Here is a 57,671-nt window from a genome sequence, read left to right as displayed (position 1 = left end):
GTTGTCGCTGCCGACCCGGGTGCGGGAGCCGGTGAGCGGGTTGACCGCTTCGTAGCGTCCGCGGCGCCAGATCAGCGCGACGGGGGCGCCGGAGGCGGCCCGGTGACCGACCAGCGGGCCGGCGTCGGTGCGCCACCAGCGGCCCTGGAGACGGACGGGCCGGGTTCGGACACGGGAGGCGACGGCGATGCGTTCGACGGGGCCGACGCGGTCGTCCGCCGGGCCGCCCCTCGGGGGTTCGGTGAGCGCGATCCCGGCGGCGGCGGCGACATGCCGGCACACCGCCAGCAGCGTGTCGTCGCCGTCCGCGCCGCCGGTGCCGCGTGCGGCGCGGTCCGGCCTGCCGATGGAGGCGAGCAGCGCCTCGTCGGCCCGGGCGCGCACGTCGGCGCCGGCCTTGATGCCGGCGGCCGTCCGGTCCTCGTGGGCCCGCTCCAGCGCTTCGATCCAGCCGTCCACCGCGGACAGCAGCCGGTACTGCTGGTTCACCATGCTCTGCCACATGGCGCCCTCGACGAGCAGGTCGCCCGCCGCCTCCGCGCTGTAGGAGGCCCCGTACTGCACGCTGCCAGGCTCGACCTGCATCCACAGGACGTCGTCGTCGGCCATGGCCTCCTCCCCGGCCGGGCGGCCCTCGAGCGGTGCCTCGAAGAGCACCCCGAGACCGCGGCCCACCCCGAGACCGAAGGCGTACTCGAGCTGCGTGGCCGCAGTCCGGCCGTAGGGGTCCTGATAGGCGGGCGGGTACGCCTGGTCCGGTACGTACAGCTCCCGCAGCGGGATCCGGCGCAGCACGCAGTCCTGCGAGGGGCGGCCCGTCAGGGTGTGCCGGGGGCCCTCGACCGGGCCGAGAAGCAGCGTGCCCGGTTCGAGCCGGCCGAGGAAGTGCCAGTGGCCCTCTTCCGCCGCGTCGACGGCGAACAGGTCCAGGGCGCCGCCCACGACGAGCCACATCACCTGCGGCCCTTCCAGGTGCAGGCTGCGCAGGCCGGTGGTGTCGACGGGCGCGCCGAGGCCGCCGAGCGCGTGGAGCACCGCGTCGGACTGCTCGTGGGCCTGGTGGAAGGCGGTGGCCGCCGGGGGTACGGATGACACGTCAGTGCTCCTTGACGAGTTCGGCGTACGGTCCCTGGGCGGCGACCAGTTCCTCGTGGCGGCCCCGTTCGACGACCGAGCCGTGGTCCAGCACGACGATCTCGTCGCTGTCGCGCACGGTGCTCAGCCGGTGGGCGATGACCACGCACGCGCAACCCCGGCGGCGGAGGTTGTCGATGATGACGCGCTCGGTCTCCGCGTCCAGGGCGCTGGTGACCTCGTCGAGCACCAGGATGCTGGGCCGGCGCACCAGGGCGCGGGCGATCTCGAGCCGCTGGCGCTGTCCACCGGAGAAGTTGCGGCCGTCCTGTTCGACGCGGCTGTGGATGCCTTCGGGACGGCGCATGATCACGTCGTGCACGGCCGCGTCCCGTAGAGCGCTCTCCACGGCCTCGTCGGGGATGGAGGGGTCCCACAGGGTCACGTTGTCGCGGACGGTGCCCTCGAAGAGGAAGATGTCCTGGTCGACGAAGGAGACGGAGGCGGCGAGCGCCCCGCGGGGGATGTCCGCAAGCAGCCGGCCGTCGATCCGGATGGTGCCCTCCCACGGCGTGTAGAGGCCCGATATCAGCCGGGAGACGGTGGACTTGCCGCTGCCGGAGCCACCGACGAGTGCGACCTGCCGGCCCGGGCCGACGGTCAGCGAGAAGCCGCTCAGCAGCGGCGCGTCGAGCGGGCTGTACCCGAAGGTGATGTTCTCGAGCGTCACATGTCCCTTGAGCCGGCGGCTGCTCGGGTCCGGTTCCTCGCGCGAGTAGAGGGGGTCGACGGGGAAACTCTCCACGTCCTTGAGCCTGGCGACGTCCGCGGCGAAGTCCTGGATCCGGCCGGCCACTCCGTTCAGCCGGGTGATCGGCGCCGTGAAGCGGGCCACCAGCGCCTGGAAGGCGACAAGGAGACCGATCGATATATGGCCTTCCACGGCCCGCAGACCGCCGATCCACAGGATGAGGGCGCTGTTCAGCGTGGCGAGGGTCGGGGCGACGACGGCCAGGACCGCGCTGGGCACGCCGAGGCGCTGCTGCACGTCCAGGGTGGTGGCGTGCTGGCCAGCCCACCGGCGGAAGAAGCCGTTCTCCCCGCCGGTCGCCTTCATGGTCTCGATCAGCTGCAGACCGGTGTAGGAGGTGTTGGTGAGCCGGGCGCTGTCGGCGCGCAGTTTCTGGGTGTGGGTGGCGCGCAGTCTGATGACGATGCGCATCGCCACGACGTTGAGCAGGGCGATCAGCACGCCGACGACGGTGAGCTGGGGGTCGTAGCTCCACAGGAGCGCGGCGTAGAGGATCACCACCACGCCGTCGACGGCGGCCGCCGCGAGGTCACGCGCGAGGGTCTCCGCGACCGCGTCGTTGGACTGCAGCCGCTGCACCAGGTCGGCCGGGCTGCGTTGGGCGAAGAACGTGACGGGCAGCCGCAGGAGATGGCGCAGGAAGCGGGCGCTGCTCAGGGTGGAGGAGATGATCCGCCCGCGCAGCAGGTTCGCCTGTTGGAGCCCGGTGAGCACGGCCGTCAGCGCCACCGTCGCCGCCATGGCGGCGAACAGCGTCCCGAGCAGCGAGGTCTGCCCGCCGATCAGGAACATGTCGATGTAGGTGCGGCTCAGCGCCGGCACGGCCGCGCCCACCGCGACGAGGAGGAGGCTCGCGAGGAAGGCGGCGAAGAGGGTGCCCGCGGTGCCGCGCAGCCTGGCGGGGACCGCCGCCATGACGCCCGGCTTGCGGCCGCCCTTGCGGAAGTTGCGGTCCGGTTCGAAGACCAGGGCCACCCCGGTGAAGCTGGTGTCGAAGTCCTCCGCGGGAATGAAGCGGCGTCCCTTGTCGGGGTCGTTGATGTGAACCCCGCGGCGGCCGAACCTGCGCCCCGTGCCCTCGTAGACGACGTAGTGGTTGAACTCCCAGAACAGGATGGCGGGCGGCTGCACCTCGGCGAGCGCGGTCGCCTCCATCTGCATGCCCTTGGCGGCGAGACCGTAACTACGGGCCGCCTTCAGCACGTTGCTGGCGCGTGAGCCGTCACGGGAGACGCCGCAGGCGATGCGCAGCTCCTCCAGCGGCACATGGCGGCCGTAGTGGGAGAGCACCATCGCGAGCGCGGCCGCCCCGCACTCCACGGCCTCCATCTGGAGCACGGTGGGGGTGCGCACGGAGCGGGGCCTGCTGCCGCGCCGCTGCTGCTTGCGGCGGGTCGTCGGCGCGGCGCGGCGCGTCCCGCGGCGTCCGCCCTGCACGGCCGCCTCCGGCCGGTGCCTGCCGCGGCCGGAGGCCGGCGGCAACTGCTGCTGGGGCCGCTGGGCGTTGTTCTCGGTCCGGGTCACGGCAGCAGCCAATCGATCGGGCGCTGCTCGGCAAGGTGGACGGCGCCGCCGGTCAGGGTCATGGATTCGAGCGCGTACGGCGGCCCGTCGGACGACGACCACCGGTATCCGGACTCGGTGTCGGGGGCGGTGTCCAGTTCGACCAGTACGGAGACGGGCTGGCCGGCGCGGGAGAACTGCTCGCCCAGCTGGCTGCTGCCGAGGAACGCGGTGATCCGCTGACTGCTCTGGGCGGTCCTGCCGACCGTCTTGACCCGGCCGCGCAGCACGCCGTACTGCTGCGTGGCCACGGACTGGACGCTCAGATCGACCTTGGCGCCGACGGGCACGGTGGAGGCGTTCTCGGCGGGCAGGTACAGCACGGCCATCAGGGGGTCGTCCGGTTTCTCGATCCGTTCGACGGCCGCGACGTCCGCGCCGGGGGTGACGACGGAGCCGATCGCGGTGACGAGGGTGGTCAGCCGGCCGGCGGCGAGGGCGCGCACGACGGTGACGCCCTGCGGGGTGCTGACCTTCAGCAGGGGCGCGTCGGCGCGGAGCCTGTCACCCTCCTGGGCGAGGACCTCCGTGACCTGGCCGGCGACCGGGCTCTGCAGCACGTAACTGCCCTGGGCGTGGGTGAGGATACCCGGCGCGTCCAGCGTGGAGGACACCTTGCCCATCACCGCCCACACGCTCGCCGCGATCATGACGACGACGGTGACGGTGAGAACGAGCAGCCCCTGCGGCCGGGCGAAACGGACCGGAAGGTCGATCTCTTCCGGTGACTGCAGCTTGGAAAGGGCCTGTTGGCGGAACTGCACGATGCTCTTCCCTCAACTGCCTTCGGTTACGGGGGAACTGGGCGCTGTCCGGCCGCACTCCGTGCGGGGACGGGGCCCGCGCGCGGGGCGGTGGTGCCGAAACCACGCGCGGCCGTGCACCCCGGAACCTGGCCGGCTCCGGGGCACACGGCTCGGCTATGCCGGCAGAGGGGGTGCCGGCGAGCCGCGGGTCTTACAGGCCGGCGACGAGACCGGTGACCGGGCCGGTGATGGCCGCGGAGTTGATGCCGGTGGCACCCTCGACGACGCCCGTCACGGTGGCGACGGTGCCGGAGACCGGGGCGATGCTGTCAAGGGCGGCGGTGGCGTTGCTCACCGTGGCGCTGTGGAGACCGCCGGCGATGTTGTCCAGCTCGGAGTCGGCGATCTCCTGGGTGGGGACGAAGCTCATGAGAAGTTCCCTTCGGATGGATATTTCGATAGTGCAGCGCCCGGCACGAAAAGAGCGGTACCGGCCACCTGGCGGGCGTGGGGGGATTCCCGATCCGGGAACCCTTCTTCGAATCCCGCGGTGCGAAGGATCAAAGCACGTAAGGCGGTTGAGCAGCCAATCACGCGAAGCGGATTGCCAACGAGAACGGCACCTAATTACCGCCGCGTGGACGTCCCTACATGAATTGACGCCATCTCCTTCACGGGATCGTCAAATTCGCGCGCCGGGTGCTCGTCCGGTCATCCCGCAGAGAACTGGACATTCCCACACAGACACCGATAGTCGCAGGTCAGGGTGGAGGAAGAACAGGGACCCGGAGTTGGGAGACCGTGTGCCGCCTGAGCATTCGGTGTGCAGATTCATTGAAGGAGGAGGTTTTTTGACGGCACCTCACAAAGCCTTCACACCGGGGCGGGGCGGTGCCGCGGAACACCGGCGCAACTCTCCGAAATCGAGTTACCGCGCAATTGCGGAGAGTTGCGCCTGGTGCCGTTCAGACGCTGTCCGGCGCCGATTTGGCCGCAGGGGCGGTGATATGTGCGTGCAGCGCCGCGGCATAGGCCTCGTCCGGGTCGAGCCGGCGCAGTTCCTCCGCGATGAGCTCCGCGGTGGTGCGTACCTTCAGCGCGAGGATCCGGGAGGGCTGCCCGGGGATGGTGAGCCGGGCGACGGGCCCCTCCGGCCGGTCGATGTGGATCTCGCCGTCGGCGGTGCGGAGCCGGACCGCGGTGACGACCGGCCCATCGGTGACGACCTGCTCGACCGGCACCTTCAGCCGGTCGGCGAACCAGCGGGCGAGCAGCTCGGCGCTGGGGTTGTCGGCCTCGCTCTCGACCACCGCGGAGACGATCTCGGCACGGGCCTGGTCCAGCGCGGCGGCCAGCATGGAACGCCACGGGGTGAGCCTGGTCCAGGCGAGGTCGGTGTCGCCCGGCTCGTATCCGGACGCGCGGGCGTCGAGCTCCTCGATCGGCCGCTCCACCGCGTACGCGTCGGTGATGCGCCGCTGCGCGAGGGCGCCCAGCGGGTCCTTGGCGGGGACGGGCGGGGCGTCCACCGGCCACCAGACGACGACGGGGGCGTCGGGCAGCAGCAGGGGCAGCACCACCGAGTCCGCGCGGTGGGTGAGTTCGCCGTGCAGCCGCAGCAGCACTGTCTCGCCGGCTCCGGCGTCGCTGCCGAGTCGCACCTCGGCGTCGAGGCGGGTGTCGTTGCGGTCGCGGGGCGAGCGGGCGTGGCGCTTGATGACGACGAGGGTGCGGGAGGGGTGTTCGCGGGAGGCGTCGCCCGCCGCCTTGATGGCGTCGTAGGCGTTCTCCTCGTCGGTGACGATGACCAGGGTGAGCACCATGCCGACGGCGGGGGTGCCGATGGCGCGGCGGCCCCGGACGAGCGCCTTGTTGATCTTGCCGGCCGTGGTGTCGGTGAGGTCGATCTTCATGGCCTTCGCCAGCTCCGTCCGTCTCGTGCGAGCATGTCGTCCGCTTCGGCGGGCCCCCAGGTGCCGGCCGGGTACTGCGCCGGCTTTCCGCTGCGGTCCCAGAACTCCTCGACGGGGTCGAGGATCCGCCAGGACTCCTCCACCTCCTCCGTCCGCGGGAAGAGGTTGGCGTCTCCCAGCAGCACGTCGAGGATGAGGCGCTCGTACGCCTCGGGGCTGGACTCGGTGAACGACTCTCCGTAGGCGAAGTCCATCGTCACGTCGCGCAGCTCCATCGATGTACCCGGCACCTTGGAGCCGAACCGCACGGTCACACCCTCGTCCGGCTGGACGCGGATGACCAGCGCGTTCTGGCCGAGCTCCTCGGTCGCGGTGGAGTCGAACGGTGAGTGCGGGGCGCGCTGGAAGACGACCGCGATCTCGGTGACGCGTCGGCCGATCCTCTTGCCGGTGCGCAGGTAGAAGGGGACACCGGCCCACCTGCGGTTGTCGATCTCCAGCTTGATCGCGGCGTACGTGTCGGTCCTGGAGTCGGGGGCGATGCCCTCTTCCTGGAGGTAGCCGACCACCTTCTCGCCGCCCTGCCAGCCCGCCGTGTACTGCGCACGCACGGTGGACCGGGCCAGGTCCGCCGGAAGCTTGACGGCCTTGAAGACCTTGAGCTTCTCGGTGACGAGGGACTCGGCGTCGAATGCGGCGGGCTCCTCCATCGCGGTCAGCGCCAGCAGCTGGAGGAGGTGGTTCTGGATCACGTCACGGGCGGCGCCGATGCCGTCGTAGTAGCCGGCCCGGCCGCCGATGCCGATGTCCTCGGCCATCGTGATCTGCACATGGTCGACGTACGACCGGTTCCAGATGGGCTCGAAGAGCGTGTTGGCGAACCGCAGCGCCAGGATGTTCTGGACGGTCTCCTTGCCCAGGTAGTGGTCGATGCGGAAGACCTCGTCGGGCGCGAACACCTCGTGCACGATCTCGTTGAGGTCGCAGGCGCTCGCCAGGTCGTGGCCGAACGGCTTCTCGATGACCGCGCGCCGCCAGGAGCCCTCTGGCGCGTCGGACAGGCCGTGGTCCTTCAGTTGCTGGACGACCTCGGGGAAGAACTTCGGCGGTACGGAGAGGTAGAAGGCGAAGTTGCCGCCGGTGCCCTGGGCCCTGTCGAGATCCTCGACGGTCGACCTGAGCTGCTCGAACGCGGTGTCGTCGCCGAAGTCACCCTGGACGAACCGCATTCCCTCCGAGAGCTGCCGCCACACCTCCTCACGGAACGGCGTGCGCGCGTGGTCCCTGACGGCCTGGTGGACCACCTCGGCGAAGTCCTGGTCCTGCCACTCCCGGCGGGCGAAGCCGACGAGCGAGAAGCCCGGCGGCAGCAGCCCGCGGTTGGCCAGGTCGTAGACGGCCGGCATCAGCTTTCTGCGCGACAGGTCCCCGGTGACACCGAAGATGACCAGTCCGGAAGGGCCGGCGATACGGGGCAGCCGCCTGTCCAGCGGGTCCCTCAGCGGATTGACCCAGCCGCCGTCCGGCGGCATCTGCCGGGTCCGCTGCCGCGAGCTCTCCTGCGACCTGTTCTGTGACATGGGGTCAGGCCTCCCTGCGCCTACGGCGTTCGGATGCATCACTTCCGAGGATCGCATCTCCCGCTGATCTTGCCGGGCTCACACACCCGTCGCTGCGACTTCCGTGCAAGGGGATTGACCCACCGATTTGCCAGGCTCTAGGTTCCACAGAAAATTGCGGAACCACTTTCGAAAGTTTCGAAGACCGGAGCCCTCCTGGGCTTTCCGGAAGGCTCCGCCCCACCGAAGGGGAACATCCGTGCTCAAGGTGACCCGTGCCCTGGCGATCAGCGCCGTAACGGCAGGACTTCTCGCCACCTTCACGCTGCCCGCCGCCTCCGCGGCCGCCCCGGTCGGCAACGGGGGCGCCGGCGAGGAGACCGTGACGCCCTCGAAGGGCGCCGCCGGCGAGGCGACCCTCGGCGCGCTCGGCAGGAAGGCCGGACTGCGGATCGGCACGGCCGTCGACACCTCCGCCCTCGCCACCGACAGCACCTACCGCGAGACGGTGGCCCGCGAGTTCTCCTCAATCACCGCGGAGAACGTGATGAAGTGGCAGCTCACCGAGCCCGAGCGCGGCAAGCACGACTGGGTCGCCGCGGACGGGCTCGTCGACTTCGCCCGCTCCCACAAGCAACTGGTGCGCGGCCACACGCTCGTCTGGCACAGCCAGCTCCCCGCCTGGGTGACCGAGGGCTCCTTCACGCCCGAGGAACTCAGGGAGATCCTGCGCCGCCACGTCACCGAGGAGGTACGCCACTTCAAGGGCCGGATCTGGCAGTGGGACGTGGTCAACGAGGCGTTCAACGACGACGGGACGCTGCGCGACAGCATCTGGCTGCGCAACCTGGGCCCCGGGTACATCGCCGACGCCTTCCGCTGGGCCCACCAGGCCGACCCGGGCGCGAAGCTCTACATCAACGACTACAACATCGAAGGCGTCAACGCGAAGAGCACCGCCCTGTACGAGCTGGTCAAGCAGCTCCGCCGGGAGGGCGTGCCGGTCCACGGCGTCGGTCTCCAGGGCCACTTCGCCGTTCAGTACGGCTTCCCCGGCGACGTCGCGGCCAACCTGAAGCGGTTCGACGACCTCGGCATGGAGAGCGCGATCACCGAGGCCGATGTCCGGATGCCGATGCCCGCCGACACCATCAAGCTCCAGGCGCAGGCGCGCGGTTACAGCGTGCTGCTGGGCGCCTGCCTCGTCACCAGGCGCTGCACCGACTTCACCGTCTGGGGCTTCACCGACAAGTACTCGTGGGTGCCCAGCACCTTCGAAGGCGAGGGCGCGGCCAACGTCCTCGACGAGAACTACGCGGTGAAGCCGGCGTTCGACGCCCTCCGCCAGGACCTGACCCTCGCCGGCCGCCGTCGCTGAGTCCTCGGTGCGAGAAGACTTTCGTCAAGGAAAGGGCAGCATGGAACGGCACTCTTTGGGCGGCGCGAGCCGCAGAACGGTACTGGGACTCGGCCTCGGACTGACCGCCCTGGCCACTCCCCTCGGATCGGCCCTGCTGGCCCCCGGCGCGGCACGGGCCGCGCCGGCCGGCGGCACGAGCCGGGCGACGGACCCCGGCTCGTACATCTCCTTCGCACCGGAGCCGGGCGGCTTCCCGCTCGTGCGGGCGGGCAGAGCGGTCCCCCTCGTGGTGAGCTCCGCCGACCACGAGGGCGTCGTCCGCGTGGCGGGCGATCTGCGGGACGACATCGAACGGGTCACCGGCGTACGCCCGGTGCTGCTCCAGGACGGCGTCCCGCGGCAGCGGGAGGTCGCGATCGTCGGCACCATCGGCCGCAGTCCCCTGATCGACGGGCTGATCGCGGCCGGCAAGCTCGATGTGCGCGGTGTCCAAGGCAAGTGGGAGACGTCGCTGCAGACGGTCGTCGAGCACCCGATGCCCGGCGTCGACCGTGCCTTCGTGATCGCGGGCAGCGACCAGCGGGGCACGATCTTCGGCGCGTACGACGTCTCCCGGGGCATCGGCGTCTCCCCCTGGTACTGGTGGGACGACGTCGCGCCGCGCCACCGCGACGCGCTGTACGTGCGGCGCGGCCGGCACACCCAGGGCACCCCGGCGGTGAAGTACCGGGGCATCTTCATCAACGACGAGAACCCGGCGCTGGGCACCTGGGCGCCCGCCTTCTTCGGACCGGGCAAGGCCCCCGGTTTCGAGGGCGGTTTCAACGCGGCCTTCTACGCCAAGGTCTTCGAGGTGATGCTCCGGCTCAAGGCCAATTACCTGTGGCCGGCGGTCTGGGGCCGGGCGTTCGCCGAGGACGACCCGCTGAACCACGCCACGGCCAAGGCGTACGGCATCGTCATGGGCACCTCCCACGAGGCGCCGATGATGCGCGGCATCGAGGAGTGGAACCGGCACGCCGTCCCCGCGGTGCGCGATCAGGACGGCAACATCACCACGCCCGGCCACGACCCCTACGGCGGCACCGGCGAGTGGTCCTTCCGGCGCAACAAGGAGGCCGTCAAGGCGTACTGGGCCGACGGGGTCCGCCGGATGAAGGACGAGGACTTCGAGGGCGTCATCACCCTCGGCATGCGGGGCAACGGTGACACGAGCCTGCCGGACGGCGACGCCATCGACCTCATGAGCGAGATCATCGCCACCCAGCGGACCATCATCGCCGAGATCACCGGCAAGGACCCGGCGACCTGGCCGCAGGTGTGGACGCTGTACAAGGAGGTGCAGCGCTACTGGGACCGGGGGCTGCGGGTCCCCGACGACGTGACCGTCGTGCTCACCGACGACAACTGGGGCAACGTCCGCAAGGTGCCCTCGCTCTCCACCGACGCCCGCGACGGCGGATACGGCCTCTACTACCACTTCGACTACGTGGGCGTGGGCCGCAACTACAAGTGGGTCGACACCACCACACTGCCCAACATGTGGGACCAGCTCAGCCAGTCCTTCGCGTACGGCAACGACCGGCTGTGGGTCACCAACGTCGGCGATCTGAAGGGCAACGAACTGCCCACCCAGTTCTTCATGGACTACGCGTGGAACCCGCGCCGCTGGGAGCTGGACCGACTCCCCGAGTGGGAACTGGGCTATGCCCGGCAGAACTTCGGCGAACGCGAGGCCGCCGCGATCGCCGCCGTACTGGACCGCTACGCCCGGCTCCAGTCCCGGCGCAAGCCCGAACTGCTCAACCGCAGAATCACCCTGGACCCGGCGAAGGACCTCGCCACGGACGACAGCGCCGTCGTCCACGACGACGAGGCCACCCCCTTCAGCCTCACCGACTACCGGGAACTGGAACGGGTCACGGAGGACTGGCGGCAGCTGGCCCAGGAGGCACGGGAGATCGGCCGCCGGATACCGGCCTCCGGCCAGGACGCCTGGTACCAGCTCGTCGGGTACGAGGTCGAGGCCACCGCCAACGTGTACGCGCTGCGCGAGGCCGAGTTCACCAACCTCCACTACGCGGCCCAGGGGCGGGCCCTCACCAACGAGCTCGCGGCCCGGGCACAGGCCCGGCTCGCCGACGACTTCGCCCTGTCCGACCGGTTCAACAACGAGGTCGCGGGCGGCAAGTGGCGCGGCTTCCAGACCCAGCCGCACATCGGCTACGGCGATGTCGCACGCTACGGGCCCAACGCGCCGTGGCAGCAGCCGGAGCTGAACCACGTCGCGCTGCCCGACGAGATCTTCCCCGCCGTCAAGCACATCGAGCTGCCCGAGCGGCCGGAGATGGGCGTGGCGGTCGACGGCAGCGCGGCGTGGTGGCCGAACGAGGAGCAGGCGCCCGCCACGCTGCCCGTCTTCAGCCCGTACCAGAGCCAGCCGGCCCAGTACATCGAGGTCTTCAACCGGGGCGGCGGGTCCTTCGACTACGAGGTCCGCACCGGCGCCCCGTGGCTGAGCGCCGACCGGCCGCGCGGCCGGGTCGGGACACAGCAGCGGGTGACCCTGCGCGTCGACTGGTCCAAGGCGCCCAAGGGCACCACCCGGCTGTCGGTGGAGGTCCACGGCCCCGACGGCCGCTCGGTGCGCGTCGAAGCGGTGATCGACAATCCGCGGGTGTCCCGTGCGCGGCTGTCCGGGTTCATCGAGGCGAACGGCTACGTCTCCATCGAGGCCGAGCACTACGCGAAGGCCGTGGGCAGCAGTTCGGTGACCTGGCAGCGCATCCCGGGCATCGGCCGCACCGGCGGCGGCATGGAGCCGTTCCCGGTGACGGCGGCGCGTCGCACCCCGGGCGACGGTCCCCATCTCCAGTACGAGCTGACCCTGTTCACCACCGGCCGGGTCACCGTGTGGGCGTACCTGTCGCCGCGGAACAACGTGCTGGCGACGGACGGGCTGAAGTACGCGGTGTCCTTCGACGACGACCGGCCGCAGACGGTGAACATCACGAAGGGCACCGGGTCCGACGACGGCACCATGAACCGCCGGTGGGCGCGCACCACCTCCGACAACGTCAACCTCACCGGCACCGAGCACCGGATCGGCCGCGCGGGCCGCCATGTGCTCCGGTTCTGGATGGTCGACCCGACAGTGGTGCTGCAGAAGCTGGTCGTCGACACCGGCGGTCTGCGGCCCAGCTATCTGGGACCGCCGGAGAGCATGCGGCTGCGCTGAGCGACGCGAAATCCCCGGGAGCGGTCCGCTCCCGGGGATTTTTGTGTGCCGTGCTCGGGGTCAGCCGGCGACCGGCTCGACGACGGTGGCGCAGTGCAGCGTGCGGTCGTGGCCGGCCGTCCGCTCCGGGCCGGTCAGGCGCAGCCGTACCGTGTGCCGGACGTCGCCGGGCGCGCTGGACGTCGCGAACCGCAGCTCGAGGTCGCCCGGTTCCACGATCCGGCGCCCACCGACGCCGGTGAAGGACGTCAGGTCGGCATGGAAGCGGAAACGGACCTGTGCCGCCCGGCCGGCCGCGAGCTCCACCCTGGCGTAGCCGATCAGCCGGACCTGCGGCCGGGTGGTCTGGGCGACCGGGTCGTGCAGATAGAGCTGGACGACCTCGGCTCCGTCGCGGTCGCCGGTGTTGCGCACGACCACGCCGATCTCCGCGGACCCGTCGGTGGAAAGCTCCGCGGGAGCGGGCGGGCCGGCCTCCCACCGGAAGGTCGTGTAGGAGAGTCCGTGCCCGAAGGGGAAGAGCGGTGTGGGGTCGAGGTTGCTCACCCCGCCCGCCAGTCCGAGCGGCGGCTGGAGGTACGTCCAGGGCTGGCCGCCCGGCCCGTACGGCACACCGACCGGCAGCCTGCCGGACGGGTTGACGCGCCCGGAGAGCACCCCGGCCAGTGCGGGGCCGCCCTCCTCGCCGGGGAAGAACGCCTGCACCACGGCCGCGAGCCGGTCCGCCCAGCGGCCGAGTGCGTACGGACGGCCCGTCACCAGCACGGCCACCACGGGGACGCCGGTGGCGACGAGGGCGTCCAGTAGTTCGGCCTGGACACCGGGCAGCGAGAGGTCAGCGGCGTCGCAGCCTTCGCCGGAGGTACCGCGGCCGAAGAGGCCGGCGCGGTCGCCGAGCACGGCCACGCACACGTCGGCGTCCTGCGCGAGACGCACCGCCTCGGCGATGCCGGAGGTGTCGGGCCCGTCGACGTCGCAGCCGGCGGCGTGGCGGACCGCGGCGCCGGGGAACTCGTCGGTCAGCGCCGCCAGCACGGTCGGGATGTCCACGCCGAGGGGAACCTCCGGGTGCGAGACGCCGACGTGGCTGGGGAAGGAGTAGCAGCCGAGCATGGCCAGCGGATCGTCGGCCCGCGGTCCGACGACCGCGATCCGGGCGGTGTCGCGGAGCGGCAGCACGCCGCCGTCGTTGGCGAGCAGCACGCAGGACTGCTCGGCGACCAGACGGGCGGTCTCCCGGTTGGCGGGCGGGTCGAGGTCGACCGTGCCGCGCACGCTCTCCGCCCCGCCGTCCGCTCGCCGGAGGACCGGGGGCAGCTCGGACCAGTCGGGGTCGAGCAGGCCCAGTTCGCACTTCTGGAGCAGGACCCGGCGCAGCGCGCGGTCGACGAGCGCCTCCGGCACGAGCCCGTCCCGTACCGCATCGACGAGCGCGTCGCCGTAGGAGCGGACGGTCGGCAGTTCGACGTCGACGCCTGCGGTCAGGGCGAGCCTGGCGGCGTCGCCGGGCCCGTCGGCGACCTTGTGGAGGGTCTCGAGGAAGCCGATGCCGAAGTAGTCGGCGACGACCGTGCCGTCGAAGCCCCAGATCTCCCGGAGGAGTTCGGTCAGCAGCCGGGTGTCCGCCGCGGCCGGGACTCCGTCGATCTCGGCGTAGGAGTGCATCACGGAGCGGGCGCCGCCGTCCCGCAGGGCCATCTCGAACGGCGGGAGGATGACGTCCGCGAGTTCGCGCGCGCCGGCGCGGACGGGGGCGAGGTTACGGGCCCCGGCGGACGCCGAGTAGCCGGCGAAGTGCTTCAGGGTGGCGATGATCCCGGCGGACTGCAGGCCCCGCACATAGGCGGTGCCGACGGTGGCGACGAGATAGGGGTCCTCGCCGATCGTCTCCTCCACCCGGCCCCAGCGCAGGTCGCGGACGACGTCGAGGACGGGGGCGAGTCCCTGGTGCACTCCGACGGCGCGCATGTCCTCGCCGATGCGGCGCGCCATGCCGGCGACCAGGTCGGGGTCGAAGGTGGCGCCCCAGGCCAGCGGTACGGGGTAGGCGGTGGCGGACCATGCGGTGAAACCGGCCAGGCACTCCTCGTGGGCGAGTGCCGGGATGCCGAAGCGGTTCGCGTCGGCGATCTCCCGCTGTGCGCGGGCCAGTGCCACCGCGCCGGTCGCCGGGTCGACGGGAGCGGTGCCGAACGGCCGGGTGAGCTGGCCGAGGCCGCGGGTGATGAGGCTGTCCCAGTCGACCGGGTCGACCATGTCGTTCTGGTGGGGCGCCACACCGTTGCCGTCGCCGTCGGCGCCCACCCACACGCCGTAGAGCTGGGCCGTCTTCTCTTCGAGGGTCATTCTGCCCATGAGGTCGTCGACCCGTTCTGCGGCACTGAGCGAGGGGTCGCGCCAGGGGCCTTCGGCGTCGGGGGCCGCGGTGGGCGCGTCCGGGGCATGCGGAATTGCCATCGGGCAGGGGTTCCTCTCGGTGGTGGCAAATGTGCGGGATCGGCGGGGGGTTACTTGCCGCCGACGCCCATCAGGCCGTTGACCAGGGCGCGCCTGGCGAAGAGATAGACCGTGAAGATGGGGATCACGGACAGCACGACGGCCGCGAGCAGGGCGGGGACGTTGAGCCCGAACTGGCCCATGAAGTTGAACAGTCCGAGGGTCAGCACACGCTGCTCCTCCGACTGGGTGAGGATCAGCGGGAACAGGAAGCCGTTCCACGCCTGCAGCGCCGAGAAGATCGCGACGGTGCTGATGCCCGCCCGCGACATCGGCACCGCGAGCTGCCAGAGCATGCGCAGCGGTGTGGCGCCGTCCAGCCCCATCGCCTCGTACAGCTCCTCCGAGATGTCACGCAGCGTCGAGGTGAGCACCAGCACGGCGACCGGCATCGAGAACGCGGCGGTCGGCAGGATCACCGCTGCCAACGAGTCGTACAGGCCCATCTCGGCGATGAGCAGGTACAGCGGCACGACGACGGCCTGGGCCGGGATGGCGACGCCGAGCAGGAAGGTCCGGAAGGCCATCGACGACAGCCGGCTCCTGGTGCGCACGGCCACGTAGGCGAGCGGGACGGAGAGCGCCAGCACGATGGCGACCGTGGCGACGGCCACGACGGCGGTGTTGATCAGCAGGGTGAAGAAGCCGCTACTGAGCACGGTGTTGTAGTTCTCGAGCGTGGGGTCGGTGGGGAAGGCCAGCGGGTTGCCGCTGAGCGCCTGGTCCTGCCGGGTCAGCGAGGAGGAGAGCAGGGTGTAGAGCGGCACCAGCACGATGACGAGCCAGGCAAGTGCTCCCAGGCCGACGAGCGGGTTGCCCTTCCGCCGCCGCCGGGTCCTCGGCACGGGCCTTGCGGTGTTCAGCTGTGCGGACACGTCGGTCACATCCCTTCCCTGGTGGAGCGCATGGACCCGAATCCGCTGAACTTCACCATCAGCAGGGACAGGGCGGTCGCCACCACGACGAGCGCCGTGGCGATGGCGCTGGCATAGCCGAGGTCGTAGCTCTGGAAGCCGGTGCGGTACATCAGGTAGGGCACGATCGTGGTGTCGGTGCCGGGTCCGCCCTTGGTCATGATGAGCACGGTGTCGAAGTACGTCAGCGAGCCGACGATCATCAGCACCGACGACGTGGTGACGGTGTTGCGCAGCTGGGGCAGTGTGATCGAGAAGAACTGGCGGACCGGTCCGGCGCCGTCGATCGAGGCCGCCTGGTAGAGCACCTGCGGGATCTGCCGGGTGCCGCCCTGGTAGATCAGGGTGTGGAACGGCATGAACTGCCAGCCGCCGACGAAGGCCACGGTGAGCAGTGCCCCGGTGGACGAGCCCAGGATGTTGGGGTCGATCCCGAACCAGGGCCCGATCTCCTTGATCACACCGAAGTTGGGGTCGAGGAGCGAGTGGAAGAGCACCGCGATCGCCGTGGTGGACAGCAGCAGGGGGACGAAGAAGATCGCGGAGAGCACGGCACGGCTGCGCTGCCGGCCCGCCGCCCATACGCCCAGCATCAGCGCGACGGGCGTCTGGAAGGCCCAGCTGATGACGGTCAGCAGCAGGCTGAGCCAGCCGGCCTGGCGGAATTCCGGATCCTTGAACAGCCGCGTCCAGTTGTCGAGTCCGACGGGCGTCGGCGAGGTGAGGCCGTCCCAGGAGCAGAAGGACAGATAGACGGCCAGCGCCATCGGCACGATTGCGAAGAGCCCGAAGAAGAGGATGCCGGGCAGTGCCCAGGTGACGGAGGGGCGGCCGAAGCCCTGGCCCGCCGCAGTGCGGCGGCCGCGCTTCGTGGCGGCCGCCGCTCTGCTCCGCTGCTTGCCGAGCGGTGTGGAAGCTTCAGTCATGGTTACTTGAGCGCCTTCAGGGCCTCGACGAACTGCTCCGGCGTGGACTTGCCGGCGAACAGCTTGTTGATCTCGGTGAGCATCGGGGTGGCCTTGCTCGCCTCCAGCGCCTGGTCCCAGGAGAGCGTGAAGCTCGGGGCCAGTTGGACCATCTTGTACTGGAACTCGGCGAACTCGGGGTTGGGCGAGGTCTCGAGCAGCTGGGAGGCGTTGGCGGTGGTGGGGATGTCGCCGTTGTCGACGAGGGCCTTCGAGTAGTCCTTGGACGCCATCGTCTTCAGGAAGTCGATCGCGGCGTCCTTGTGCTTGGTGCGGGCGTTGACCGACCAGTAGTTGGTGGGGTTGCCCACCACGTTGCCCGGGTCACCGGTGCCGCCGGCCACGGTCGGGAACGCGGTCCAGCCGAGGTCCTTCTTGGCGAAGTCGGGGGCCTTGCCCAGCTGGGTGGAGTACTCCCACGAGCCCATCAGGTGCATCGCGGCCTTGCCCTGGGCGAAGAGGGCGGGGGCGCCGCCGTTGGCGTAGGAGACCGAGTTGAAGTTCTTGCCGAACGCGCCGTCGTCGATCAGCTGCCGCGTGGTCTGGGCGGCCTTGAGAACCGCCGGGTCGCCCCAGGCGGAGGAGTCACCGTTCTGGATCTTCTTGAAGACCTCGGGGCCGCCGATGCGGTCGAGCAGGTACTCGAGCCACATGAGCTGGGTCCAGGCGTCGGTGCCGCCGAGCGCGAACGGGGTGATCTTCTTCGCCTTGAAGGTGCTGATCGCCTTCTGCAGGTCGTCCCAGGTCTTCGGCGGCTGGAGGTTGTTCTCGGCGAACAGGGCCTTGTTGTAGAAGAGCATCACCGGCTGCATGCCGCGCATGGGCACGCCGTAGACCTTGCCGTCGAGGCTGCCCGCTTCGACGACGGACGGCAGGAACCCGCGCCGCAGGGTCTCGTCCTTCTGGAAGTGCGGGGACAGGTCGACGAGCTGGCCGGCGTCCACGTACGGCTTGATGGAGCCGCCGCCCCAGTTGAAGAAGACGTCCGGGGCGTTGGGCGAGCCCATGGCGGTGCGGAGCTTGTTGACGTACTCGGCGCCGGGGACCGAGACCAGCTTGACCTTGACGTCCGACGTCTTGTTGAACTCGTCGACGGCCGCCTGCTGGACCTTCACCGCGTCGTCGCCGTAGACGTAGGCGGTGATGGTGCTGCTCGCGGCTCCGGTGCCGCTGCCGGAGCCGCAGCCGGCGAGGACCGCGGCCATCGCCGTCGCGGCGAGCGCCGCGGTCCATCTGGCCGTACCCGTACCTCTGCGGAGAAAGCCCGACCCCATAACTGCCCCTCATCGAATGTTTCGAATTGCTTGGCGAATGTTGCCGGAACGGTACGAGTGCGTTTCCGGCGCGTCAAGAGGTCCCGCGAAAGCTTTCCGCGATCAGTGGTCAGAGCTTGTGCACAGCGTGCGGCGGGCTACGATCCCTGCATGAGACCCGCAGACGTCCAGTCCCGACCGGAGGATCCGTCCTCGGACGAAACGGTCGAGGGCGGTGCCACACTGGCCGAGATCGCCCGCGCGGCCGGCGTGTCGGCTCCGACAGTTTCGAAAGTCCTCAACGGGCGAGCCGATGTGGCCGCCGCCACCCGCACCCGGGTGGAGGAGCTGCTGCGCCGCCACGGTTACCGCCGGCGGCGCGGCGCCTCGCAGCAGTCCCGGATGATCGACCTCGTCTTCCACGAGCTGGAGAGCTCCTGGGCCATGGAGGTCATCCGGGGAGTGGAGAACGTGGCACGGGAGGAGGGCCTGTCCCTGGTCCTCTCGGAGAGCGCCGGGCGACTCACGCCGGGCCAGACCTGGGTGGACGGGGTCCTCGCCCGCCGCCCCGCCGGGGTGATCCTGGTCCTCTCCGACCTCGACCCGGCCCAGCGCGCCCAGCTGACCAGCCGCGACATCCCGTTCGTCGTGGTGGATCCCGCCGGCGACCCCGGTGACGACGTGCCCTCGGTCGGCGCCACCAACTGGCAGGGCGGCCTCGCCGCCACCCGGCATCTGCTCGAGCTCGGCCACCGCCGCATCGGCGTGATCGGCGGCCCCTCCCGGATGATGTGCAGCCGCGCCCGCATCGACGGCTACCGCTCGGCGCTCGAAAGCGCCGGCGTACCGGTCGACGCGGAGCTGGTGCGGGAGGGCGACTTCCACCATGAGGCGGGCCACGCCGCCGGTCTCGAACTGCTGCGGCTGCCGGAGCCGCCGACCGCCGTCTTCACCGGCAACGACCTTCAGGCCCTCGGCCTCTACGAGGCCGCCCGGGAGCTCGGGGTCCGGATCCCGGAGGACCTGAGCATCGTGGGCTTCGACGATCTGCCGCTGGCCCGTTGGGTGGGCCCGCCGCTCACCACCGTGCGGCAGCCGCTGACGGAGATGGCCGAGGCCGCCGCACGGCTCGTGCTGGACCTCGGTCGCGGCCGGCGGCCGGCGGCGACCCGGATCGACCTGGCGACCAGCCTGGTGGTCCGCAACAGCACGGCACCGCCCGCCGCCTGATCGGGAACGACCGGTCAGGCACTCTTGTCGACCGCCGGAATTCCGCGAACAGTACGTGTCATGGCGACAGTTGTACTGGTGGGCACGCTGGACACCAAAGGTGTGGAGTACGGCTGGCTGCGTGAGCGGCTGCTGGCCGCCGGGGTCGAGGTGCTGGTGGTCGACGCCGGCGTGGTGGGCGAGCCGCGGATCGTGCCCGACGTGCCGCGTTCCGAAGTGGCCCGCGCGGCCGGCGCCGACCTGGCCGGGCTACGGGCGGCGGCGGACCGCGGCACGGCCGTGACGGCCATGGCCTGCGGGGCCGCCGCGAGCGTGCTGCGGCTGTACGAGGAAGGCAGGCTGCACGCCGTCCTCGCCGTCGGCGGCAGTGGCGGAACGTCGATCGCGACCAGGGCGATGAGGGAACTGCCGCTGGGCGTACCGAAGTTGATGGTCTCCTCGATGGCCGCCGGTGATGTGTCGCCGTATGTCGGGGCGTCCGACATCACCATGATGTACAGCATCGTCGACATCGCCGGCGTCAACAGCGTTCTGGCCCCGGTACTGGCGAACGCCGCACACGCGGCGGCCGGCATGGCGAAAGGTTTCGAAGCACACCGAAAGGCGCTGCTCCCGACCGAGCTCGCCGCGGGTGGCAGGCCGCTCATAGCCGCGAGCATGGCGGGCGTGACGACCGCGGGCGTCGACGCGGCCCGCGAACGGCTGACCGGCCTGGGCTACGAGGTGCTGGTGTTCCACGTCAGCGGGGCCGGCGGCCGGACGCTGGAGTCGCTGGCCGGACAGGGGCTGTTCGCGGGCGTACTGGACCTGACCCTGAGCGAGCTCGCCGACGACCTGGTCGGCGGGATCCTGACCGCGGGGCCGGACCGGCTGAGCGCCGCCGGACGGCGGGGCACACCCCAGTTGGTGAGCCTGGGAGCCCTCGACATGGTGAAGTTCGGTCCGCTCGACACCCTCCCCCACCATCTGCGCGGACGCGACGTGCAGGTGCACAACCCGTCGATCACCGTGGTGCGCACGACGGCGGAGGAGTGTGCGGAGCTCGGCCGCCGCGTCGCCGCCAAGCTACGGGCGGCCACGGGTCCTGCCGAGGTGTGCGTACCGCTGCGGGGCCTGTCGACGCTCGGCGCGCCGGGCGGCCCGTACCACGATCCGGCCCTGGACGAGGCGCTGTTCGCCGCCCTGCGCGACGGTCTTTCCGGCAGCGCCGTCGAAGTGGTCGAGTACGACACGGACATCAACGACCCGGCTTTCGGCCGGGCCGCGGCGGACCGCCTGCACCGCCTGATCACCGCGGGCGGGGCGCCGGGCGGCCGCGCCTGAGCACGTACGGCCCACAGCCCGGCCGTGCCGGGCGCTCAGCGGGCGGTGAGCAGCACCCACACCTGGCCGGGGGCGAAATTGAGCCGCTCACCGGCCGCGTCGGTGAAGACGGTGTCCCCGTCCGCACTCGTCCGCTGCCAGCGGGCGTCGTAGGCATGTCCGTCGCGCAGCACCAGCGCCGTGCCCGAGCCGACCGTCTCCGTGTACGGCGACACGCTGCCGGACCGGTCGCGGAACTTCGAGGGCCGGACCTGCGTGTGCTGCACGACGACCGTCGAGGCCTCGAGCCGTCCCCCGTCCGTGGTCCGCGCGGCGGACCCGTCCATCGCCACCAGCCACCGCTTCTGTTCCGGTGACCAGCTGAAGGTGTACCGGGCCGCGGGATAGCGCACGGTGTGCTCCTCGAGCGGCCGGCCGCCGCCGGGAGCGGCGCCGAAGCGCATGCCGATGTCCGACGCGTCACTCACGTCGCGGGCGGCGGCGAGGGCACGTTCGGGGCGCAGGTAGAGGTTGTGCGGCGCCGGGCGGTCGCCCGAGCGGACGAAGGCGTCGGGCGCCTCCCCCTGCGGCAGCGCGGCGACGGGTGCGGACTCGATCAGCGGCCGCAGCGCCGACTGCGCGCCGGAGTACGCGAGCGCGGGCCTGCCGAACTGCCGCAGCAGCTCGAGGTCGGACTCCCGCGCGCTGCGCACCGGGCCGATCTGCGGCGGCAGGCGGGAGGAGAAGACGGCCAGTATCCGGCTGAGTCCCGACTCGACCTGCTCGACGTAGACGATGTCGGCGGCCCCGAGCCCTGTGTGCGGGCGAGCCGGCCGGACGTTGTCGATCTTGACGGCGAGCACCGGTCCCTGCCGGGCCGGCAGCCCGGTGAAGTACGACGTCCCGCGCTCCACGGACGAGGTCTCCTCCGGGCCGGGCTCCGGGCCGGTGCATCCGTAGAGCGACACGGTGAGGGCGGCAGCGGTCAAGGTGGCGATCACGGCACCTCTCCGTGCCGGCCGGCCACTGCCGTCGTCCTTCTGTCCCCGTCTGCGTCTCGCGTTCATCGGCCACGCTCCCCGTGGGTCAAGTGGACCACGTAAGGCGCCGCGCGGACAGTCCCGCGGCGCCGGTTCCGCTCAGGGCAGCAGCTGCTCCGTCCAGATCGTCTTGCCGGCGGCCGTGTTCCTGCTCCCCCACCGGTGCGCCAGCTGGGCGATCAGGAACAGTCCGCGTCCGCCCTCGTCGGTCAGCCGTGCCCGGCGCAGATGAGGCTGGGTCTCGCTCGGGTCGGAGACCTCGCACACCAGCCGCTGGTCCCTGATGAGCCGTACCCTCACCGGGCCGCCGGCGTAGCGGATCGCATTGGTGAGGAGTTCGCTGACGATCAGCTCGGTGGTGAACACCAGCTCGTCGAGCCCCCAGACGGTGAGCCGCTCGGTCACCAGCGCCCGCGCGTCGGAGACGATCCGCACGTCGGCCGGGAACTCCCGGTCGACGACGGACCCTTCGGGCGACACGGAGACCCTGGCGAGCAGCAGCGCCGCGTCGTCGTCCGGCGGGTGCGCCAGAAAGGGGACCAGCATGTCCCGCGCGATCTCGGGCACGGCGGCCGCGTCGCCCGTGCCCCGGACCTCCCGCAGATGGTCGATCACGTGGCCGGCGCCGGACACGGGCGCGTCGGAGAGCGATCCCGCGGTGAAGGCCAGCAGATCGCCGGGCGAGAGCGCCACCTCCACCGGTTCGAAGGGAGCGCCCTCGAGCCCGAGCGCCGGGCCGGGAAGCAGGTCGACGGGCCCGGTCTGTCCGGAGGACCGGGCCAGCACGGGCGCCGCGTGTCCCGCGCTGGCCATCAGGGCGCGGGCGCTGACCGGGTCGTAGACGGCGTACAGGCAGGTGGCGCCGCGGACGGTCCCCTCGGGCTCGCCCGGCTGCTCGTCGTCGGCGAGTCGCACCACCAGGTCGTCCAGATGGGTGAGCAGTTCGTCGGGCGGCGGGTCCAGGTCGGCGAGGGTGCGCACCGCCGTGCGCAGACTGCCCATCGCGGCAGCGGCGTTGAGGCCGTGACCGCGCAGGTTCCCGACCACGAACGCCACCCGGCTCGAGGACAGGGTGATGACGTCGAACCAGCTGCCGCCCGTGCCGGCCAGTGTCCTGCCGGGCACATAGACGCCGGCGGTCTCCGCCGCGGTGACTTTGAGCACCGGCCGTGGCAGCAGGCTGCGTTGCAGGCTCTCCGCCGTACGGCGTTCGCGGGTGTAGCGGCGGGCGTTGTCGATGGCGAGGGCCGCGCGGGAGCAGATGTCCTCTGCGACCGCGGCGTCCCGTGCGTCGAACGGCGCCCGCTCGCGCGAACGCCACACCGACACCGCGCCGAGGACATGGCCGCGCGCCTGCAGCGGCACGACCATGTACGAGGCGGCCCCGGGCGCCAGCACCAGCCTCCGGCGTTCCGGGTCCCCGGCGATCCTGGGCCGCAGTTCGTCGAGGTCGGGCACGATGACGGCGGAACCCCCGCGCAGCCGGTCGCTCTCGTAGGCCTTGACCCGGATGACGGAGCCCTGCGGATACAGCTGGTCGGGCCACTCGCCGCCGCCCGCGACGGCGGAGACCCGGCGCAGCGGTGCGCCGGTGACGAACTCCCCGGGCTCCTCGCCGACGAGCAGGGCCTCCGTGATGTCCACGCAGGCCAGGTCGGCGAAGGCGGGCACCAGCAGGTCGGCGAGCACCTGCGTGTTGCGGCCGACCTCCAGGGAGCGGCCCAGCGCGGAGGCGGCGGTGGCCACCAGTGACGCGCGGCTCCGTTCCCGTTCCTGCTCGGTGACGTCCGTGAAGGTCACCGCGACACCGCGGGCCATGCCGTCCCGGCCGGCCATGCGCAGGGCCGACAGGGAGACGATCCGGTCGCGTTCGGGTGCCTGGCTCAGCCGGGCCGTGGTGACGAAGTCGATCAGCGGCTCGCCGGTGGCCACGACGCGGTGCAGGCGTTCCTCCAGGGCGGCCGCGTCCTCCGGCACCAGCAGCTCGCCGAGCCGGCGGCCGGCGAGCAGGGCGGAGGGGCGCGGGTCGCTCGGCAGTGAGATGCCTCTGATGAGCCGCAGCTCGCTGTCGTAGACGGCGAGACCGATGCCGGTCTGCGAGAAGAGCGCCCGGAGCAGTGCGTCGTTCTCCTCCCGCCGGTCGGCGACGGCGGCGGGCACGAGCCGCATCAGATACCGGGCGGCCAGAGGGCCGTCCACCGGAAGCAGGTCGAGCTGCACCCGGCGGGACCCGTCGGTGTGCAGCAGCGCCGTCCGCACGGAGCGGGAGTGCACGGCGGGGTCGTGGTCCCGCAGCGCGGGCCAGACGCCGGGGTCCGTCAGCAGTTCCTCGACGGTGCGTCCCTGAAGCTCACCGGCGGACAGGCCGGTCAACTCCACGGCGCCGCCGGTGCAGGCGAGGACCCGGCCGACGTGATCGAGTACGAGCAGGGCCGAGTCCTCCGGCCGCTCGGACCCCGTGTTCACGATGTGGCCGCTGGTGCTCACGCGTCGATCACTCCCAGATGGCGCTCCCGAGCTCCCTGTCCTGTGCCGCAGGTGCGGCAGGCGTACGGACCCCGCGCATTCATTGAACTCCACACCGTCCGGGGCCGCCCGTCGGCGACCGGAATCGAATGTGACAGCGAACAGTGCTCCGTCCTAGGATCACCGGCACGGCATCGCGTGTCGGTCACCGACCGGGTGAGGCATGGAGGTGCCCGTGAGTTTGCCTTACGGAGGCATTCCACAGTGTCAGTAGAGCTGAATCACACCATTGTTCTGGCCCGGGACAACCGGGAGTCCGCCGAATTCCTCGCCCGCATCCTGGGGCTCGAGACCGGCCCGGAGTGGGGACCGTTCGTCCCCCTCACCCTCAGCAACGACGTCACACTGGACTTCGCGACCGTCGACCACGAAGTCCCGTTGCAGCACTACGCGTTCCTGATCTCCGAGGAAGAGTTCGACCAGGTCTTCCGGCGCGTCCAGGAGGCGGGCATCACCTACTTCGCCGATCCCCACGGAAAGCGGCCCGGCGAGATCAACCACAACGACGGCGGTCGCGGCATGTACTTCCACGACCCGGCCGGTCATGGCATGGAGGTCATCACCCGGCCGTACGGCAGCGGCGGCAGCTGACCTCACCGCCCTCGCGTCTCCCGCCCGCCTGGTTCCGCCGGCTCACCGCCGCGGCCCCGGCGGGCGAGGACGCGCTGGGTCCGGCTCAGCAGCCGGCCCGGGGACAGCGTCCGCAGCGCGGCCCGAGCCGCGTTCGCGCCCGGCGCCCCGTGCACGCCGCCGCCGGGGTGCGCCCCCGCGGAGGCCAGATACAGGCCCTCGACGGGGGTCTCCGGACGGCCGGTGCCGGGCGTGGGGCGGAAGAACAACTGCTGGTGGAGCGCGGTGGTACCGCCGTTGATCGCACCCCCCGTGAGGTTGGCGTCGAGGGCCTCGAGCGTCGGCGGGGCGAGGACGCGGCGGGCGATGATCCGGGCACGGAAGCCGGGCGCGTACCGCTCCACCTGCTCCTCCATCCGGTCGGCCATCGCCTCCCGCTCACGCGGGTCCCAGCGGCCCGTGAGCCCGTCGTCGCCCGCGTCGCCCTTGGTGCGGTGGGGCACGTGTGTGTACGCCCATGCCGATTCGGTGCCCGCCGGGGAGCGGGTGGCGTCCGAGGTGGTCATCTGGCCGAACAGCAGGAACGGCCGGTCGGGGACCTGCCCCATGGCCAGCTGGGCGGCGAACCGGGTGAGCCCGTCGACGCCGTCGGCCAGATGGACGGTCCCGGCGCCGGCCGCCGCCTCCGCGGTCCAGGGAACGGCGCCGTCGAGGGCCCAGTCGACCTTGAAGGTCGCGAAGTCCCACTGGAAACGGCGCAGATCGGCGAGGAGCCGGGACGGCAGGTGGCGTTCGTCGACCAACTCCCCGTACAGCGAAGGAACGGACACGTCCGCCAGGACGGCACGGCGCGCGGGCACCGACTCGCCGTCCGCTGTCCGTACGGCCACCGCGCGGCCCTCGCGGACCACGACCTCGACGGCACGCCGGCCGCACCTGACCGCGCCGCCGCGGCGTTCCAGCCTGCGTACCAGTGCCTCGGTCAGCATGCCCGCGCCGCCGACGGGCACGGGAAAGCCGTGGCTCTGGCCCAGCATCGACATCAGCCAGCCGAAGCCCCCGCTGCCGGCTGCCTCCGGCGCCAGATCCGCATGCAGCGCGTTGCCCGCGAGCAGCAGTCTGCCCGCCTCACCGCCGAACTCCTCCTCCCCCAGGCGGCGTACGGGAAGCAGCAGGGTGCGCGCCAGCCGCAGACCACCGCCGGCGCGCAGCTCGGCGGCCAGCCGCATCGAGGGGATCACCGGCGGGAAGGGGGTGAACAGCAGATCGAGGATGTCCGGCCGCAGCCGCTCCCACACGTCGTACAGGTCGTGCCAGGCCGCACCGTCACCGGGTGCGAAGGTCTCCAGGCCCGCCGCGGTGTCCTCGGCGCGGCGTGCGAGGACGGCGCACCGGCCGTCGGTCAGGGGATGGGCCAGTACGTGGGGGGCATGGCCCCAGCGCAGCCCCTCGCGTTGCAGCCCCAGACCGGAGATCACCGGGGAGGCGGCCGCCAGCGGGTAGAACGAGCTGCACACGTCGCTGATGAAGTCGGGGTGGACACCCCGGTCGCTGCGTACCGCGCCGCCAGGTTCCGGTTGCGTCTCGAGGACCTCCACGCTCCAGCCGGCGTCCGCGAGAAGGTTGGCCCCGACGAGACCGTTAGGTCCTGCTCCGATCACCACTGCGTCCGGCATCGCGCTCTCCTGAGTTCTCGACGACGTCGGCCAGGCGGCTGAGCATGCGGCGGTGGCGCACAAGGAGGAACGCGTCCAGCGCCGCGTTGTGGAAGGTGCCTCCGGGCCCCCTCAGCGGATGCTCGTCCAGGACGACCAGGGTGTCCTCGCCCCAGGGGCGGATGTCGATGGCGATCCGCGCCGTGCCGAGCCGACCGCTCTCCGCCTCGAGTTCGAGTGTCCGCGGCGGCTCGCAGTGCCGCACGATCGTTCTGCCGTGCATGGTCCAGGGCCCGACCCGCACGGTGTACTCGAGGGCCGCCCCGACCTCCGGCCAGTCGCCGTAGGCGGGCCGGCTGTCGTCGGTGCCGACGACCCAGTCGCTGTAACGGTCCCGGTCACTGAGCACCGACCACACGGTGGCGGGCGGCTTGCAGATCAGCTGGTGGTGCACGGCCATGGGTCCTCCAGCGGCTGGAAGGGACGTCATCGACCAGCGAGTGCCCCTTCCCCGGTGATCTATGGCTTCCTCGGTGATCTATGGCCCCGGGGATTCACCGAGGAGGCGCCGGCCTCTCCCGGTGGGCGGGGGCGGCGCGCCGGACCTATGGACCCCCTCGAAAGGGGTATCCGTAACTGGTGCCCGGGGGGAGGGAAGCCGACCGAGACGGAGACCCGACCATGGCCGAACAGCTTCCCCTTCTCGGTCGTACGGCGGTGGTGACCGGCGCGGCCCGGGGCCTCGGAGCGGCCATGGCCAGGACCCTCGCCCGGCGCGGCGCCCGGGTCGCCCTGCTCGGCCTGGAGGAACCGCTGCTCGCGAGTGTGGCGGCGAGCCTTCCCGGCGCTGCGCACTGGCCCGTCGACGTCACCGACGAACAGGCCATGACCCGCACCGCCGCTCTGGTGGAGGAGAGCCTCGGGCCCGTGTCCGTCGTGGTGGCCAACGCCGGTGTGGTGGCGGGCGGGCCGTTCCTCGAGACCGACCCGGCTACCTGGCGGCGGATCTTCGAGGTCGATCTCCTCGGCACCTGTCTCACGGCCCAGGTGCATCTCCCCGGCCTGCTGCGCACCCGGGGCTACTTCCTGCAGGTCGCCTCCCTCGCGGCGATCGCGCCCTCGCCGATGATGACCGCCTACTGCGCGGCCAAGTCCGGTGCGGAGGCGTTCGCGTACTCGCTCCGGGCCGAGGTGGCCCACCGTGGCGTGGGGGTGGGGGTCGGCTACCTCAGCTGGGCGGACACCGAGATGATCCGGGCCGCGGACGAGCACCGGGTGATGCGGGAGCTGCGGGCGGCGCTGCCGTGGCCGGCCGGGAAGGTCTATCCGGTACAGCCCGTGGCCGACCGTCTCGTACGCGGCATCGAGCGGCGCGCGCCCGCCGTGTACGCCCAGCCGTGGATCCGTCCGGCTCGGGCGGCACGGGGCTGGCTGCCGGGGCCCGTCACCCTGTGGGCCCGCCGCGAACTCCGACGTCTCCAGGGCGAGGCCGGGCTCGGGCCGACCGGGCTGCTCGGCGCCGGCGGCGCGGCGGCCGGAACGGCTCCCGCGCCGCCCTGGTCCGGGAGCGGTGACGCGGCGGGCTGAACGGCCTGGTTCCACGGGCGGATTCCGCCTGGTGGCCCACTGGCGGGGTTCCCGGATGGCGCAATGTCACGTTATGCCCGTTAGATGTAACAAAGTGTGCGCGCTCAGGCGGCGCACGACGAACGACACGGTGTACGCCTACCCGGATGTTCCGCGAACGGAGCCCGCGCCATGAGCACCGACCCCAACACCCATTCCCCGTCCGACTACCAGGACGACCGCCCGCGGCCCCCCGACGGCACCCTGGGCGCCGGATACGCCGCCCCGGCGTTCCCGGCCCGCACGGTCCCGCCGTTGCCGCCGATGCCTTCCCACCCGCCGGTCTTCCCCGCTGCCGCGGTTCCGCCCGGCCCCCTCGACCCCGTCCATCCTGAGCCCGGGGCGCCGCTGCTCCCCGAGGAGCCGTCCCCCCTCCACGGGACGGGACCGGTCACGGGCACGGGTACGAGCACGGTCACGGGTGTCGGTGGGCCGGAGAGGCCGAGGCCGGCACAGGAACCGGTCCCCGTGCGCACCCCGGCCGGAAAGCCGCGGGCACCGCAGGCCGGCGCGGCGGCCCCGACGCCGTGGCCGGACACGGCCGACCACCCCGCCCCAGCCGGCGCCCCGGACGAGCGGCGGGAGCTGATAGCCGCGCCGGTCGACAAGCCCGGCCCCGTGCGCAGCACCGTCTACGCCTGGAGGCCGGCAACGGCGGCCGTCAAGGACCCGCTCACCGAGGATGCCGCCGCCAAGGACGTCGCCGACGTGCCGACGCCCGTACGCGACGCGATCGAGGACCCGAGCCCGCTCCGCAAGGAGACGCCGGTCCAGAGCCCCACCGCGGCCCCGGCGCCCGGGGCCGGGGGCGACCAGCCTGCCGGCGACGCCGCCCGGTCCTGTGCCGCCGATCCCGCGGAGGAGCAGGCGCCCAACGACAGCGAGCAGCCCATCCACACACTGCTGTGGACGGCAGCCACCGAGCGTCCGGTGGCCGAGGTCGCCGCCCTGGTGAGCCGGCTGAAGCGGACCGGAGAGGTCGACAGCCCCGGTGACCTGGCCCTGCGTGCGGCGGCGGTCTCCCGCCCCCTCGAGGAGGTCAGGCAGCTGGTTGCCCTGCTCAACGAGTACCCGCATCCCCTGCACGAGGCGGACACCACGCTGCGCGCCGCCGCCGTCGGCCGGCCCATCGAGGACGTCGTGCAGCTGGTGAACATGATCGGCACCGACGCCAGCGAATGGCGATCGGCCGCGAACGAGGCCGCCGCGGACGACGACCCCTCCCCGCCTGCCGGGCAGGACGCCGCCCGACAAGAAGCCCCCGCCGCGCCGCACACCCCCGCCGCCCACACACAGCCGTCGAAGAAGACACCGTGGCCCATGGCGGCCCTGAACGGCGCCCTGGCCGCCGGCCCCGACGGCCACACCGTCTCGCCGGCCATGCGTTCGGGACTTCGCTGGCCCGCCGCCGCCGTTCTCTTCGCGTGCGGCCTCATCCATCTGCCCACCGACGTGGCGGGCCTGCGCTCCGGCGGCTACGCCGAGACCCTCTCGATCGCCGTCACGGTGCTCTGCCTGATCGTCGCCGTCTGGCTCGCCGTGCGTGACACCGCGCTGGTCTGGGCGGCCGCCGCCGGCCTGGCGGTCGGTGTCGCCGCACTGCACGCGCTCGCGGGCGTCGGGACCATGAATCTGCTGCAGAGCAGCCTGGGCGATTCGTTCGGCTGGGCCAGAGCGGTCGCGGTCCTCTGCGCCGGGGCATGCGCCTTCCTCGCCGGGTCCGTACTGCTACGCCGGCAGCCGGCCACGGGTGCGACGCCCAACAGCTGACACCCACGCCTCTCCCCCAAGCCAGCCTTCCGCGACGCCGGCCCCGGCCGACCGTGCGGAAGGCTCGCGGCGTCCCACAGCCGCCGGCACGGGCCGCGGCGGTCCTGGCCTCGCGGGGGTCGGGCCGGAGTTCGGCGGCCACGCCGAGGTCAGGCCGAAAGCCCGAGCCACGCCGCCTCAGGCCGAAGGGCGGGGACCGCGCCAAGGTCAGGCCGAAGGCCGGGCCCCACGCCTGGGAGGGGCCCCGGCCGGGATCTCGACCGTCGGTCCGTACGGGCCTCTGCCCTCAGTCCTTGGGACCGCGCCGGTCCTGGGCGGGCGTGTCCTCCGCCCGCGGTTCGGGCTCCTCTTCCCGTTCCCCCTCCGCCTGGGACGGCGTGCTGCGGGGGAAGTTCGCGCGGAGCTCGTCCTCCGGTCGTTCGCCCTCCGCCTGGGAGGGTGTCTGCTCGCTCATGGCCACTTCCTCACCGTCGGAGCCGGATGCTCGTGCCTGTGCCGGACCCGGCGCCGGATCCGCCGGGCCGTACAGCTCGCCGGGTTCCCGGACGGGCGGGTGCCAATCACGAGCCGCGGTGCCCACGGTCCCGCCACCCCCACCGTGCGGACGTGCGCCCCGTGCGGGGCCGCCAGATGATGGCTTGAGCCCGAGATCTCACCCCACCGGAGAAAGGGCGGTGGCACACAGTGGACACCGACACCGGTTTCCTCGAGCCCGCGAACGAGAACGCGGCCGCCGCGCGGTCCGCCGAGGAGGCGGCCCGCAGCGCACTGGCCGGCACCGGCGCGTACCTCATGCCCCCGGCCGACGTCCTGACGTGCCTGGGTGCGGACGCCTCGTCCTGGGCGCACTTCGCGGGCCACTGGCAGGACCTGACGGAGGACGAGTACGCGGCCAGGCGCGGCACCCGCAGACTGCGGCGCTACGGACACTTCTCCCTCTCGCCCGTGACCGGGGAACTGCGGCTGCTGCCCCACAGCGTGTTCGTCCAGCCTGACAACACCAATCCGCTCTACGAGTCGGTGGACCGCCATTTCGATCCGCTGACCGGCGCCTTCGTGGCCGATCCGGTGCTGCGCCGGATCCTCGGTCTGCTGGGCAGGGTGGCGGGCGCGCTGGACGTGGCCGAGCGGTGGAGTGTCAAGGTCCATCCCTTCCGGGTCGTCGCCACGGCGGAGGGCGGAGGGGAGCCGACACCGGAAGGCAGGCACCGGGACGGCGTCACTCTGGTGTCCTCGCTGCTGATCGGCCGCGACAACGCCACCGGCGGCGAAAGCACCGTCTACGGCCCCGAGGGCGACGAGGTCCTGTCGGCCACGCTGCGTGAGCCGGCGAGTCTGCTGGTCTCCGACGACCGCGCCACCCTGCACGGTGTGTCGCCCATCCGACCGGTCGACACCGCCCTCCCGGCCCACCGCGACGTCCTGGTGACGACCCTCACGCCGGGCTGACCGGGCCGGTCCCCGCGGTGGCGGCGACGAGGTCGTCGACGACGTCGGCCGGTCGTGAGCGGCGGCTCCACGAGGCGCGCTGCCGCTGCGCGCCGCACCCGTGCTCTTCCAGCCGCCTCAGGAAGGCGGCGACCCGCTCGAGGTCTCCGTACTCCTCCAGCCGCGGCCGTACGCGGTCGACCAGCCGCGCCGCCTGGACGGCGAACGGCAGCACGCGTTCGGTGAGCGCGTCGACGCCGCTGCCCGGCCAGCCGTCGCGGGCGGCCCGCCAGTAGGCGGCACGCAGCAGTTCGCCGCAGGTGCGCGGCCCCTTGTCGCCCCGCCGGACCAGCTCGGCGCAGTCCACGACCAGCGCTCTGACGAGGGCGGTGAGCGCGGCGGTGTCCGCCACGTCCGACGGCACGTCCATGACCCGGATCTCCAGCGTCGGCACACGGGGATTGGGCCGCACGTCCCAGAACGGGATGTTCGCGTCGAGCATCGCCTCCGACTCCTCCAGGGCCGCGGTCAGGCGTCGGTAGTGGGCGAGCGAATCGACGTACGGCGGGGCGCTGAGCGCGGGGAAGCGGCCGCGGACGACGGTCCGCCAGCTCGCGTAGCCGCTGTCGCGGCCTTCGAAGAAGGGCGAGTTGGCGCTCATGGCGACCAGCAGCGGCAGCCAAGGACGCAGATGGTTGGCCGTCAGCACGGCCACCTCCCGGTCCGGCACATGCACATGCACATGGACGGAGCAGACGGTGAAGTCGTCGAGCATGGTCCCGAACTGGCGCACCCCCGCGCGGTAGCGGGGGTGATCGCCCAGGACCCGCGCTCCGGCGCCACCGATGACCGGCGTGCCCGCGGCGCACAGGCCGAGCCCCTCCGCGCGGCAGGCTTCGACGGCAGCCTTCCGTACCGCCGCCAGGTGCCGGTGCAGTTCACCGGAGTCCTCGCACGGCGGGGTGCGCACCTCGAGCTGGCCCTCGTGGAACTCGCCGGACACCAGGTCGCCGACGGTGCGGCGGGCGCGGGCCACGACACGCCTGCCCGCCGGTTCGACGGACCGGTCGTCGGTCCGGACGAGGAAGAACTCCTCCTCCGCTCCGATGGTGGTGGTCATCTCCCCAGAATCCTCCGGTGACGGCAGGTGCGCGAACAGGAGGACACCCAGGTCGCAGGTACCGGCGACCGGTGAAGGGCCGTCACCTGTCGTCGTCGGCGCTGTCCTTCGTCGCGCCGGGCCGGTCCCCGCGGTGCCGGGTGCCGGGAAGGAACTCCTGCACCTTGGCCTTGAAGCCCTGCCGGATCATCGATCCGCGGTCGCTGTCACCCCGCAGGATCGCGGACGCGGCGGCCTCGATCTGGTCGAGGGAGGCGTGCGGCGGGATCGGCGGCACGGCCGGGTCGGTACGGAAGTCGATGACGAAGGGCCGGTCGGCGGCGAGGGCCTGCTTCCAGGCGGACTCGACGTGCTTGGGCTTCTCGACGCGTACGCCCTCCAGCCCCATCCGTTCCGCGATGTCGGCGTAGGGCAGGTCCGGGATGGACTGCGACTCCTCGAACTGCGGGGCACCGGCCATGGCCCGCATCTCCCAGGTGACCTGGTTGAGGTCGCCGTTGTTCAGCACGGCCACGATCAGCCGCGGGTCGGACCACTCGCGGTAGTACTTCGCCGCGGTGACCATCTCCATCATCCCGTTCATCTGCATCGCGCCGTCGCCGACCAGGGCGATCGCCGGACGGTCCGGGTGGGCGAACTTGGCACCGATGGCGTACGGGACGCCGGGACCCATCGTGGCGAGCGTCCCGGACAGCGAGCCGCGCATCCGGCCGCGGAGCCGCAGATGGCGGGCGTACCAGTTCGCGGCGGAGCCGGAGTCCGCGGTGACGATCGCGTCGTCGGGGAGCAGCCCGTCCAGGGCGTGGACGACGTACTCGGGGTTGACCGGGTCGGCGTCGACGGCGGCCCTGCGCTGCATGACCTCCCACCAGCGGTCGACGCTCTGTTCGATCCCGTCGCGCCAGGCGCGGCTCTCCTTGCGGTGCAGTCGTGGCAGCAGCCGCCGCAGTGTCTCGCGGGCGTCACCGACGAGGTTCACCTCGAATGGGTAACGCAGCCCGATCATGTGCGGGTCGATGTCGATCTGCACGGCCCTGGCCTGGTCGAGCTCGGGCATGAACTGGGTGTACGGGAAGCTGGATCCGATCATCAGCAGGGTGTCGCAGCCCTGCATCATCTCGTACGAGGGCCGGGTGCCGAGCAGGCCGATCGAGCCGGTGACATAGGGCAGGTCGTCGGGGAGGACGTCCTTGCCGAGCAGCGCCTTGGCGACGCCGGCGCCGAGGACGTCGGCCAGCCGTTCGACCTCGGCACGGGCGCCGCGGGCCCCCTGGCCGACGAGCACGGCCACCTTCTCGCCCGCGTTGAGGATCTCGGCGGCCCGCTCGACGTCCTCGTCGACGGGCACGGGCGCGTACCGCCCGATGCCCATGCTGGAGGGCACCATCTTGAAGGCGTGCTTCGGCGGGCTGTAGTCCAGTTCCTGGACATCGGCGGGGATGATGACCGCTGTCACGGTGCGCCGGGCGTAGGCCGTGCGCATCGCCCGGTCGATGAGGTTGGGCAACTGCTCCGGGACCATCGCGGTCTCGCAGAAGTCGGACGCGACGTCCTTGAAGAGGTTCTGCAGGTCGACCTCCTGCTGGTACGACCCGCCCATGGCACTGCGGTTGGTCTGCCCGACGAGCGCCACCACCGGGACGTGGTCGAGCTTCGCGTCGTAGAGCCCGTTGAGCAGATGGATCGCGCCCGGTCCCGAGGTGGCGGCGCAGACGCCGACCTTCCCGGAGAACTTGGCGTAGCCGACGGCCTGGAACGCCGACATCTCCTCGTGGCGGGACTGCACGAACTTCGGCTTGTTGTCCGCGCGTCCCCACGCGGCGAGGAGCCCGTTGATGCCGTCGCCCGCGTAGGCGAAGACGTGGGTGACGTCCCATTCGCGCAGCCGCTGGAGGATGTGGTCGGACACTTTCGTACTGGCCATGTCGGTGTTCCGCTCCTCACTGTGCAGTGTGCGCCGCTGTCCCGGCCTGTTCCTGGGTAACCGTGCGGGCGCCGGCGGAAACCTCGCGCTCTCACCCGAACGGCGCGGCGCCCGGCGTGTCCGTGCGCTGACCGGGTACCGGTGTCCCCATGAAGGCACTGGTGATCAACTGCACGCTCAAGGCGTCCCCCGATCCCTCCAACACCCATGCGCTGGCCACCGTCGTCGCGGGTCAACTCGAGAAGGACGGGGCCGAGGTGGAGTTCGTCCGGGCGGTGGACATGGACATCCGTCCGGGGGTGGTGAGCGAGGCCGTCGGCCCCGGCGACCAGTGGCCGCAGGTGCACGGGAAACTGATGGAGTCGGACATCCTCGTCGTCGCGTCGCCGACCTGGCTCGGGCGTCCCTCCTCCGTCGCCCAGCGTGTGCTCGAGCGCATGGACGCGATGCTCTCCGAGACCGACGACGCCGGCCGCCCCGTCGCCTACAACAAGGTCGCCGGGGTGGTGGTCACCGGCAACGAGGACGGCGCGCACCATGTGATCAGCGAGATCTCCGGCGCGCTGGCCGACATCGGCTACACCATTCCCGGCCAGGCGTGGACCTACTGGCACCTCGGGCCGGGGCCGGGCCCCGACTACCTCGACGACGAGCGGGGGCGCGACTGGTCGCACAGGACCGGCCGCGCGATGGCGGCCAACCTCTTCGGCACCGCGAAGGCCCTGGCGGCGAATCCGCTGGGCGCCCCGCCGGAGTGAGACCATGACACGGACCTACCGGCGGGCGGCGGACTACGTATCCGCCGCGCTGATCTTCCTGCGTGACAATGTGCTGCTGCGTGAGCCGCTGCGGCCCGAGCACCTGAAGCCCAGGCTCCTCGGGCACTGGGGCTCCTGCCCCGGCATCACCATGGTGTACTCCGCGCTCAACACCCTGATCCGCGAGCGGGACGCCGACGTCCTCCTCGTCACCGGGCCGGGACACGGCGCACCCGCCAACCACGCCGGTCTCTGGCTCGAGGGCACGCACGAGCACTACGACCCGGCGCTGGCCAGGACCGAGGCAGGGCTGACCGAGCTGGCCCGGCGCTACTGCGCTCCCGACGGCTTCCCGAGCCACCTCTCCCCCGCGGTGCCCGGCACCCTCCACGAGGGCGGCGAGCTGGGTTACGCCCTGTCCACCGCGTTCGGCGCCGCGTTCGACGCACCCGACCGGCTGGTGGCGTGCATCGTCGGGGACGGCGAGGCGGAGACGGGCCCGACTGCCGGCGCCTGGCATTCGTCGAAGTATCTCGACCCGGTGACCTGCGGCGCCGTACTGCCGGTGCTGCATCTCAACGGCTACAAGATCTCCTCGCCCACCGTGTTCGCGAGCATGTCCGACGACGAACTGACGTCGCTGTTCCGCGGCTACGGCTGGGACCCGCGCATCGTCGACGTGACGGACGACCCGGACGGCGAACCGGTCGCCGCGGCGGTGCGCGCCGCGCACACCGGCATCCGGGACATCCAGGGCCGCGCACGGACGGGACGGATCCTTGAGCGTCCCGCGTGGCCGATGATCGTACTGCGCAGCCTCAAGGGACAGGGAGCGCCGGCCGAGGTCGGAGGGAAGCGCATCGAGGGGACCTTCCACGCGCACCAGGTGCCGCTGGACGGTGTCCACGACGACCCGGAGCAGCTCGCCGCACTGGAGGCATGGCTGCGCTCGTACGGCCCGCAGGAGCTGTTCGACGAGGAGGGCCGGCCGGTCGCGGAGGTGCTGGACACCTGCCCGTCCGGCGATCGGCGCATCGGTATGCAGGCGGCGGCTGACGGGGGACGGCTGCGGCGCCCTCTCGACCTGCCGCCGCTCGAGCCGTACGCCGTCGACGTCCCGGACGGCCCCGGCTCGGCGAAGGCGAGCCCCAACGAGGTGCTGGCGGACTGGCTGACGGAGATCATGCGCAGGACCGCCGCCGCCCGCGACTTCCGCATCATGTCGCCCGACGAGCTGGCCTCCAACAAGCTGGACGCCGTGCTGAAGGCGACCGGCCGCGGATATGTGTGGCCCGTCGAGGAGTACGCAGAGGACCTCACCCCCGACGGCCGGGTGCTGGAGATCCTCTCGGAGCACAACTGCCAGGGCTGGCTCCAGGGTTATCTGCAGACCGGGCGGCACGGGCTGTTCCCGACGTACGAGGCGTTCGCGTCGGTCGTCGACAGCATGCTCAACCAGTACGCGAAGTGGCTGAAGATGTCCCGCGAGGTGCCCTGGAGGGCACCGGTCAGCAGCCTCAACTACCTGCTCACCAGCGAAGGCTGGCGGCAGGAGCACAACGGCTACAGCCACCAGGGGCCGGGGTTCATCAACAACCTGCTCACGAAGAAGAGCACCGTCACCGGTGTCCATCTGCCGCCCGACGCGAACACCCTGCTGGTCACCATGGAGCGGGTGCTCGCCGACACCGGCCGGATCAACCTGGTCGTCGCGGGCAAACAGCCGGCGGCGCAGTGGCTCACCCTCGACGAGGCCCGCGCGCACTGCGAGGCGGGCGCATCGGTCTGGCGGTGGGCGTCGACGGACGACGGCGAGGACCCCGAGCTCGTCCTGGCGTGCGCGGGCGGCATTCCCACCGTCGAGACCCTCGCCGCGGCCCAACTGCTGCGACGCGACCTCCCGCAGGCGCGCATCCGGGTCGTGAACGTCGTCGACCTGTGCGCGCTCGCGCCGTCGGACCGGCATCCGCACGGCATGACCGACGCCGACTTCGACGCCCTCTTCGGCACGGAACTCCCGGTCGTCGTCGACTTCCACGGTTACCCCTCCGCCGTGCACCAGTTGCTGCACGGCCGCCCCCACCCCGGCCGGTTCCATGTGCGCGGCTACGTCGAGGAGGGCACCACGACCACTCCGTACGACCTGCTGGCGAGCAACGGCGTCTCACGGCACGACCTGGCGATCGCGGCACTGCGGCATCTGCGCGGCCGTCCGGCGGCCGCGGGTGATCTCGCCGCCCGCTACGCGCTCCAGCGGGACCGGATCCGCGAGGAACTGCGGCGCACGGGGGTCGACCCCGCCGAGATCACCGAATGGACGTGGGAACCATGACGGACACCGGCACCGCGACCGCTTCGAACCTGCTCGTCGTCGACGCCGGGTCCTCGAGCCTCCACCTGAGCGTGGTCGACGGTGAAGGACGGGAACTGGCCGCCCGGCACGAGACGGAAGCCCCGGGAAGCGGGACGCGGCAGGTGATCGAGGAGTTGCTGCGTCAAGCCCCGCCGGTGGCGGCGACCGGCCACCGCCTCGTCCACGGCGGGCCGCGGCTGCTCGGCCCCACACTCGTCGACGACGCGGTGCGGGCGGAGCTCGACCGGGCCGCGGAACTGGCGCCCCTGCACGTGCCGCCCGCTCTCACCGCCCTCGACGCGACACGGCGGCTGCTGCCGGACGCCGCGCACGTGGTGTGCTTCGACACCGCGTTCCACGCCGGGCTGCCCGAGCCGGCCCGCACCTACGGCCTGCCCCGGGAGTGGACGGACCGGCACGGGCTGCACAGGTACGGCTTCCACGGCCTCTCGTACGCGTGGGCCCTCGACCGTGCCGCGGCCCTGCTGGACCGGCCTTCCCGCGACCTCCACCTAGTGATCACGCACCTCGGCGGCGGCTGCTCGGCGTGCGCGGTGCGCGAAGGCCGCAGCGTCGACACCACTATGGGCTTCACCCCGCTCGAAGGCATGGTGATGAGCAGACGCAGCGGCAGCGTCGACCCCGGACTGCTGCTGTGGCTCCAGACATCGGCCGGATTGGCGCCCGAGGAGATCACGGAGACCCTGAACCGGGGATCCGGCCTGCTGGGCCTTTCCGGCACCTCCGGCGACACCCGCGACCTCCTGCGGTCGGCTGCCGACGGCGACCGGCGGGCCGCGCTGGCCCTCGACGTCTTCACGCTGGGCGTCCGGCGCGGCATTGCCGGCTGCGCGGCGTCGCTGGACCGGCTCGACGCGCTCGTCTTCACCGGCGAGATCGGCTGCGACCAGCCGGAGGTGCGCGAGGCGGTCTGCGCGGGTCTGGGCGTACTCGGCGTCACGGGCGGCCTGCGGCCGGAGAACGTGCACGAGGACACCGTCGTCAGCCCGGCCGGCGCGACGGTCCCGGTGCTGGTCGTACCGACCGGCGAGGGGCAGCGGGTCGCGCAGGAGACCCGAACGCTGCTCACACGTCACGCCGGTCAAAAATAGCGCCCGTTTCGTGTCATTCAGCCCTCTTCGGGTAACCGTCCGGCGCGACTTGCACGGACGTACGGAAGCACGAAGGAGGTGCTCCTGACATGGGGCACATCGAACGAGGCAGCAATCCCGTCAGCCCACGCAAGGACGACGAGATGAAGCACGAGCTGGAGGGCTACCTCCGGTCCGGGCAGCACACCCACGTCGAGGAGGCCAACGACCCCGAGCCCGCCGCGGACGACGACGTCCGGGTCGGCACGTCAGGACCCGTCCCCCCGCCCGGTGAGGAACGCGACCGGGCACGCGCGGAGACCGAGGCCGAGTCCCTGCGGCTCGAACTGGCCCGCCACATGGACCGCACGTCGTTCCCGGCGGACCGCGCCGCGGTCCTGCGCGCCCTGGAGGAACACCACGCCCCCGACCCGGTCGTGGACCGGGCCCGCGGCCTCCCGGAGGACGGCACGTACCGCAACGCGGACGAGATCGTGAAGGCGCTGGGGAGGACGGGGGGCGGCTGACGCGTCGTCCGGGGCGGGGGCGGGGGGTGCGTGGCCGCTGCGCGTGGCGTGTCCCCTCCCGCCCTTCCCGCTGTGCCGAATTGCGGCTCCCGCCGCGTGGGCAGGCCCCGGACTCGTACCGCGCTCTGCGCGGTGCCCTCAAGCGCCGGTCGGGCTGGATTCGCTACGCGAAATCAGCCTCGCCGGCGTTCGAGGCGCGGGGTGAAGGTGGGGGTCCCGGGGCCCCGCCGCCAGGCGTAGGAGGAGGAGCCCCCGGAACACCGCGCGGAGCGCGGTGTCGGGTCCGGGCGGAGCCCCCGCGCGGCGGAGCCGCACATCGGTACAGCGGGAAGGGGTGGACAGGGGAACGGCCCGCGCAGCGGCCATGCCACCGTCACGCCCCCGCACCCGACCGCCCCACCACCGTCGCCGCCTTGTCCGCACGGCGCCGCGCGTCCCGGGCCGCCCGGGACGCGCGGGCGGCTTCCTCACGCGCGTCCCGGTGTTCGCGTTCGGTCTGCCGCTGCCGCTCCCGGGCCTCTTCCAGCTCTTGGGCCAGCGCCGCCACCCGCTCGCTGATCCCGTCCAGCGCCGCCTGTGACCGCTCGAGCGCCGCCGAGGCCTCCTTGTGGGCCTGCTCGCGTTCGCGGGCCTGCCGTTCGGCCTCCTCCGCGTCCTGCCGGGCGCGGTCCAGCTTCTCGCGGCGGCGGCGGGCCCCGGCGTCCTCCTCCGGCTCCGGCGGTGATTTCGGCGGCGGTTCCGGCTCGCGACGCGCCGGCCGGGCCGGCCGCACCGTCGCCCCCGCGCCCGCCTCCAGCCCGGTGAAGCCGACCGGCGCATTCAGCGGTCGGTCGAGATGCCCGGCCGCCCACTGCCGTGCGGCCTCCGGATCGGCCAGCACCGCGTGCAGCGTGGCTTCGATCTCGTGGAACGCGGCCTCGCCGACGGACTGTCCCTCCTCCGCCGCCAGCTGCCGCGCCTCTCGGGCCAGCGCCCCGACCAGGAGGTGCTGCTGTCTGCCGAGCTCGCGCAACTGCTCGCCGTCGAGGTTTCTGTGGGCCTCGCGCAGACCCTCGCCGAGGCTGATCAGCGGCCGGACCTTGTCCGGCTCCCTGCGTACGAGCATGTTTCCGGCCCAGGCCGACACGGTCGGCCTGCGCAGAGCCCGGATCCGTTCGGCCAGTTCACGGTCCCCGGCCCGACGGGCCTCGGCAGCTCGCTGGTTGCGGACCGCCGTGAATTCGTGAGGACGCAGCGCGTAGAGCTCGTCGAGGGTGCTTTCCAGGTCCACCGTGCTCCTTCAACGGTCCCCACCCCGCCGAACACCATGCCGTTTCCCAGGATCCCACTCGGTCCCCGCCGTGCCAGTCGGCCCCCTGCGGGCCGCGGAGCACCGGTCCCCCGCCCCCTCGTGCGGGGGACCGGTGCGGCCGGTTTCACCCGGCCGTCCGAGCCGCGCCCACGCCGTGCCGTCCCGTGTGAACGGCAGTCCGCGTCCGTCAGGGCGTGACGGTGCAGGCGGCCCCGTTCAGCGTGAACCGGTCCGGTTCCGCGAAGGTGCCGGTGTACGTCCCCTGGAAGCCGAACGATTGCGTGCCGCCCGCCTGGATACGGCTGTTGAAGCCGACGTCACGCGCGGTCACCGTGCCGCCCGACGAGGTGAGCGAGGCGTTCCAGGCGCTGGTGACGCTCTGGCCGGCAGGCAGGGCGAAGCCCAGGTTCCAGCCGTCGACGGGAGCGGTTCCGGCGTTCTTGATTGTCACCTCCGCGGTGAATCCGCCCGGCCACACGTCGGCGGCGTAGCCGACCTGGCAGCTGCCGGCCGGTTCGCCGGGAGGCTCCTCGCCGCTGCCGCCGTCGTTGTCGCTGATCACGGAGGAGAAGGAGTTCACCGACAGGCCGGCGCCGCCCTGCCAGGGCTCGAAGCCCGCCTGGATGCTCGTCATGTACCAGTTCGGCGCGGCCATGCCGCGGCTGACGGTCTGGTCGACGAAGTCCATGACGTCGAAGGACCAGCTGGGGATCGCGGTGGGAGCGACGAAGGAGATGACGTCGTTGCCGCCGTTGTTGCCGGTCCACACCTCCCAGGTGCGGCCGCCGACCGTCGCGGACCCGTTCCGCGAGCCGATCGGCTGGATCGGACCCACACGGTTGAACCAGATCATGATCTCGGTGCGGTTGACCCCGTCGGTCTTGGGCTGGGGGTCGAGCCAGATGTCGAACGAGGCGTTGTAGACCGCGTTGTCGACATAGCCGTAGGAAATGCTGGTGGGTGCGGACCCGATGGTCGCGATCTGCTTGGGCAGCCGGGTGCCGGGCGAGCAGTTGGTGTAGTGGCACCCGTTGAAGATCGACGGGTAGGACTTCGGTGCCCCGTTGGTGGGCACGGAGCCGTCGGCGCGGGTCAGGGTGAAGCCCGTGCCGGTGACATCGACGCACTGGGTGGCGCTGGTCCCCCAGCGGTTGTTCTGAACGACGTAGCGGTCCTGGATCGTGGTGCTGCCGTACTGCTCGCAGATCTCGACGTCGGCCTGGGGCGCGGTCCGGATGTCCGCCTGGGCGGCGGGCGCCGCCGACAGCAGCGTGGCCGGGGCCCCGACCGTGAGCAGAAGCGCGGTGGCGAAGGCGCGTAAACGGTGTCGCATGGTGTCCCTTCAGCAGGTGCGGGCATACCGTGGGAGCGCTCCCATCGCGCTGGACTGTAGGAGTGTTTCGAACCCCTGACAAGACACGCCGTTGCAATTGGTTCTTTGCGTTCAAGCCTTGACCCGGTGGCGGCCCCCGGTCGGCCCCACCGTCCGCCGCCACTTTCCGCGACCGCCACAGGCGCACCGCGCCCGTGCCATGATCGGCTTCATGTCTTCCCTGTCCGCCCCGGCCGCCTGGCCCGCCGCACTCGCCACCCCACGACTCGCCCTGCGCCCGGTCGAACGGGCGGACGTGGCGGTGATCACCCGTCTGTGGACGGACCCCGAGGTCCGCCGCCACCTCGGCGGACCGGTGGACAGCAACGTCGTACGCATCCGCGAGCGCAGGTGCGTCGGCGCCCCCGGCGTCTTCGCTGTGGTGCGGCAGTCGGACGAGACTGTCGTCGGCCTCGTCTCGGTGACCGCCGGGTCCAGGGACGGCAGGACCGAGGTGTCGTACCAGCTCCTTCCCGAGCACTGGGGCCGCGGTTACGCCCGTGAGGCCGTCACCGCCGCCGTCTCCTGGGCCCAGGACGGCGTCCCGCCCGGGTCGCCCGGGGTGGTCGCGCTGACCCAGGAGGCCAACCGCCGGTCGCGGCGACTGCTCGAGGAGTTGGGTGCCACCTTGGTGGACAGCTTCGTCGAGTGGGACGAGGCGCAGGTGCTGTACGCGTTCCCGACAGCGCCGGCGCGCTAGCCGGCGGCCCGCCGTCATGCGGTCGGCGGCCGCGGCGGGACCACGGGCACGGGGGGGGGCCGCGGGCCCGGAGCGTCCCGGCCCGCGGCCCGCCGCGCCCCTGGGGTCATGCCTGATCGGCGGCCGCGTACAGCGCGGCCACGTCGAGTTTCTTCATACCGAGCATGGCCTTCATCGCCCGCTGCGCCCGCGCCTCGTCCTCGTCCTTGATGAGCTCCTCCAAGGCGGCGGGGACGACCTGCCAGGACAGGCCGTACTTGTCCTTCAGCCAGCCGCACGGGCCCTCCTGGCCGCCCTCGCCCAGCTTCTCCCAGTAGTAGTCGACCTCCTCCTGGTCCGCGCAGTTGATCAGGAGGGAGATCGCCTCGCTGAAGGTGAAGTCCGGGCCGCCGTTGATCGCGGTGTAGTCCTGGCCGTCGAGGGTGAAGTCGACGGTCAGCACGGTGCCGGCCGGCCGCGGACCGGCCTCGCCGTAGTACGAGATGTGCTTGATCTCCGAATTCGGGAACACGGAGACGTAGAACTCGGCTGCTTCCTTGCCCTGGGTGTCGAACCAGAGATTCGGAGTGATGCGCGGCATGGGGTGCTCCTGACATGGTCCGTGGCGGAAGTTCCGCACTGTCCGTTCCGCACTGTGACTTCGGTACTGTCTCTTTACCGACCGCCGCGCCGCCCGGAATTCATCGCTCGCGTCCCCGTAGGACCGGGCGGAGGATAGGAGCGATGACAGGACCCGTGACCCTGATCAGTGAGAGCCCGGAGGACCCGTACTCGCACGGTCGAGCCGCCTCCGTGGTGCTGGACCGGCACGGCCTGGTGATCGGCTGGAGCGAACGCGCCCGCACGCTGGTCGGCTGGTCGGCCGAGGAGGTGCTCGGCCGACCGGCGGTGGAGGTCCTGGTCGACCCCGAGGACCACGCGGAAGTCCTCGAGGCCACCGCTGCCTGCGTCCGGCAGCGCGGCTGGTTCGGGACCGTGCCCGTCCGGACCCGTGACGGCCGCAGGCTCGGCTTCGGGATCCGGGCCCGCCAGGTGATCCGGACGGAAGGCCGCCGGGAGTGGTATCTGGTGGCCGCGCCGGCGGAGGAGGTGGTGCAGTGGGAGATCGACCGGTCCGTGATGGACGGGCTGTTCCGCAGGTCCCCGATCGGTCTGTCCGTGCACGACAAGGACCTGAACGTTCTGCGGATCAACCGGGCCATCGCACGCATCGGCGGCATCACCCCCGAGGAGGCGCGCGGCCACCGGATCGGTGACTTCCTCATCGAGGCGGACGCCCGGATCGTGGACGCGGGGCTGCTGAAGGTGCTGGAGACCGGCACTCCGATGATCTTCACCGAGCAGCCGTGCCGCATGAGGGGAATGCCCGGCAAGGAGCGGTACGTCTCCGTGTCGGCATTCCGTGTGGAGGACGCGGCCGGCAGCGTGCTGGGAGTGACCAACCTGGTCGAGGACGTCACCGACCGCCACCGGGCGCGTCGCCGGCTCGCCCTGCTCACCGAGACCGGCGCCAGCGTCGGCACCACGCTGGACGTGGAGACGACCGCGCAGGAGCTCGTCCGGGCGGCGGTTCCCGACCTGGCCGACTGTGTGTCGGTCGACCTTCTCGAGTCGGTCAGCCGTGGCGAGGAACCCGTCGCGGACGGCGGCGCCAGGCCGCTGCGCAGGACCGCGAACCGCTCCGTCACCGCGGAGACGGAGCGCCTGCTGTTCGAGGTCGGGACGGTCAATTCGTTCCCCGAGGGCACGCCGCAGGCCAGGTGTCTGTCCACCGGGATGCCTGTGCTCGAGCCCTCCATCGACGTGTCCGAGAACGCCAGGGCTCTGGGGCAGGGCGAGGTGCCGGCGGGTGCCATGCACTCGCTGATGGTGGTGCCGCTGAAGGCCCGCGGGCTCGTCCTCGGTTTCGTCAGTCTGTGGCGGTCTCAGCTGCCGGAGCCGTTCGAGGAGGACGACCTCACCCTGGCGAGCGAGCTGGCCGCCCGGGCCGCGCTGTCCCTCGACAACGCCCGCCGTTTCACCCAGCAGCACCGTGCCGCGCTGGCGCTGCAGCGCCGCCTGCTGCCGCGTGAGTTGCCGGTCCATCCGGCGGTCGTCGTCGCCCACCGCTACATGCCGGCCGGCGGCGCGACGGGGGTCGGCGGGGACTGGTTCGACGTCATCCCGCTGTCCGGTGCTCGGGTCGCCCTCGTCGTGGGCGATGTCGTCGGGCACGGCATCAACGCCGCGGCCACCATGGGCCGCCTGCGTACGGCGGTGCACACCCTCGCCGACCTCGATCTCGACCCCGACGAGGTGCTCTCCCATCTCGACGACCTGGTGAACAGGCTGGCCGGGGAGCAGGAGCAGGACATCGAGGGCGCGCCGGGCGAGCAGGTGGTCGGCGCGACCTGCCTGTACGCCGTCTACGACCCGGTGAGCCGGCGCTGCTCCATCGCCCGTGCCGGCCATCCGCCGCCGGTGGTGGTGACACCGGAGGGAGTGGCCGCCGTCGCCGAGCTGCCGGCCGGTCCCCCGCTCGGGCTGGGCGGGCTCCCGTTCGAGTCGGCCGAACTGACACTGCCGGAGAACAGCGTGCTCGCCCTTTACACGAACGGGCTCGTGGAGGGCGCCTACCAGGACGTGGACGCCGGGCTGGACGAGTTGTGCGCGGTCATGGCCGGTGCGCGAAGGCCGGTGGAGGAGATGGCGCAGGCGGTGGTCGACCGGATGCTGCCGGCGCGGCCCACCGACGATGTCGCGCTGCTGCTGGCCAGGACGCTGACCCTGGCGCCGGAGTCGGTGGCCACCTGGGAGCTTCCGGCGGAGCCTACGGCGCCCGCCCGGGCCCGCCGGCTCACGGCGGACCAGCTGGCGGCGTGGGGACTCGAGGCCATGGCCTTCGCCACGGAGCTGATCGTCAGCGAGCTGGTCACCAATGCCTACCGCTACGCGAGCGGCGGACCTCTGACGCTGCGGCTCATCCATCACCAGCGGCTGATCTGCGAGGTCTCCGACACGAGCAGCACCTCGCCGCATCTGCGGCGGGCCCGGAGCACCGACGAGGGAGGGCGGGGGCTGCTCCTCGTCGCGCAGCTCACGGCGCGCTGGGGCACCCGGCACTCGCGGGAAGGCAAGACCGTCTGGACGGAGCAGAATTTCCCGCCGCTGCTCGGCGGAGCGGGCGGCGGCACGGCCGTGTAGCGGCCCGTACGCCCACGGGCCGGCAGGTGTGACCGAGCGTTGCAGTCGGCCCGCCAACTGCAACGCTCAACCCCCGAACGGGCGCGGACATGGCGTCGAGGTGCCGGCATCTGCAGCGCGCTCGGCGGCACTCCTGGGCGCGCGGGCCTCCTGCCCTCCTCGCCAGGTCGGACGTCACTGGTCGCCGGAGCGGCGGGGTGCTGTGATGGGTAGGGAAGACGCGTTCACGAGCGGGCAGGGCCGTGGAGGCCGACGCGCCGCGCGTCGTCCGCCCGGGCGGTCCGACCGCGGCCGCCCTGTCGCAGAACGGAGGAGGCCGACGCCATGCTGCACCGCCGCACGGTCGGTGACGTGATGACCGAGGAGGTCGTCACCCTCCGCCCCAGTACACCGTTCCAAGAGGTCGCCACCCTGCTGGACGCGAACGACATCGTCGCGGCCCCCGTCGTCGACGACGACGGTGCTCCCGTGGGCGTCGTGTCCGCGTCCGACGTGCTGCGGCACGAGACCGGCATGCCCGATCCGCAGGGGGAGGACGGGAACGACGAGCACGCCTGGGGCAAGGCCCGGGCCCGGACCGCCGGCGCGCTCATGAGCAGCCCGGTCTTCACCGCCCGCGCCGACTGGACGATCCCCCGGGCCGCGCGGGAACTCCGCAGGCGACACGTCAAGCAGCTGCCGGTGGTCGGTGACGACGGCCTCCTCACCGGCATCGTCAGCCGTAGCGACCTGCTCGACGCCTTCATCCGCTCCGACGCCGAGATCCGCGATGAGGTCGAGCAGGACGTCCTGGGGCGCATCCTCGGCCTGGACGAGGGCACCGTCGCGGTCGAGGCCGTGGACGGCGTCGTCACCCTGCGGGGCCACGTCCCGGACCCGCGTCTCGTCCCGGTGGTCGTGGGCCTCTGCCAGGGCGTCGACGGTGTCGTCGCCGTGGACGCCCACCTCGCCGCCCGGTCGGGCTGACCTGCGTGCCGGCCGGAGCGCTGACGCCGGCCGGTCAGGACGCTGATCGGCGAGGGGAACGCTGAGTCACAGCAGGGGCAGGGCGCCGGGAGCGCGACCGCCACTGTGGTCCGGACCAGGATATTGCCGCGGCGATCGCCCCGCGCCAAGCTGCGGGCATGGAACTGGAGTTGCGGCACCTCAGGACGATCCGGGCCATCGCCGACGCCGGCAGTCTCACCAAGGCGGCCACCGCGCTCGGCCTCGCCCAGCCCGCGCTCAGCGCGCAGTTGAGGAGGATCGAGCGTTCACTCGGGGGGACCCTGTTCGAGCGCGGCCGGACCGGTGTGCGCGCCACGGCTCTCGGTGAACTGGTCCTGGAGCGCGCGCGTGTCGTGCTGCCCGCCGTGCACGAACTCCAGCAGGAGGCCGTGCGGTTCGCGCGGGCGGGAGCGCCGTACGGTCCGCGGACGCCGCTGCGGTTCGGGGGCACGCACGGGCCGCTGCTCGGAGGGCTCGTCGACCGGCTCGCCTCCGCGGACCCGGGTGTCACGGTGGTCACCCACACCTCGTGGTCGGAGCGTGAGATCGCCGCGTCGGCCGCCGAGGGCCGGCTGGACTACGCGCTCATCGGCGCGTGCGGGGAGAGCTCACCGCCCGGGTCCGGGAGCCTCGCCTGGACGGAGGTCGCCCGGGACCCGGTGTTCGTGATGCTCTCCACGGGCCATCCGCTGGCGGGCCGCTCCAGGATCGAGCTGGCGGAACTGGCCGCGGAGGCATGGACGGACGTGCCGGGCGACGGCTGTTTCGCCGACTGCTTCGCCGCCGCCTGCGTCCGGGCCGGTTTCACACCTGCGTGCGTGTACGAGACGGACACCGCCTCCTGTGTCCATCTGGTCCAGGTGGGGCGGGCCGTGGGCCTGTGCCGGGCCACCTTCCCCGACACGCCGGGCATGGTGACACGTCCGCTCGTCGGCACGCCCCTCGTGTGGCGCCACCTCCTCGGCTGGCACCCCGAGGCGCCCGCGGCGACGCGGGCGCCCGAGGTCGTCGCACATGTGCGTGCCGCGCACAGTGACGCGGTGGCCCGCAGTTCCAGTTACGCGCGGTGGCTGACGGCCCGGGGCGCGGTCCTCCATAACGCCGTGGAGGGGGCCGACTGGTAGCTGCCGCACGGCGGTTCTCGTTCCCTACGGTTTCGGCACACCTCCCACGAGACCGAGGGGACTTCCATGCTCCACAGACACGTCAAGGCAGCGTGTGTCGGTGCCGCCGCCGCTGCCGCGCTCGTCCTGACCTCCCTGCAGGGCGCCGCGTCCGCGCAGCAGGCCGGCACGGCACCCGGCGCCGCCGCACGCACCGCGGCGGACACGCTCACGGTGTCCGCCGCGCAGCCGGAACTGCTCCGTGCCCTGCAGCGTGACCTCGGGCTCACCCGTGCCCAGGCCGAGCGGCGACTGGTGAACGAGGCCGAGGCGGGCGCCACCGCCGCCGTGCTCCGGCAGCGGCTGGGGGCGGCGTTCGCCGGCGCCTGGGTCGAGGGGGCCGACTCCGGCACCCTGACCGTGGCCACCACCCGGGCCGCCGACGCGGCCGCCATCAGGGCCGGTGGCGCCGAGGCCCGGCTCGTGACCCACACCTTGGCCGAACTCGACCGTACGAAGGCGGCGTTGGACCGGGCCGCCGCGCGCAACTCCTCGACGGCCGTGCCCGTCTGGTACGTCGACGTCCGGGCCAACGCCGTCGTGGTCCGGGCCGTGGAGAAGTCCGCGGCGCAGACCCTGATCGGGGCGAGCGGCGCCGAGCGGGACCGGATACGGGTCGTCCCGACCGAGGAACAGCCACGCCCGCTGTACGACATCCGCGGCGGCGACGCGTACTACATGGGCGGGGGCGGCCGTTGCTCGGTCGGCTTCGCGGTCACCCGGGGCACCACTCAGGGCTTCGCCACGGCCGGCCACTGCGGCCGGGCCGGCACCACGACCAGCGGCTACAACCAGGTGGCCCAGGGGACCTTCCAGGCATCGACGTTCCCCGGCCGGGACACGGCGTGGGTGGCGACGAACAGCAACTGGACCTCGACGCCGTACGTCAAGGGCCAGGGCGGGCAGAACATCCGGGTGACGGGTTCGGTGCAGCAGCCGGTCGGCGCGTCGATCTGCCGCTCCGGCTCCACCACGGGCTGGCACTGCGGCACGATCTCGCAGCACAACACCAGCGTCACGTATCCGGAGGGGACCATCACGGGCGTCACACGGACGACGGTGTGCGCCGAGCCCGGTGATTCCGGCGGCTCGTACATCTCCGGAAGCCAGGCGCAGGGCGTCACCTCCGGTGGTTCCGGTGACTGCCGCAGCGGAGGCACCACGTTCCACCAGCCGATCAACCCGCTGCTGCAGGGGTACGGGCTGACGCTGAAGACCACCACGGGCCCGGGCGAGCCCGGTGAGCCAGGGGAGCCGGGCGAGCCGGGCGGGACCTGGGCGGCGGGCACCGTCTACCAGGCCGGCGCGCAGGTCACCTACGGCGGCGCGACCTACCGCTGCCTCCAGGGCCATCAGGCCCAGGCCGGCTGGGAACCCCCGAACGTCCCCGCGCTCTGGCAGCGCGTGTGACCGGCTGACCGACCGGCCTCCCGAGGGAGCGCGTGCCGTGGCTGCGGGGCCACGGCACGCGCTCCTCCGGTTTGCGGTGTACGGGACCCTTGCCGTGCCGTGTCCGGCACGCTTCACTGTCGATCACCCCACAGGAGAGCAACCGTCCCTTGACCCGAAGGGTTTCCCTTGACTGCCCTGCCCGTACGCCTGACCGGCGTCAGCGCCGCCGCCTGCGCCATCGTCCTCGGCGTCGCCCTGCCGTCCTCGGCGATCAACTCGTACAACGCGACACCCGCTCCCGAGCGCACCGAGGTCGGCGCTCTCGTCGCCACGTGGGACGCCGACAACGACCCGGCGACGCCGGACCGCGTCGACTGGGTGTGTTCCGGCACCATGATCGACGCGGACACCTTCCTCACCGCGGCGCACTGCACCACCGACTGGCCGGAGAACGTGCGGTTCTACGTCTCCCTCGACCAGGACGTACAGGCGGGCCTGGACCGGGCCGCCGCGCAGCACCCCGGCGACCCGGCCGCCGTGGCGGGCGCCGTGGCTGTCGAGGGCACCGCCCACAACCACCCGGGCTACCCGGGTCCGGCGGCGGACACCCATGACATCTCGGTCGTCGAGGTGCCGGCCGCGAAGATGCGGGCCCGCTGGTCCTTCACCCCGGCGGCGCTGCCGGCTGCGGGCGCCCTCGACGCGCTCGGGGCGCAGGGGCTGGACGACACCCCCTTCGTCGTCGCCGGATACGGGACGCAGGAGGCCGCCCGCGGGCCGGGCGGCCACACGCATCCGGGCGGCGGCGTCCGGATGAAGGCCCCGGTCACCTTCGACGCGCTCAACAAGTCGTGGGTGCGCCTGGCCATGACCGCGCCCCAGGGCAACGGCGGGGCGTGCTACGGCGACTCCGGCGGCCCGAACTTCGCCACTCTGAAGGGCAAGCGGACCCTCGTGTCGACAACCATCACGGGCGACTCCCCCTGCTACGCCACGAATGTGACGTACCGTCTGGACGCCCCCGGCGCCCGGGCGTTCCTCTCCCCGTTCACCGAGCTGCCCTGACGCACCCCCGACGGGCGACGTCGCGGACGGCGGTCACCAGTCGCCGTCCGCGACCGGCTTTCCCGGTTCCGGCGCGTCGCCGAGGGGCATGACCTGTCCCGGCGCCGGCGGCTGCCAGGGGTCGTAATCGTCGCCGAGCCAGTCGCCGACCGGCTGCACACCGCTGAGGGCGTCCGCCGGCGCGAGGTCGGCCGCGCTCTCGTCGTAGTACTCGTACCAGGGCAGTCCCGCACGCGTGTATGCCGCGCGGTCGACGGGGGACGGGGGCGGCTCCTCACCGGTGATGCGGCGCCACTCCGGCGGGGTCACCAGGTGGACGAAGACCCGGCCGGAGGGCTCGTCCGCCCAGTCGGACAGACGCCGGTCGTCGCGGTAGACCTCCTGCCGCATGGAGCCGCCCACACCGAGGCCCATCGCGGCGGAGCGGGCCCGGGGCGGACCGCCGGGAGCGGCCTGCGGGGCCGCTCCGAAGGCGGGGGCCGCGGGCGGAGGCAGCGGCGCTCCGTAGGCAGGCGCGCCGCCGGGCTGCGCGGCCGCCGGGTACAACGGGGTGGCGCGTACGGCCCGTTCCGCGCGGACCCGCTCCTCCTCGCGCCAGGCCGCCAGTGCCGCGTCGGACAGCCCGAACGCCTGGAGCTGCACACCGCCCCAGGTCTCCTCACCGGTGACCTGCCCCTCCACCGTAGCGCCCAGGCCGAGCGGGACGGCGACGAACTGACGCACCGTGCCCTTGCCCGAGTTGATGCCGTCCAGCCACGGCTGGCGGGGCAGGACCACATAGTTCTGCGGCTTCCGGGTCAGTGTGCCGCGCCACGGCTTGCCGGAGACGGCGCACACGTTGCCGACACCGACCTGGAGTGCGGCCGGCTCGCTGCTGCCCGCGAAGCTGAGCCACATCGCCTCGCGGAGATACACCGGCAGCATCACGCCGCCGCGCTCGCGCATCTGCGGCGGCACGGTGCCGAGATGGTCCTCGACCCGCCGTACGGGGAACTCACCGAGCCCGGGCGGCAGTTGATGCGTCCCCGATTCGGGCAGGCGGAGCGTCCTGATGAACCGGACCCGTACTCCCCCGCCCAGCAGCAGACTGTTTCCGTCGACGCGTACGGCGCTCGCGGCCACGACGAACTCCCCTCTTCCCGGCGTGTGCTCTGCGGGTAACACGAGCCGGGGCCTGTCGTGGTTCCACCTCGGGCACCAGGGGCGGGAACCGGTCAGGCAGGCGGCACGACGTCCTGCTCCGCCCAGACGACCTTTCCCTCCGAGGTCCGGCAGGAACCCCAGCGCCGGCAGAGCATGTTGATGAGCTGGAGCCCGCGGCCGCCTTCGTCGTTGAGCGTCGCGTGCTGGATGAGCGGCAGGTCGGGGCCGGTGTCGGACACCTCGACGACGAGCCTCTCGTGGCGCAGCAGACGCAGTTGTCCCGGTCCACCGCCGTAACGCAGGGCGTTGCCGACCAGTTCGCTGACCACCAGTTCGGTGGTGTCGGCGAGGCCGGCGAGATCCCATCCGGCCAGTTGTTCCACCACGAGCCGGCGGGCCGCGGACGCGGCGGTGGCATCGGCGGGCAGCGGCCAGACCGCCACGTTCTCGCCGGCGCGGGCGTCGTGCGCCGTGGCGACGAGCATGACCGCTTCGTCGAAGCGTTGGGCCGGTCCCCAGTCGCCGGTCAGCAGGCCGCAGGACTCGAGTACGGCGGGAGCGGCGCCCGACGCGGCCTTGCGCAGCCGTGCGAGCTGCACGTCGATGTCGTCCGCGCGGCTCTTGATCAGGCCGTCGGTGTACAGCATCAGGCGGCTCGCGGCGGGCAGCGTCACCTTCACCGGGTCGTAGGGGATGACACCGGCGCCCAGCGGGGCTCCCACCGGTACGTCGAGGTATTCGGCGTTGCCCGCCGCGTCGACGAGCAGGGGCGGCGGGTGGCCGGCCGTGGCGATGGTGCACACGGAGGTGGCGGGGTCGTACACCGCGCACAGGCAGGTGGCGACCTGGTCGTCCTCGAGGTCGCGGGCCGCGAGGTCCATCCGGGCCAGCACCCGCTCCGGGACGATGTCCAGGGCGAGGAGGGTGCGGGCGATGGCGCGCAGCCGGCCCATGGTGGCCACGGCGGCGAGCCCGTGTCCCATGACGTCGCCGACGACGAGGGCGGTCCGCCCGCCGGGCAGCGCCATCACGTCGTACCAGTCGCCGCCGACGCCGCTCGCGTCCGCGGTCGGGGCGTAGTCGGCGCACACGTCGAGCCCGGGCGTCTGCGGGGTGGTGCGCGGCAGGAGGTTGCGCTGGAGGCTGACGACATGTTCCCGCTCCCGCTTGTACAGGCGCGCGTTGTCGACGAAGACGGCGGCCCTGGAGGCCAGTTGCAGGGCGAGCGCGAGATCCGTGCGGGAGAACGGCGGCCTGCGGCCCGCCCGCACGAAGTCGGCGACGCCCAGCAGCACCCCGCGGGCGATCAGCGGAACCACCATGTAGCTGTGCACCCCGGCCTCGCGCATCTTCTCCGCGCCCCGTGCGGTGGGCGCCACCCGCGCGAAGTCGTCCCGGGTGAGCCGGCTCATGAGCACCGGCTGCCGGCTCATCAGGGCGTGGACCGCGACCGTGTCCTTGTTGACCGAGGTCAGCTCGCCCACGGGGTCGGGCTCGAGCTCCATGAGCTCGGGAACGGCGGAGACGGCGATGGCCCGCATGACGGGCCGCTCCCCGGCCCCGCCCGCTTGTACGTGCTCGCCGCGCAGCGCGGACTCCAGCAGGTCGATGGCCGCGCCGTCGGCGAGCCGGGGCACGACGAAGTCGGCGAGCTCCTGCGCCGTCCGTTCCAGGTCGAGCGTGGTGCCGATCTCGGTACTGGCGTGACTGAGCCATTCGAGGCGGTTGTGCATGGTGAACCGTTCGGCCAGACCGGCCGCCCGGCGGCGCAGCGCCGGTCCTCCGGTCCGCCGCCCCCATCCCGGATGTCTCACCGCACCGCCTTCCCTGCCGTCGCTGGATCAAGTATGGGGTGGGTGGCTCCTGTGTGCCCCCGGACGGCGCGGCCCGATCCGGTTCCGCGGGCGGACGGCGACCGCGGGCGGCCGAACGGACCGGACAGAGCGGGCACACGGACTGCTCACTGCCTGCGGGCCGCCGATCCCCGCAGCGCGGACGGGCTGGTGCCGAACCAGCGGGCCACCGCGCGGCGCAGGGTCCGGGCGTCGCTGAAGCCGAGCATGGCCGCGATCCGGTGCAGCGGGAGGTCGCTGGTCGTCATCAGTTCCTCCGCCCGTACGAGCCGGACGGAGTCGACGAGCGCCTCGTAGCTGGTGCCGTCCTCCGCCAGTCTTCTGCGCAGCGTCCGCTCGCTCATGCCGCGTGCCAGGGCCTGCTGGGCGAGAGGGGGGACGTGCGGCAGGCCGCGGGCGACGGACACCTCCAGCCCCTGCACCAGGTCCTGCCGCTCCCGGCGCCGCGTGCGTGCCGCGTCGAGGAGCTCGACGACCTGGGCGAGGGTGTAGGCGTCGGCGCCGGGCAGCGGGCTGTTCAGGCATGCCCGTCCGAAGACGATCCGGTCGTCGGATGCGCCGAAGGTGACGGGGCAGCGGAAGTACCGTTCGTACTCGTCGCCGTACGGCGGGCGGGCATGCTGTACGGCGAGGGAGTGCGGTGCGAACTCCTCCTGCCAGGCGTCCCTGATCAGGGCGACGATGCTGCCGAACGCCTCTTCGAGGAGAAAGGCCCGCAGGCCGGAGTCGGTGTATCGGGCGGTCGCGAGGACGGCGGCGCCGTCCGGCACCGGTGCCATGCGGTAGTCGAGCATGGAACCGGTGGCTCCGTGGTGGCGGACGCCGAGCCGGAGGGCGTCGTGCAGGGTCGGGCTCGCCTGGAGGCCGAGGCCGACCAGCCCCCACGCGGTGACCCGCTGACGGCGGCCGACGGCGAGGCCGAGCGCGGGATCACCGAGGTCCCGCATCGCTTCCCTGATCACGGAGCTGCCCTGGCGGTAGGACACCCGCTGGCCGACCGCGCTGAGGGCGGCCTCGCTCAGGCCCGCACGGCGCAGGGAAGGGCCGAGGTCGTGTCCTCGTTCCGCCGCCACCAGCGTGAGGTAGCGCAGGAGATGGGGCGTGATGGTGGCGGACCCGTACCGCGGGTCCGCCAGTCGTGCGGTGAGCGGAGCGCCGGCCGGCCGGCGGGTGTGCTCGTCGGGTACCGGTTCGTGCGACGGCATCGGCCCACCTCCGGGCGGCCACTGTAGGGATTCCGGCCGCGTGAGGACAGACCCGGTGGCCGCTGAAGTCCCGTTACTGGCCGGTTCGGTCCTCTCCCCCGGCCGCCCACCACCCTTACCGTCGGTCACACCTGTCACCGACGGCACCGGTTCCGGTATCCGGCACGAGGGAGAAGGCATGCGGTTCCCCACAACCAGCCCGAAGGCGCTCTCCCTGCTGCTCGCGGGGTCGCTCGGGGCCCTGGCCCTGGCGGCCGTGCCGGGAGCGGCACCGGCCGGCGCGGCCCCGGCGTCCGGCACGGCGGCGCCTGAGCCCACGACGTATCTCGTCGGCCGGGGCATCTCCGACGTCACCGGAGAGGCCGCCGAGGTGGGCATGATGGGCTACTCGAGCTTCGAGCAGAAGGCGTCGGGCATCCATCAGCGGCAGCGATCCCGGGCGTTCGTCGTCGCCGACCGGACCAGCGGGAAGCGGGTCGTCTACGTCAACGCCGATCTGGCCATGATCTTCCAGTCCGTGCAGCAGGGGGTCGTCGCCGGGCTCAAGGCTCGCTACGGCTCGCTCTACAGCGAACAGAACGTGCTGCTCTCCGCGACCCACACGCACGCCGGATCGGGCGGCCACTCGCACCACCTCGCGTACAACCTGGCCTCGCTCGGCTTCCAGAAGGACACCTACCGGGCGATCGTCGACGGGATCGTCGAGTCGGTGGTCGAGGCCCATGAGGATCTCGCACCGGGCACCATCACGCTCGGCAGGGGCGAGTTGACCGACGCGAGCGTCAACCGGTCGAGGACGGCCTTCGAGAAGAACCCGGCCGGCGACAAGGCGGCCTTCCCCGGCGCGATCGACCCGGCGATGACCGTGCTGCGCTTCCGGCAGGGCGACCGCGACATCGGCGCCATCAGCTGGTTCGCCACCCACAACACGTCGCTCACCAACAAGAACACGCTGCTCAGCCCGGACAACAAGGGCTACGCGGCGTACGAGTGGGAACACGACGACCAGGGCGTGCGCTACCTGGAGAACAAGGAGGGCTTCGTCGCGGCGTTCCCCAACACCAACGCCGGCGACATGTCGCCCAATCTGAATCTCAAGCCGGGCTCGGGCCCGACCGAGGACGAGTTCGAGAACACCCGGATCATCGGTGACCGGCAGTTCCGCAAGGCACAAGAGATCTACGACGGCGCCGCCGTCCCGCTCAGCGGCGGTGTCGACTCCCGGATGCGGTTCGTGAACATGGAGCAGGTGACCGTCGACGGGAAGTACACCCCTGACGGCAAGGAGCACCGCACGTGCCCGGCCATGGTGGGCGCCTCGACGCTCGCGGGCAGTGTGGAGGACGGGCCCGCGATCCCCGGCTTCACGGAGGGCATGAACAGTCCGGTGGCGAAGCTGCTGGAGCCCTTCGACATCGACCCGCCCGAGTGGCTGGTGAGCTGCCAGTACCCGAAGGCGAACCTGGTGCCCACCGGCCTGGTCAACGCGGTGACGCCGACGACGCCGACGGTCCTGCCGGTGCAGATCGTCAAGATCGGCCAGTTCTACCTGGTGGCCGGCCCGGCCGAGTACACGATCGTCTCCGGCCTGCGCATCCGCCGTACGGTCGCCCAGGAGCTGGGCGTACCGCTGGAGAACGTGCTGATGCAGGGCTACGCGGGCGCCTACAGCCAGTACGTGACCACGCCGGAGGAGTACGACCTCCAGCAGTACGAGGGCGGCTCGACGCTCTACGGCAGGTACACGCTGCCCGCCTACCAGCAGGAGTTCGCCTCGCTCGCGGCCTCGCTGAGGGACGGCACCACCATCGACCGCGGCCCCGCGCCGGCCGACCACTCGGACCGTCAGACGTCGTTGCAGACCGGCGTGGTGATGGACAACCCGCCGACGGGACACAAGTTCGGCGACGTACTGGCCGAGCCGGCCGCGTCGTACGGCCAGGGGGGCACCGTCACCGCAGAGTTCGTGACCGGCCACCCGAAGAACAACCTGCGCCGTGGCGGCACGTTCCTCGAGGTGCAGCAGCTGGTGGACGGCCGGTGGGTCCGCCGGCTGGACGACGGTGACTGGGACACCAAGTACCGCTGGGTGCGGCTGAACGGCGTGACCGGCACGTCCAAGGCGGTCGTCACGTGGAAGGTGGCCCCGGGGACGCCGGCAGGGACGTACCGGATCGTGCACTTCGGTGACTCCAAGAGCCTGTTCGGCAAGATCACCGGTTTCAGCGGTGCCACCCGGTCCTTCACGGTCGGCTGAACCGCGCCCCACGGGCGCGCCCCGCGGCACGATCGCCGGGGCGCGCCCGCGGGCGCGGGCCGGGTACGCCCGGCCGTATCCGGAATGTGATGCTCAAGTTCAGCTCAGATGTAATGACACTCGGACCATCGACTCCTTACTCTCCTCGCAAAATCGAGTGAAGGATGTCGCACCATGAAGGCCTACAAGTCCGCCGCCGCGGCGATCACCGTGCTCGCGGTCGCACTCACCGCAACCGCGTGCGGCGGCGACTCCGAGAGCGCCGGCGACGGTCCCACCCGGCAGGCGAAAGCCGACGACCTGCCGAAGCTGCCCACCTACAAGGTCGCCACGGGTGTCGACATCGACTCGCCGACGCTGGAGAAGGCGCAGAAGGCCGGAAAGCTCGTCATCGGCGCCAAGAACGACCAGCCCTTCCTCGGTTTCGAGGACGAGAAGGGCAACCGGTCCGGCTTCGACATCGAGATCGCCAAGATGATCGCCGCGGACCTCGGCTTCTCCGCGGACATGATCGAGTTCAAGACGGTGGACACCGGCGTCCGCGAGGCGGCCATCTCCAACGGAGAGGTCGATCTGTACGTCGGGACGTACACGATGAACGAGGAGCGGAAGAAGAAGGTCGCCTTCGCCGGCCCGTACTACATGGCGGGCGCCGACCTCCTGATCCGCGAGAACGACCGGACGATCGCGGGACCGTTCTCGCTGGAGGGCAAGACGGTCTGCTCGGCCAAGGGCTCGACCGCGCTCCGTGAGATCAAGAAGCCGGAGTACAACACCCGGACGGTCGAGACGACCAAGTACACCGAGTGTGTCGAGCAGCTGCTCGAGGGCAAGGTCGACGCCGTCACCACGGACGACGCGATTCTCAAGGGCTACGCCGCCCAGCACGCGGGCAAGTTGAAGGTCGTCGGCCAGCCGTTCACCGAGGAGCCGTACGGCATCGGCATGGCCAAGGACGACGAGGCCCTTCAGGACGCCGTCTCCGACGCGCTCCAGGCGCACGACGAGAACGGCGACTACAAGCTGGCGTACGACGCGACGCTCGGTCTGTCCGGCTCCCACTACGTGGGCCCGCCGATGGTCCAGCGCGACTGACCTCACACGGCGTAGGCCGCGGCGGGGGGGGGCCCGGGGGGGGCCCCCCCCCCCCCCGGGGGGGGGGGGCCCCCGGGGCGGCGGGGGGGGGGGCCCCCCGGCGGGGCCGCCCGCGGCACAACAGACACCCGACCACCCACACCCGGCCACCCA

At 72.1% G+C, this 57,671-nt stretch carries 43 protein-coding genes (1 of these 43 cut by a window edge); 20 read left to right on the top strand and 23 right to left on the bottom strand.

What is annotated here, in order from left to right:
* The 6 genes from ACIPJI_RS11895 to zwf form a co-directional block, all read right to left on the bottom strand.
* Positions 1-1,095 carry the beginning of an NHLP bacteriocin export ABC transporter permease/ATPase subunit gene (locus ACIPJI_RS11895; protein ID WP_402245883.1) on the bottom strand. Its footprint begins 1,758 nt before the window's first position, so 1,095 of the gene's 2,853 nt are visible here — the first part of the coding sequence; it begins with the start codon at positions 1,093-1,095; its stop codon lies off the left edge, out of view.
* A 1-nt stretch (position 1,096) separates the two neighbouring features.
* Entirely contained in the window at positions 1,097-3,409 is a 2,313-nt protein-coding gene (locus tag ACIPJI_RS11890; RefSeq protein ID WP_402245881.1) for an NHLP family bacteriocin export ABC transporter peptidase/permease/ATPase subunit, read from the bottom strand.
* Positions 3,406-4,212, bottom strand: coding sequence for an HlyD family efflux transporter periplasmic adaptor subunit (locus ACIPJI_RS11885; protein WP_402245879.1), 807 nt, complete (start codon positions 4,210-4,212; stop codon positions 3,406-3,408). Before ACIPJI_RS11885 ends, ACIPJI_RS11890 begins: the two co-directional genes overlap by 4 nt.
* A gap of 193 nt (positions 4,213-4,405) precedes the next feature.
* Positions 4,406-4,624, bottom strand: coding sequence for a type A2 lantipeptide (locus tag ACIPJI_RS11880; RefSeq protein ID WP_307704861.1), 219 nt, complete (start codon positions 4,622-4,624; stop codon positions 4,406-4,408).
* A gap of 535 nt (positions 4,625-5,159) precedes the next feature.
* Positions 5,160-6,107, bottom strand: coding sequence for a glucose-6-phosphate dehydrogenase assembly protein OpcA (opcA, locus tag ACIPJI_RS11875; protein ID WP_356622720.1), 948 nt, complete (start codon positions 6,105-6,107; stop codon positions 5,160-5,162).
* Entirely contained in the window at positions 6,104-7,639 is a 1,536-nt protein-coding gene (gene zwf, locus ACIPJI_RS11870; RefSeq protein WP_307710246.1) for a glucose-6-phosphate dehydrogenase, read from the bottom strand. Before zwf ends, opcA begins: the two co-directional genes overlap by 4 nt.
* Positions 7,640-7,925: 286 nt before the next feature.
* Between zwf and ACIPJI_RS11865 the strand changes: the two genes are divergently transcribed.
* The gene (locus tag ACIPJI_RS11865; protein ID WP_356622721.1) at positions 7,926-9,044 is read left to right on the top strand and encodes an endo-1,4-beta-xylanase; all 1,119 of its coding nucleotides are present in this window, start codon (positions 7,926-7,928) and stop codon (positions 9,042-9,044) included.
* 40 nt (positions 9,045-9,084) lie between these two features.
* Complete coding sequence (locus ACIPJI_RS11860) at positions 9,085-12,264, top strand: glycosyl hydrolase 115 family protein (protein ID WP_402245877.1); 3,180 nt, start codon at positions 9,085-9,087, stop codon at positions 12,262-12,264.
* Between the two features lie 60 nt (positions 12,265-12,324).
* Here ACIPJI_RS11860 and ACIPJI_RS11855 read toward each other — a convergent pair whose 3' ends face one another.
* From ACIPJI_RS11855 to ACIPJI_RS11840, 4 genes are read right to left on the bottom strand one after another with little or no spacing between them, the layout of a single operon-like run.
* The gene (locus ACIPJI_RS11855) at positions 12,325-14,721 is read right to left on the bottom strand and encodes a glycoside hydrolase family 3 N-terminal domain-containing protein (protein ID WP_402245875.1); all 2,397 of its coding nucleotides are present in this window, start codon (positions 14,719-14,721) and stop codon (positions 12,325-12,327) included.
* A gap of 50 nt (positions 14,722-14,771) precedes the next feature.
* Positions 14,772-15,635, bottom strand: coding sequence for a carbohydrate ABC transporter permease (locus ACIPJI_RS11850; protein WP_307710247.1), 864 nt, complete (start codon positions 15,633-15,635; stop codon positions 14,772-14,774).
* 5 nt (positions 15,636-15,640) lie between these two features.
* The gene (locus ACIPJI_RS11845) at positions 15,641-16,600 is read right to left on the bottom strand and encodes a carbohydrate ABC transporter permease (protein WP_402245873.1); all 960 of its coding nucleotides are present in this window, start codon (positions 16,598-16,600) and stop codon (positions 15,641-15,643) included.
* 2 nt (positions 16,601-16,602) lie between these two features.
* The gene (locus ACIPJI_RS11840; RefSeq protein ID WP_402246582.1) at positions 16,603-17,844 is read right to left on the bottom strand and encodes an ABC transporter substrate-binding protein; all 1,242 of its coding nucleotides are present in this window, start codon (positions 17,842-17,844) and stop codon (positions 16,603-16,605) included.
* A 219-nt stretch (positions 17,845-18,063) separates the two neighbouring features.
* On the opposite strand from ACIPJI_RS11840, the gene ACIPJI_RS11835 reads away from it, so the two are divergent.
* Entirely contained in the window at positions 18,064-19,122 is a 1,059-nt protein-coding gene (locus ACIPJI_RS11835) for a LacI family DNA-binding transcriptional regulator (RefSeq protein ID WP_307704867.1), read from the top strand.
* Between the two features lie 60 nt (positions 19,123-19,182).
* Positions 19,183-20,445: a Tm-1-like ATP-binding domain-containing protein gene (locus tag ACIPJI_RS11830; RefSeq protein ID WP_402245871.1), complete on the top strand. Its 1,263-nt coding sequence runs from the start codon at positions 19,183-19,185 to the stop codon at positions 20,443-20,445.
* Positions 20,446-20,480: 35 nt separating this feature from the next.
* Here ACIPJI_RS11830 and ACIPJI_RS11825 read toward each other — a convergent pair whose 3' ends face one another.
* Together ACIPJI_RS11825 and ACIPJI_RS11820 are read right to left on the bottom strand one after the other, a co-directional pair.
* Positions 20,481-21,491 carry a DUF3048 domain-containing protein gene (locus ACIPJI_RS11825; RefSeq protein ID WP_402245870.1) on the bottom strand — a complete coding sequence of 337 codons (1,011 nt, stop codon included), beginning with the start codon at positions 21,489-21,491 and terminating at the stop codon, positions 20,481-20,483.
* Positions 21,492-21,563: 72 nt separating this feature from the next.
* A complete protein-coding gene (locus tag ACIPJI_RS11820; RefSeq protein ID WP_402245868.1) occupies positions 21,564-23,951 on the bottom strand; it encodes a SpoIIE family protein phosphatase in 2,388 nt (795 codons plus the stop codon).
* A 243-nt stretch (positions 23,952-24,194) separates the two neighbouring features.
* On the opposite strand from ACIPJI_RS11820, the gene ACIPJI_RS11815 reads away from it, so the two are divergent.
* The gene (locus tag ACIPJI_RS11815; protein ID WP_402245866.1) at positions 24,195-24,581 is read left to right on the top strand and encodes a VOC family protein; all 387 of its coding nucleotides are present in this window, start codon (positions 24,195-24,197) and stop codon (positions 24,579-24,581) included.
* Between the two features lie 2 nt (positions 24,582-24,583).
* Here ACIPJI_RS11815 and ACIPJI_RS11810 read toward each other — a convergent pair whose 3' ends face one another.
* A complete protein-coding gene (locus ACIPJI_RS11810) occupies positions 24,584-26,236 on the bottom strand; it encodes a phytoene desaturase family protein (RefSeq protein WP_402245864.1) in 1,653 nt (550 codons plus the stop codon).
* Positions 26,202-26,675: an SRPBCC family protein gene (locus ACIPJI_RS11805; protein WP_402245862.1), complete on the bottom strand. Its 474-nt coding sequence runs from the start codon at positions 26,673-26,675 to the stop codon at positions 26,202-26,204. Before ACIPJI_RS11805 ends, ACIPJI_RS11810 begins: the two co-directional genes overlap by 35 nt.
* A gap of 221 nt (positions 26,676-26,896) precedes the next feature.
* Here ACIPJI_RS11805 and ACIPJI_RS11800 point away from each other — a divergent pair, with 221 nt between their 5' ends.
* Positions 26,897-27,802: a short-chain dehydrogenase/reductase gene (locus ACIPJI_RS11800; protein WP_402245860.1), complete on the top strand. Its 906-nt coding sequence runs from the start codon at positions 26,897-26,899 to the stop codon at positions 27,800-27,802.
* Between the two features lie 171 nt (positions 27,803-27,973).
* Positions 27,974-29,611 (top strand): hypothetical protein, encoded by a 1,638-nt coding sequence (locus ACIPJI_RS11795; RefSeq protein ID WP_402245858.1) that lies wholly within the window; start codon positions 27,974-27,976, stop codon positions 29,609-29,611.
* 286 nt (positions 29,612-29,897) lie between these two features.
* Here the strand turns inward: ACIPJI_RS11795 and ACIPJI_RS11790 are convergent, their stop codons facing one another.
* On the bottom strand, positions 29,898-30,065 hold the full coding sequence (locus ACIPJI_RS11790; RefSeq protein WP_307704876.1) for a hypothetical protein: 168 nt from the start codon (positions 30,063-30,065) through the stop codon (positions 29,898-29,900).
* A 230-nt stretch (positions 30,066-30,295) separates the two neighbouring features.
* Here ACIPJI_RS11790 and ACIPJI_RS11785 point away from each other — a divergent pair, with 230 nt between their 5' ends.
* Positions 30,296-31,060, top strand: a complete 765-nt coding sequence (locus ACIPJI_RS11785; protein WP_356622731.1) for a 2OG-Fe dioxygenase family protein — start codon at positions 30,296-30,298, stop codon at positions 31,058-31,060.
* Here ACIPJI_RS11785 and ACIPJI_RS11780 read toward each other — a convergent pair.
* Entirely contained in the window at positions 31,047-32,159 is a 1,113-nt protein-coding gene (locus ACIPJI_RS11780) for a glutamate--cysteine ligase (protein WP_402245857.1), read from the bottom strand. The two genes, ACIPJI_RS11785 and ACIPJI_RS11780, sit on opposite strands and share 14 nt — an antisense overlap.
* An 82-nt stretch (positions 32,160-32,241) precedes the next feature.
* Positions 32,242-34,083, bottom strand: a complete 1,842-nt coding sequence (locus ACIPJI_RS11775; RefSeq protein WP_402245855.1) for a thiamine pyrophosphate-requiring protein — start codon at positions 34,081-34,083, stop codon at positions 32,242-32,244.
* 149 nt (positions 34,084-34,232) lie between these two features.
* Here ACIPJI_RS11775 and ACIPJI_RS11770 point away from each other — a divergent pair, with 149 nt between their 5' ends.
* The 4 genes from ACIPJI_RS11770 to ACIPJI_RS11755 all read left to right on the top strand — a co-directional run bounded on the left by ACIPJI_RS11770 (position 34,233) and on the right by ACIPJI_RS11755 (position 38,812).
* Positions 34,233-34,841, top strand: a complete 609-nt coding sequence (locus ACIPJI_RS11770) for a flavodoxin family protein (protein WP_356622733.1) — start codon at positions 34,233-34,235, stop codon at positions 34,839-34,841.
* A 4-nt stretch (positions 34,842-34,845) separates the two neighbouring features.
* Positions 34,846-37,173: a phosphoketolase family protein gene (locus tag ACIPJI_RS11765; RefSeq protein WP_402245853.1), complete on the top strand. Its 2,328-nt coding sequence runs from the start codon at positions 34,846-34,848 to the stop codon at positions 37,171-37,173.
* On the top strand, positions 37,170-38,306 hold the full coding sequence (locus ACIPJI_RS11760; RefSeq protein ID WP_402245852.1) for an acetate/propionate family kinase: 1,137 nt from the start codon (positions 37,170-37,172) through the stop codon (positions 38,304-38,306). The genes ACIPJI_RS11765 and ACIPJI_RS11760 overlap by 4 nt, the downstream gene beginning before the upstream one ends.
* An 89-nt stretch (positions 38,307-38,395) precedes the next feature.
* Positions 38,396-38,812: a DUF2795 domain-containing protein gene (locus tag ACIPJI_RS11755; protein WP_356622736.1), complete on the top strand. Its 417-nt coding sequence runs from the start codon at positions 38,396-38,398 to the stop codon at positions 38,810-38,812.
* A gap of 373 nt (positions 38,813-39,185) precedes the next feature.
* Here ACIPJI_RS11755 and ACIPJI_RS11750 read toward each other — a convergent pair whose 3' ends face one another.
* Both ACIPJI_RS11750 and ACIPJI_RS11745 read right to left on the bottom strand, forming a co-directional pair.
* Entirely contained in the window at positions 39,186-40,082 is an 897-nt protein-coding gene (locus tag ACIPJI_RS11750; RefSeq protein WP_402245850.1) for a hypothetical protein, read from the bottom strand.
* Positions 40,083-40,290: 208 nt separating this feature from the next.
* The gene (locus ACIPJI_RS11745) at positions 40,291-41,436 is read right to left on the bottom strand and encodes a cellulose binding domain-containing protein (RefSeq protein ID WP_402245848.1); all 1,146 of its coding nucleotides are present in this window, start codon (positions 41,434-41,436) and stop codon (positions 40,291-40,293) included.
* Between the two features lie 211 nt (positions 41,437-41,647).
* Here ACIPJI_RS11745 and ACIPJI_RS11740 point away from each other — a divergent pair, with 211 nt between their 5' ends.
* Positions 41,648-42,175 (top strand): GNAT family N-acetyltransferase, encoded by a 528-nt coding sequence (locus tag ACIPJI_RS11740; protein WP_402245846.1) that lies wholly within the window; start codon positions 41,648-41,650, stop codon positions 42,173-42,175.
* A 106-nt stretch (positions 42,176-42,281) separates the two neighbouring features.
* Here the strand turns inward: ACIPJI_RS11740 and ACIPJI_RS11735 are convergent, their stop codons facing one another.
* Positions 42,282-42,755, bottom strand: a complete 474-nt coding sequence (locus tag ACIPJI_RS11735; RefSeq protein WP_356622740.1) for a VOC family protein — start codon at positions 42,753-42,755, stop codon at positions 42,282-42,284.
* A 143-nt stretch (positions 42,756-42,898) separates the two neighbouring features.
* Here ACIPJI_RS11735 and ACIPJI_RS11730 point away from each other — a divergent pair, with 143 nt between their 5' ends.
* The 5 genes from ACIPJI_RS11730 to ACIPJI_RS11710 all read left to right on the top strand — a co-directional run bounded on the left by ACIPJI_RS11730 (position 42,899) and on the right by ACIPJI_RS11710 (position 49,965).
* Positions 42,899-45,358: a SpoIIE family protein phosphatase gene (locus ACIPJI_RS11730; protein ID WP_402245844.1), complete on the top strand. Its 2,460-nt coding sequence runs from the start codon at positions 42,899-42,901 to the stop codon at positions 45,356-45,358.
* Positions 45,359-45,682: 324 nt separating this feature from the next.
* Positions 45,683-46,324, top strand: coding sequence for a CBS domain-containing protein (locus tag ACIPJI_RS11725; protein ID WP_307704888.1), 642 nt, complete (start codon positions 45,683-45,685; stop codon positions 46,322-46,324).
* A gap of 158 nt (positions 46,325-46,482) precedes the next feature.
* Entirely contained in the window at positions 46,483-47,469 is a 987-nt protein-coding gene (locus ACIPJI_RS11720; RefSeq protein ID WP_307704889.1) for a LysR family transcriptional regulator, read from the top strand.
* Positions 47,470-47,535: 66 nt separating this feature from the next.
* Positions 47,536-48,918, top strand: a complete 1,383-nt coding sequence (locus ACIPJI_RS11715; RefSeq protein ID WP_402245841.1) for a carbohydrate-binding protein — start codon at positions 47,536-47,538, stop codon at positions 48,916-48,918.
* Between the two features lie 168 nt (positions 48,919-49,086).
* Positions 49,087-49,965, top strand: coding sequence for a trypsin-like serine protease (locus ACIPJI_RS11710; RefSeq protein ID WP_402245839.1), 879 nt, complete (start codon positions 49,087-49,089; stop codon positions 49,963-49,965).
* Between the two features lie 33 nt (positions 49,966-49,998).
* On the opposite strand, the gene ACIPJI_RS11705 is transcribed toward ACIPJI_RS11710, so the two are convergent.
* From ACIPJI_RS11705 to ACIPJI_RS11695, 3 genes are all read right to left on the bottom strand, one after another.
* Entirely contained in the window at positions 49,999-51,087 is a 1,089-nt protein-coding gene (locus tag ACIPJI_RS11705) for a hypothetical protein (protein ID WP_402245838.1), read from the bottom strand.
* Positions 51,088-51,179: 92 nt separating this feature from the next.
* Positions 51,180-52,841, bottom strand: coding sequence for a SpoIIE family protein phosphatase (locus tag ACIPJI_RS11700; RefSeq protein ID WP_356622762.1), 1,662 nt, complete (start codon positions 52,839-52,841; stop codon positions 51,180-51,182).
* A gap of 227 nt (positions 52,842-53,068) precedes the next feature.
* Entirely contained in the window at positions 53,069-54,166 is a 1,098-nt protein-coding gene (locus ACIPJI_RS11695) for an AraC family transcriptional regulator (protein ID WP_307704893.1), read from the bottom strand.
* A gap of 178 nt (positions 54,167-54,344) precedes the next feature.
* Here ACIPJI_RS11695 and ACIPJI_RS11690 point away from each other — a divergent pair, with 178 nt between their 5' ends.
* Together ACIPJI_RS11690 and ACIPJI_RS11685 are read left to right on the top strand one after the other, a co-directional pair.
* On the top strand, positions 54,345-56,423 hold the full coding sequence (locus tag ACIPJI_RS11690) for a neutral/alkaline ceramidase (RefSeq protein WP_402245836.1): 2,079 nt from the start codon (positions 54,345-54,347) through the stop codon (positions 56,421-56,423).
* Between the two features lie 174 nt (positions 56,424-56,597).
* Entirely contained in the window at positions 56,598-57,518 is a 921-nt protein-coding gene (locus ACIPJI_RS11685) for a glutamate ABC transporter substrate-binding protein (protein WP_402245834.1), read from the top strand.
* The last annotated feature ends 153 nt before the right edge of the window (positions 57,519-57,671 follow it).

Origin of the sequence: Streptomyces sp. NPDC086835 (assembly GCF_044745705.1) — a bacterium.
In the GTDB taxonomy this organism is placed as follows: domain Bacteria; phylum Actinomycetota; class Actinomycetes; order Streptomycetales; family Streptomycetaceae; genus Streptomyces.
The sequence above is the reverse complement of the archived record's forward strand: the minus strand, read 5'-3'. Positions and strand labels throughout refer to the sequence as shown.

What these genes read in the sequence shown, in the direction of transcription:
- ACIPJI_RS11880 (WP_307704861.1), bottom strand. Translation starts at nt 4,624, where the DNA reads ATGAGCTTCGTCCCCACCCAGGAGATCGCCGACTCCGAGCTGGACAAC.
- opcA (WP_356622720.1), bottom strand. Translation starts at nt 6,107, where the DNA reads ATGAAGATCGACCTCACCGACACCACGGCCGGCAAGATCAACAAGGCG.
- zwf (WP_307710246.1), bottom strand. Translation starts at nt 7,639, where the DNA reads ATGCCGCCGGACGGCGGCTGGGTCAATCCGCTGAGGGACCCGCTGGAC.
- ACIPJI_RS11860 (WP_402245877.1), top strand. Translation starts at nt 9,085, where the DNA reads ATGGAACGGCACTCTTTGGGCGGCGCGAGCCGCAGAACGGTACTGGGA.
- ACIPJI_RS11855 (WP_402245875.1), bottom strand. Translation starts at nt 14,721, where the DNA reads ATGGCAATTCCGCATGCCCCGGACGCGCCCACCGCGGCCCCCGACGCC.
- ACIPJI_RS11845 (WP_402245873.1), bottom strand. Translation starts at nt 16,600, where the DNA reads ATGACTGAAGCTTCCACACCGCTCGGCAAGCAGCGGAGCAGAGCGGCG.
- ACIPJI_RS11840 (WP_402246582.1), bottom strand. Translation starts at nt 17,844, where the DNA reads ATGGCCGCGGTCCTCGCCGGCTGCGGCTCCGGCAGCGGCACCGGAGCC.
- ACIPJI_RS11835 (WP_307704867.1), top strand. Translation starts at nt 18,064, where the DNA reads ATGAGACCCGCAGACGTCCAGTCCCGACCGGAGGATCCGTCCTCGGAC.
- ACIPJI_RS11830 (WP_402245871.1), top strand. Translation starts at nt 19,183, where the DNA reads ATGGCGACAGTTGTACTGGTGGGCACGCTGGACACCAAAGGTGTGGAG.
- ACIPJI_RS11825 (WP_402245870.1), bottom strand. Translation starts at nt 21,491, where the DNA reads ATGAACGCGAGACGCAGACGGGGACAGAAGGACGACGGCAGTGGCCGG.
- ACIPJI_RS11810 (WP_402245864.1), bottom strand. Translation starts at nt 26,236, where the DNA reads ATGCCGGACGCAGTGGTGATCGGAGCAGGACCTAACGGTCTCGTCGGG.
- ACIPJI_RS11805 (WP_402245862.1), bottom strand. Translation starts at nt 26,675, where the DNA reads ATGGCCGTGCACCACCAGCTGATCTGCAAGCCGCCCGCCACCGTGTGG.
- ACIPJI_RS11800 (WP_402245860.1), top strand. Translation starts at nt 26,897, where the DNA reads ATGGCCGAACAGCTTCCCCTTCTCGGTCGTACGGCGGTGGTGACCGGC.
- ACIPJI_RS11795 (WP_402245858.1), top strand. Translation starts at nt 27,974, where the DNA reads ATGAGCACCGACCCCAACACCCATTCCCCGTCCGACTACCAGGACGAC.
- ACIPJI_RS11790 (WP_307704876.1), bottom strand. Translation starts at nt 30,065, where the DNA reads ATGAGCGAGCAGACACCCTCCCAGGCGGAGGGCGAACGACCGGAGGAC.
- ACIPJI_RS11780 (WP_402245857.1), bottom strand. Translation starts at nt 32,159, where the DNA reads ATGACCACCACCATCGGAGCGGAGGAGGAGTTCTTCCTCGTCCGGACC.
- ACIPJI_RS11775 (WP_402245855.1), bottom strand. Translation starts at nt 34,083, where the DNA reads ATGGCCAGTACGAAAGTGTCCGACCACATCCTCCAGCGGCTGCGCGAA.
- ACIPJI_RS11770 (WP_356622733.1), top strand. Translation starts at nt 34,233, where the DNA reads ATGAAGGCACTGGTGATCAACTGCACGCTCAAGGCGTCCCCCGATCCC.
- ACIPJI_RS11765 (WP_402245853.1), top strand. Translation starts at nt 34,846, where the DNA reads ATGACACGGACCTACCGGCGGGCGGCGGACTACGTATCCGCCGCGCTG.
- ACIPJI_RS11760 (WP_402245852.1), top strand. Translation starts at nt 37,170, where the DNA reads ATGACGGACACCGGCACCGCGACCGCTTCGAACCTGCTCGTCGTCGAC.
- ACIPJI_RS11755 (WP_356622736.1), top strand. Translation starts at nt 38,396, where the DNA reads ATGGGGCACATCGAACGAGGCAGCAATCCCGTCAGCCCACGCAAGGAC.
- ACIPJI_RS11745 (WP_402245848.1), bottom strand. Translation starts at nt 41,436, where the DNA reads ATGCGACACCGTTTACGCGCCTTCGCCACCGCGCTTCTGCTCACGGTC.
- ACIPJI_RS11740 (WP_402245846.1), top strand. Translation starts at nt 41,648, where the DNA reads ATGTCTTCCCTGTCCGCCCCGGCCGCCTGGCCCGCCGCACTCGCCACC.
- ACIPJI_RS11735 (WP_356622740.1), bottom strand. Translation starts at nt 42,755, where the DNA reads ATGCCGCGCATCACTCCGAATCTCTGGTTCGACACCCAGGGCAAGGAA.
- ACIPJI_RS11730 (WP_402245844.1), top strand. Translation starts at nt 42,899, where the DNA reads ATGACAGGACCCGTGACCCTGATCAGTGAGAGCCCGGAGGACCCGTAC.
- ACIPJI_RS11725 (WP_307704888.1), top strand. Translation starts at nt 45,683, where the DNA reads ATGCTGCACCGCCGCACGGTCGGTGACGTGATGACCGAGGAGGTCGTC.
- ACIPJI_RS11720 (WP_307704889.1), top strand. Translation starts at nt 46,483, where the DNA reads ATGGAACTGGAGTTGCGGCACCTCAGGACGATCCGGGCCATCGCCGAC.
- ACIPJI_RS11715 (WP_402245841.1), top strand. Translation starts at nt 47,536, where the DNA reads ATGCTCCACAGACACGTCAAGGCAGCGTGTGTCGGTGCCGCCGCCGCT.
- ACIPJI_RS11700 (WP_356622762.1), bottom strand. Translation starts at nt 52,841, where the DNA reads ATGCACAACCGCCTCGAATGGCTCAGTCACGCCAGTACCGAGATCGGC.
- ACIPJI_RS11695 (WP_307704893.1), bottom strand. Translation starts at nt 54,166, where the DNA reads ATGCCGTCGCACGAACCGGTACCCGACGAGCACACCCGCCGGCCGGCC.
- ACIPJI_RS11690 (WP_402245836.1), top strand. Translation starts at nt 54,345, where the DNA reads ATGCGGTTCCCCACAACCAGCCCGAAGGCGCTCTCCCTGCTGCTCGCG.
- ACIPJI_RS11685 (WP_402245834.1), top strand. Translation starts at nt 56,598, where the DNA reads ATGAAGGCCTACAAGTCCGCCGCCGCGGCGATCACCGTGCTCGCGGTC.